Annotated in this window: 52 protein-coding genes and 3 pseudogenes (1 of these 55 running past the window's edge); 37 read left to right on the forward strand and 18 right to left on the reverse strand. The window is 63.3% G+C overall.

Features of this window, described 5'->3' with window-relative positions:
* Window positions 1–282 precede the first annotated feature (282 nt).
* On the reverse strand, window positions 283–594 hold the full coding sequence (locus tag HDG32_RS17805; RefSeq protein ID WP_184069709.1) for a high-potential iron-sulfur protein: 312 nt from the start codon (window positions 592–594) through the stop codon (window positions 283–285).
* Between the two features lie 81 nt (window positions 595–675).
* Between HDG32_RS17805 and HDG32_RS17810 the strand changes: the two genes are divergently transcribed.
* The 4 genes and pseudogenes from HDG32_RS17810 to HDG32_RS17825 all read left to right on the forward strand — a co-directional run bounded on the left by HDG32_RS17810 (window position 676) and on the right by HDG32_RS17825 (window position 2,773).
* A complete protein-coding gene (locus HDG32_RS17810; RefSeq protein WP_260336508.1) occupies window positions 676–1,083 on the forward strand; it encodes an iron-containing alcohol dehydrogenase in 408 nt (135 codons plus the stop codon).
* A 45-nt stretch (window positions 1,084–1,128) separates the two neighbouring features.
* On the forward strand, window positions 1,129–2,001 hold the full coding sequence (locus HDG32_RS17815; protein WP_184069450.1) for an intradiol ring-cleavage dioxygenase: 873 nt from the start codon (window positions 1,129–1,131) through the stop codon (window positions 1,999–2,001).
* Between the two features lie 5 nt (window positions 2,002–2,006).
* Window positions 2,007–2,323, forward strand: a pseudogene (locus HDG32_RS17820) (YciI family protein).
* A 195-nt stretch (window positions 2,324–2,518) separates the two neighbouring features.
* Complete coding sequence (locus HDG32_RS17825) at window positions 2,519–2,773, forward strand: hypothetical protein (RefSeq protein WP_184069452.1); 255 nt, start codon at window positions 2,519–2,521, stop codon at window positions 2,771–2,773.
* A 100-nt stretch (window positions 2,774–2,873) separates the two neighbouring features.
* Here HDG32_RS17825 and HDG32_RS17830 read toward each other — a convergent pair whose 3' ends face one another.
* From HDG32_RS17830 to HDG32_RS17850, 5 genes are all read right to left on the reverse strand, one after another.
* Window positions 2,874–3,641: an ABC transporter ATP-binding protein gene (locus HDG32_RS17830; RefSeq protein ID WP_184069454.1), complete on the reverse strand. Its 768-nt coding sequence runs from the start codon at window positions 3,639–3,641 to the stop codon at window positions 2,874–2,876.
* 37 nt (window positions 3,642–3,678) lie between these two features.
* Window positions 3,679–4,392, reverse strand: coding sequence for an ABC transporter permease (locus tag HDG32_RS17835; protein WP_090810803.1), 714 nt, complete (start codon window positions 4,390–4,392; stop codon window positions 3,679–3,681).
* Window positions 4,389–5,078 (reverse strand): ABC transporter permease, encoded by a 690-nt coding sequence (locus HDG32_RS17840; protein ID WP_184069456.1) that lies wholly within the window; start codon window positions 5,076–5,078, stop codon window positions 4,389–4,391. Before HDG32_RS17840 ends, HDG32_RS17835 begins: the two co-directional genes overlap by 4 nt.
* Before the next feature lie 83 nt (window positions 5,079–5,161).
* Window positions 5,162–5,935 (reverse strand): ABC transporter substrate-binding protein, encoded by a 774-nt coding sequence (locus HDG32_RS17845; protein WP_184069458.1) that lies wholly within the window; start codon window positions 5,933–5,935, stop codon window positions 5,162–5,164.
* A gap of 286 nt (window positions 5,936–6,221) precedes the next feature.
* Window positions 6,222–7,139, reverse strand: a complete 918-nt coding sequence (locus HDG32_RS17850; RefSeq protein ID WP_184069460.1) for a LysR family transcriptional regulator — start codon at window positions 7,137–7,139, stop codon at window positions 6,222–6,224.
* A 458-nt stretch (window positions 7,140–7,597) separates the two neighbouring features.
* Between HDG32_RS17850 and benA the strand changes: the two genes are divergently transcribed.
* From benA to HDG32_RS17875, 5 genes are all read left to right on the forward strand, one after another.
* Window positions 7,598–8,965 (forward strand): benzoate 1,2-dioxygenase large subunit, encoded by a 1,368-nt coding sequence (benA, locus tag HDG32_RS17855; RefSeq protein WP_184069462.1) that lies wholly within the window; start codon window positions 7,598–7,600, stop codon window positions 8,963–8,965.
* Entirely contained in the window at window positions 8,962–9,453 is a 492-nt protein-coding gene (gene benB, locus HDG32_RS17860) for a benzoate 1,2-dioxygenase small subunit (RefSeq protein WP_184023816.1), read from the forward strand. The genes benA and benB overlap by 4 nt, the downstream gene beginning before the upstream one ends.
* A gap of 25 nt (window positions 9,454–9,478) precedes the next feature.
* Window positions 9,479–10,501, forward strand: coding sequence for a benzoate 1,2-dioxygenase electron transfer component BenC (benC, locus tag HDG32_RS17865; RefSeq protein WP_184069464.1), 1,023 nt, complete (start codon window positions 9,479–9,481; stop codon window positions 10,499–10,501).
* On the forward strand, window positions 10,498–11,289 hold the full coding sequence (locus HDG32_RS17870) for a 1,6-dihydroxycyclohexa-2,4-diene-1-carboxylate dehydrogenase (protein ID WP_184069466.1): 792 nt from the start codon (window positions 10,498–10,500) through the stop codon (window positions 11,287–11,289). The genes benC and HDG32_RS17870 overlap by 4 nt, the downstream gene beginning before the upstream one ends.
* Window positions 11,290–11,454: 165 nt before the next feature.
* Window positions 11,455–12,672 carry a benzoate/H(+) symporter BenE family transporter gene (locus HDG32_RS17875; RefSeq protein ID WP_184069468.1) on the forward strand — a complete coding sequence of 406 codons (1,218 nt, stop codon included), beginning with the start codon at window positions 11,455–11,457 and terminating at the stop codon, window positions 12,670–12,672.
* A gap of 199 nt (window positions 12,673–12,871) precedes the next feature.
* On the opposite strand, the gene HDG32_RS36455 is transcribed toward HDG32_RS17875, so the two are convergent.
* On the reverse strand, window positions 12,872–12,997 hold the full coding sequence (locus HDG32_RS36455) for a hypothetical protein (protein ID WP_260336509.1): 126 nt from the start codon (window positions 12,995–12,997) through the stop codon (window positions 12,872–12,874).
* Window positions 12,998–13,094: 97 nt separating this feature from the next.
* Between HDG32_RS36455 and HDG32_RS17880 the strand changes: the two genes are divergently transcribed.
* The 6 genes from HDG32_RS17880 to HDG32_RS17905 all read left to right on the forward strand — a co-directional run bounded on the left by HDG32_RS17880 (window position 13,095) and on the right by HDG32_RS17905 (window position 17,726).
* Window positions 13,095–13,355, forward strand: coding sequence for a hypothetical protein (locus HDG32_RS17880; protein ID WP_184069470.1), 261 nt, complete (start codon window positions 13,095–13,097; stop codon window positions 13,353–13,355).
* A gap of 278 nt (window positions 13,356–13,633) precedes the next feature.
* On the forward strand, window positions 13,634–14,095 hold the full coding sequence (locus HDG32_RS17885; RefSeq protein ID WP_167368898.1) for a helix-turn-helix domain-containing protein: 462 nt from the start codon (window positions 13,634–13,636) through the stop codon (window positions 14,093–14,095).
* On the forward strand, window positions 14,092–14,643 hold the full coding sequence (locus tag HDG32_RS17890) for a transposase (RefSeq protein WP_184069472.1): 552 nt from the start codon (window positions 14,092–14,094) through the stop codon (window positions 14,641–14,643). The genes HDG32_RS17885 and HDG32_RS17890 overlap by 4 nt, the downstream gene beginning before the upstream one ends.
* A gap of 153 nt (window positions 14,644–14,796) precedes the next feature.
* Window positions 14,797–15,081, forward strand: a complete 285-nt coding sequence (locus tag HDG32_RS17895; protein ID WP_311540085.1) for a YciI family protein — start codon at window positions 14,797–14,799, stop codon at window positions 15,079–15,081.
* Between the two features lie 126 nt (window positions 15,082–15,207).
* Window positions 15,208–16,431: an MFS transporter gene (locus HDG32_RS17900; RefSeq protein ID WP_184069474.1), complete on the forward strand. Its 1,224-nt coding sequence runs from the start codon at window positions 15,208–15,210 to the stop codon at window positions 16,429–16,431.
* Between the two features lie 2 nt (window positions 16,432–16,433).
* Window positions 16,434–17,726: an acetyl-CoA carboxylase biotin carboxylase subunit family protein gene (locus HDG32_RS17905; protein WP_184069475.1), complete on the forward strand. Its 1,293-nt coding sequence runs from the start codon at window positions 16,434–16,436 to the stop codon at window positions 17,724–17,726.
* Window positions 17,727–17,735: 9 nt separating this feature from the next.
* Here HDG32_RS17905 and HDG32_RS17910 read toward each other — a convergent pair whose 3' ends face one another.
* Complete coding sequence (locus tag HDG32_RS17910) at window positions 17,736–18,617, reverse strand: LysR family transcriptional regulator (RefSeq protein WP_184069476.1); 882 nt, start codon at window positions 18,615–18,617, stop codon at window positions 17,736–17,738.
* Window positions 18,618–19,029: 412 nt separating this feature from the next.
* Between HDG32_RS17910 and HDG32_RS17915 the strand changes: the two genes are divergently transcribed.
* The 5 genes and pseudogenes from HDG32_RS17915 to HDG32_RS37255 all read left to right on the forward strand — a co-directional run.
* Window positions 19,030–20,112: a sulfotransferase gene (locus HDG32_RS17915; protein ID WP_184069477.1), complete on the forward strand. Its 1,083-nt coding sequence runs from the start codon at window positions 19,030–19,032 to the stop codon at window positions 20,110–20,112.
* A gap of 11 nt (window positions 20,113–20,123) precedes the next feature.
* Window positions 20,124–21,932, forward strand: a complete 1,809-nt coding sequence (locus tag HDG32_RS17920; RefSeq protein ID WP_184069478.1) for a carbamoyltransferase C-terminal domain-containing protein — start codon at window positions 20,124–20,126, stop codon at window positions 21,930–21,932.
* Between the two features lie 46 nt (window positions 21,933–21,978).
* Complete coding sequence (cysC, locus tag HDG32_RS17925; protein ID WP_184069479.1) at window positions 21,979–22,596, forward strand: adenylyl-sulfate kinase; 618 nt, start codon at window positions 21,979–21,981, stop codon at window positions 22,594–22,596.
* A gap of 31 nt (window positions 22,597–22,627) precedes the next feature.
* Entirely contained in the window at window positions 22,628–23,416 is a 789-nt protein-coding gene (cysQ, locus tag HDG32_RS17930; protein ID WP_260336510.1) for a 3'(2'),5'-bisphosphate nucleotidase CysQ, read from the forward strand.
* Window positions 23,417–23,431: 15 nt separating this feature from the next.
* Window positions 23,432–23,631: pseudogene (locus HDG32_RS37255) on the forward strand (hypothetical protein); the annotation flags it as partial.
* Window positions 23,632–24,075: 444 nt separating this feature from the next.
* Here the strand turns inward: HDG32_RS37255 and HDG32_RS17935 are convergent.
* From HDG32_RS17935 to HDG32_RS17955, 5 genes are all read right to left on the reverse strand, one after another.
* Window positions 24,076–25,533 (reverse strand): efflux transporter outer membrane subunit, encoded by a 1,458-nt coding sequence (locus HDG32_RS17935; protein WP_260336511.1) that lies wholly within the window; start codon window positions 25,531–25,533, stop codon window positions 24,076–24,078.
* Between the two features lie 81 nt (window positions 25,534–25,614).
* A complete protein-coding gene (locus tag HDG32_RS17940; protein ID WP_184069711.1) occupies window positions 25,615–26,730 on the reverse strand; it encodes an ABC transporter permease in 1,116 nt (371 codons plus the stop codon).
* A 32-nt stretch (window positions 26,731–26,762) separates the two neighbouring features.
* On the reverse strand, window positions 26,763–27,746 hold the full coding sequence (locus HDG32_RS17945; RefSeq protein ID WP_184069485.1) for an ABC transporter ATP-binding protein: 984 nt from the start codon (window positions 27,744–27,746) through the stop codon (window positions 26,763–26,765).
* Entirely contained in the window at window positions 27,743–28,708 is a 966-nt protein-coding gene (locus HDG32_RS17950) for an HlyD family secretion protein (protein ID WP_184069488.1), read from the reverse strand. Before HDG32_RS17950 ends, HDG32_RS17945 begins: the two co-directional genes overlap by 4 nt.
* Complete coding sequence (locus tag HDG32_RS17955) at window positions 28,705–29,400, reverse strand: TetR/AcrR family transcriptional regulator (protein WP_090810826.1); 696 nt, start codon at window positions 29,398–29,400, stop codon at window positions 28,705–28,707. The genes HDG32_RS17950 and HDG32_RS17955 overlap by 4 nt, the downstream gene beginning before the upstream one ends.
* Before the next feature lie 404 nt (window positions 29,401–29,804).
* Between HDG32_RS17955 and HDG32_RS17960 the strand changes: the two genes are divergently transcribed.
* From HDG32_RS17960 to HDG32_RS18025, 14 genes and pseudogenes are all read left to right on the forward strand, one after another.
* A complete protein-coding gene (locus HDG32_RS17960) occupies window positions 29,805–31,721 on the forward strand; it encodes a potassium transporter Kup (protein ID WP_184069490.1) in 1,917 nt (638 codons plus the stop codon).
* 292 nt (window positions 31,722–32,013) lie between these two features.
* Window positions 32,014–32,994: pseudogene (locus HDG32_RS17965) on the forward strand (alkaline phosphatase family protein); the annotation flags it as partial.
* A gap of 353 nt (window positions 32,995–33,347) precedes the next feature.
* Window positions 33,348–35,156, forward strand: a complete 1,809-nt coding sequence (gene treA / locus HDG32_RS17970; RefSeq protein ID WP_184069492.1) for an alpha,alpha-trehalase TreA — start codon at window positions 33,348–33,350, stop codon at window positions 35,154–35,156.
* A gap of 149 nt (window positions 35,157–35,305) precedes the next feature.
* Window positions 35,306–36,601 carry an MFS transporter gene (locus HDG32_RS17975; RefSeq protein ID WP_184069494.1) on the forward strand — a complete coding sequence of 432 codons (1,296 nt, stop codon included), beginning with the start codon at window positions 35,306–35,308 and terminating at the stop codon, window positions 36,599–36,601.
* Between the two features lie 261 nt (window positions 36,602–36,862).
* Window positions 36,863–37,726: an ABC transporter permease gene (locus HDG32_RS17980; RefSeq protein WP_184069496.1), complete on the forward strand. Its 864-nt coding sequence runs from the start codon at window positions 36,863–36,865 to the stop codon at window positions 37,724–37,726.
* Between the two features lie 2 nt (window positions 37,727–37,728).
* A complete protein-coding gene (locus HDG32_RS17985; protein WP_184023850.1) occupies window positions 37,729–38,781 on the forward strand; it encodes an ABC transporter ATP-binding protein in 1,053 nt (350 codons plus the stop codon).
* A gap of 11 nt (window positions 38,782–38,792) precedes the next feature.
* Window positions 38,793–39,854, forward strand: a complete 1,062-nt coding sequence (locus HDG32_RS17990) for an extracellular solute-binding protein (protein WP_090810835.1) — start codon at window positions 38,793–38,795, stop codon at window positions 39,852–39,854.
* Between the two features lie 3 nt (window positions 39,855–39,857).
* The gene (locus HDG32_RS17995; protein ID WP_184069498.1) at window positions 39,858–40,745 is read left to right on the forward strand and encodes an ABC transporter permease; all 888 of its coding nucleotides are present in this window, start codon (window positions 39,858–39,860) and stop codon (window positions 40,743–40,745) included.
* A gap of 73 nt (window positions 40,746–40,818) precedes the next feature.
* Entirely contained in the window at window positions 40,819–42,009 is a 1,191-nt protein-coding gene (locus HDG32_RS18000; protein ID WP_184069500.1) for a Xaa-Pro peptidase family protein, read from the forward strand.
* Window positions 42,010–42,075: 66 nt separating this feature from the next.
* Window positions 42,076–43,323: an amidohydrolase family protein gene (locus HDG32_RS18005; protein WP_090810841.1), complete on the forward strand. Its 1,248-nt coding sequence runs from the start codon at window positions 42,076–42,078 to the stop codon at window positions 43,321–43,323.
* A 74-nt stretch (window positions 43,324–43,397) separates the two neighbouring features.
* Complete coding sequence (locus tag HDG32_RS18010) at window positions 43,398–44,318, forward strand: LysR substrate-binding domain-containing protein (protein ID WP_090810843.1); 921 nt, start codon at window positions 43,398–43,400, stop codon at window positions 44,316–44,318.
* Between the two features lie 127 nt (window positions 44,319–44,445).
* Entirely contained in the window at window positions 44,446–45,510 is a 1,065-nt protein-coding gene (locus HDG32_RS18015) for a PotD/PotF family extracellular solute-binding protein (RefSeq protein ID WP_184069502.1), read from the forward strand.
* 47 nt (window positions 45,511–45,557) lie between these two features.
* Window positions 45,558–46,535 carry a N(4)-(beta-N-acetylglucosaminyl)-L-asparaginase gene (locus HDG32_RS18020; RefSeq protein WP_184069504.1) on the forward strand — a complete coding sequence of 326 codons (978 nt, stop codon included), beginning with the start codon at window positions 45,558–45,560 and terminating at the stop codon, window positions 46,533–46,535.
* Window positions 46,536–46,787: 252 nt separating this feature from the next.
* Window positions 46,788–47,867, forward strand: coding sequence for a tartrate dehydrogenase (locus tag HDG32_RS18025; protein ID WP_184069506.1), 1,080 nt, complete (start codon window positions 46,788–46,790; stop codon window positions 47,865–47,867).
* A gap of 163 nt (window positions 47,868–48,030) precedes the next feature.
* On the opposite strand, the gene HDG32_RS18030 is transcribed toward HDG32_RS18025, so the two are convergent.
* From HDG32_RS18030 to HDG32_RS18045, 4 genes are all read right to left on the reverse strand, one after another.
* Window positions 48,031–49,143 carry a PAS domain-containing protein gene (locus HDG32_RS18030; protein ID WP_184069508.1) on the reverse strand — a complete coding sequence of 371 codons (1,113 nt, stop codon included), beginning with the start codon at window positions 49,141–49,143 and terminating at the stop codon, window positions 48,031–48,033.
* Window positions 49,144–49,374: 231 nt separating this feature from the next.
* Entirely contained in the window at window positions 49,375–50,337 is a 963-nt protein-coding gene (locus tag HDG32_RS18035; protein ID WP_184069510.1) for a PDR/VanB family oxidoreductase, read from the reverse strand.
* Window positions 50,338–50,418: 81 nt separating this feature from the next.
* Window positions 50,419–51,879, reverse strand: coding sequence for an NAD-dependent succinate-semialdehyde dehydrogenase (locus HDG32_RS18040; protein ID WP_184069512.1), 1,461 nt, complete (start codon window positions 51,877–51,879; stop codon window positions 50,419–50,421).
* Between the two features lie 10 nt (window positions 51,880–51,889).
* A complete protein-coding gene (locus HDG32_RS18045; protein ID WP_184069514.1) occupies window positions 51,890–53,038 on the reverse strand; it encodes an aromatic ring-hydroxylating dioxygenase subunit alpha in 1,149 nt (382 codons plus the stop codon).
* 398 nt (window positions 53,039–53,436) lie between these two features.
* On the opposite strand from HDG32_RS18045, the gene HDG32_RS18050 reads away from it, so the two are divergent.
* The 3 genes from HDG32_RS18050 to HDG32_RS18060 are packed head-to-tail and all read left to right on the forward strand — an operon-like array spanning window position 53,437 to window position 57,053.
* On the forward strand, window positions 53,437–54,882 hold the full coding sequence (locus HDG32_RS18050) for a cytosine permease (protein WP_184069516.1): 1,446 nt from the start codon (window positions 53,437–53,439) through the stop codon (window positions 54,880–54,882).
* A gap of 24 nt (window positions 54,883–54,906) precedes the next feature.
* The gene (locus HDG32_RS18055; protein ID WP_184069518.1) at window positions 54,907–56,058 is read left to right on the forward strand and encodes a porin; all 1,152 of its coding nucleotides are present in this window, start codon (window positions 54,907–54,909) and stop codon (window positions 56,056–56,058) included.
* Window positions 56,058–57,053 carry a LysR substrate-binding domain-containing protein gene (locus HDG32_RS18060; RefSeq protein WP_184069520.1) on the forward strand — a complete coding sequence of 332 codons (996 nt, stop codon included), beginning with the start codon at window positions 56,058–56,060 and terminating at the stop codon, window positions 57,051–57,053. Before HDG32_RS18055 ends, HDG32_RS18060 begins: the two co-directional genes overlap by 1 nt.
* Here HDG32_RS18060 and HDG32_RS18065 read toward each other — a convergent pair.
* On the reverse strand, window positions 57,050–57,671 hold the 3' portion of the coding sequence (locus HDG32_RS18065; protein ID WP_184069522.1) for a FadR/GntR family transcriptional regulator. The gene runs 89 nt beyond the window's last position; the window shows 622 of its 711 coding nt (coding positions 90–711); its start codon lies off the right edge, out of view; it ends in the stop codon at window positions 57,050–57,052. The genes HDG32_RS18060 and HDG32_RS18065 overlap by 4 nt on opposite strands.

A 57,671-nucleotide genomic window follows, 5' to 3' on the forward strand; every position in this document is an offset into this window, starting at 1 on the left:
GCATTCATTTGCGTACTCCTCTCGGAAAACGGGTGTCGGGATCCTCGTTTTACTCCAGGAGGCTTACTTCCGTGGCGCCCTTCCATAGTATCTAGCTTGTTATTCCTTGTCATAACGGCGCACTGGATCGCGGCTATCGGCGCGAGCTACGATGAAGCGAACGGTGACGTGACGACAGCTGGAAGAGCAGTTAAGGGGCGCGACGTCCATCCGACGGCGCTCCACACCCGTAGGTTGACGCTGTACACAGCGGTATGCCCAATGACAACGACGGCCTGTAAATTACGCCTTTTTCACGTAGGCGTTACACCACCCTTTTGCGTCGACCAGCTTGCCCCCGTAAGTCGGACACGGTCCATTCGTGGAACCGGGTTTGCCTTGATACAGTTGGCAATTGGCGCAGGTCTGCCCTGGCTGGTACCGAGGGAATTTCGCCTTGTCGACCTTCGATGCGTCCATCTTGTATCCGAGGGCCAGTGCGGTCGGATCGTTTTCGGACAGCACAGGCGCGTCCGCGTTTGACTTTGTCGAGAGAACCGTCGTTGAGGCAACGGATGCGGCAAGTATCATGAAATGACGGCGAGAGAGCGACACGATCGAAACTCCTTTCGAGACACAATCAGACGGTGGCAAAGTGACGGTGAACCGGTCAATCGCAAACCATCTCGTCATAACATGAGCAATCAGCATACCTGCACGATCCAGCGTGACGGATTGACAGATTCAGCGATTAGCAGCGAAACAGCATTCACTTCCCATCACAAGCTGTGTCATACGTTGGGCGGTACGTTTAACCTGCCGCATACGGCACACTACAACCACGACGCCGCGCCCGATGCGCTTGCGCGCGTCGCACGCGCGCTCGGCGGCAAGCGCGCGGCCGACGCGGGTCCGCTGCTGTTCGAACTGAACCGCGCGCTCGGCATTCCGATGGCGCTCGCGCAGATCGGCATGGCCGAGCAGGGACTCGACGAAGCGGCCGATCTCGCGTGCAAGAATCCGTATGCGAACCCGCGTCCCGTGGAGCGCGACGCGATCCGCGCGCTGCTGCAACGTGCGTGGCAGGGCGCCGAACCCGCCTGAGCATTGGCCAACGCAGCGCCGCCAGAACAATCGATGGAGGAAGACATGTCGACAGACAGCAAAGAGGCCGAGCAGGCCCTGACCGAGCAGGTGGTAGCAAGCTTCGCGGGCACGCCCGACGAACGGCTGCGCACGCTGATGCAAAGCCTCGTGCGGCACATGCATGCGTTCGTGCGTGAAGTCGAGCCGACCGAGGCCGAATGGATGTCGGCCATTCGCTTTCTGACCGACACCGGCAAGATGTGCGATGACCTCGTGCGTCAGGAATTCATCCTGTTGTCGGATACGCTCGGCGTATCGATGCTCGTCGACGCGATCAATCACCGTCTCGCGACGGGCGCGACCGACACCACCGTATTCGGTCCGTTCTATATTCGCGGCATGCCCGAGCGCGCGTACGGCGAGAACATCGCGTTCACGCCGGGCACGCCCGCACTCGTGCATGGGCGCGTGCTGTCGACGGACGGTGAGCCGCTTGCCAACGCGGTGCTCGACGTCTGGCAGACCGCCGAAAACGGCATGTACTCGGGGCAGGACACCGAGCAGCCGCACGGCAATCTGCGTGGACGTTTTCGCACCGACGCCGAAGGCCGCTACGCGATTTCGACGATCGTGCCAGTCAGTTATCCGATTCCGACCGACGGCCCGGTCGGCCGCATGCTCGAAGCGACTGGACGGCATCCGTGGCGACCCGCGCATCTGCACTTCATGATAGATGCGCCGGGGCATCGGACACTGGTCACGCATGTGTTCGATCGCGAGGATCCGTATCTGGATTCGGACGCGGTGTTCGGCGTGAAGCCCTCGCTGATGGTCGACTATCGCGAGTGCTCCGCGGATCACGAACTCGCGCGCCGCTTCGGTTTCGATGGACCGTTCCGCGAAGCGCGCTACGACTTCATCCTCGATCGGAGTTGATGACGATGGCACGTTTTTTCGCGGTATTCGCGACCGACAAGCCCGGCATGCGCGAAGTGCGCGAACGGGTGCGTCCGGTGCATCGGACGTGGTTGCGCGGCAATCCGCATCGTGGCGTGTTCGTGCGCCTCGGCGGTCCGACGCTCGCGCCGCAATGCGATGCGATGCGATGAATGGCACGTTGCTGGTCGTCGAAGCGGAGCGTATCGACGATGTGATGGAGTTCGTCAGCAACGATCCGTACATGCAGGCGGGGCTGTTCGATTGCGTCGAGATCCGTCCGTGGGACTGGAGCCTCGGCAATCCGGAACGGAGAGTCTGAGCGATGAACGAAACACCCTCGATGCGGTGAAGATCGCGGTCGACGGGAACGCGTGGGTCGTGTTGAACCCTTAGTCGACGCTCGCCTGACCCTGTCGAGGACATTCAAGCCGTCTCGTTCGAGTCTCGACAGCAGCCCTCCGGTGACGTACCGTTATGGCCTTGCGCATCGGGCTCGCTCCGCGATGGCAACTGGTTGATCCGTGACGGCCTGAACGTGTCGTATTCGGCGGCACCGCACAGCGTGGAGATCGTCGGCGACGAACTGCTCGTGCACGTGGCGCCGCGTGACGTATCGAACCGCGAACGACAGCTCGATACCGGGCTCTTTACGTGGCGCTTCTTTTCGCAGCAAAGCGGCGATGCGGGCAGCCTCGCGGCGCGGTCACACGAGTCAGGCGTGATCCTCGTGCTGCCGGAGGGCGAGAGCGAACACACGGTGTATCTGTGAACCGCGCGCAGACCAGTGCGATCGGGTGAGTGGCGCAGTCGTTCTGGAAATGATTCGAGGTAAGGCGCGACGCCGGTCGACGCGCCATACCCCGCCGCCGCTACTTCAACCGCCCCGCCAAAAACTGCTGCAACCGCTCACTGCGCGGATTCGTCAGCACCTGATGCGGATGCCCTTGCTCCTCGATCTTGCCCTTGTGCAGGAATACGACATGATTCGACACGTTGCGCGCAAAGCCCATTTCGTGCGTGACGACGATCATCGTGCGGCCTTCTTCTGCGAGCGCCTGCATCACACGCAGCACTTCGCCGACGAGTTCGGGATCGAGCGCCGAAGTCGGTTCGTCGAACAGCATCACTTCCGGCTCCATCGCAAGCGCGCGAGCAATCGCGACGCGCTGCTGCTGACCACCGGACAGATGCGACGGATATTTTTTCTCCGTGCTGGCCGGCAAACCGACCTTGGTCAGATACTTCCGAGCGCGTTCCTCGGCTTGCGCGCGGCTCAATCCCAGCACGCTGATCGGCGCCTCGATGATGTTCTCGAGCACCGTCATATGCGCCCACAGATTGAAATGCTGGAACACCATCGACAGACACGTGCGCATCGTTTGCAACTGCTTCGGATGGGTCACGCGTAGCGAGCCGTTGCGATCCCTGCTCGTGTTGATTTCCTCTCCGTTCAGCGTGATGCGCCCGGAGCACGGCGATTCGAGAAAGTTGATGCACCGCAGGAAGGTGCTTTTCCCGGAGCCGCTCGACCCGATGAGGCTAATCACGTCGCCCGCTTTCGCCTTCAGCGAGACGCCCTTCAATACCTCGTTCTCGCCGAACTTCTTGTGCAGGTCGTCGACCGTCAGCTTGTACATGCTCGTATGCTCCATCATGACGCGAATGCGTCCGGGTTTAATGCGCTTGCGGTTTCAGATAAGCCAGCAATCGGATTTCCATCTTGCGGAAGCCCCAGATCAGCGCGAACACGATCGCCGCATACAGGATCGCCGCGATGCCGTACGCCTGGAACGTCGCGTAGGTCGCGGAGTTGACGTCGCGCGCCACTTTCAGAATGTCGGGGACGGTCGCCGTGAACGCGAGTGTCGTCGCGTGCAGCATCAGGATCACCTCGTTGCTGTACGAGGGCAGTGCCCGGCGCAGCGCCGAAGGCAGGATGATGCGCGTGTACAGCTTGAACTTCGACATGCCGTAAGCCTGGGCCGCCTCGATTTCACCGTGCGAGGTCTCCCGGATCGAGCCCGCGAAGATCTCGGTGGCATACGCGCATTCGTTCAGCGCGAACGCGAGCAGCGTGCAGTTCATCGCATTGCGAAAGAAGCTGTCGAGCATCTGGTGCGAATGGACGAAATGCAGACTGTAGAGGCCCGTGTAGATCAACAGCAACTGAACGTATAACGGCGTGCCCCGGAAGATGTAGGTGTAAAGCCAGACGGGTCCGGAGATGTAGCGGTTGCGCGACGCGCGCGCGATCGCGAGCGGCACGGCCAACACGAAACCCAGCACGATCGACGCAACCAGCAACCACAGCGTGATGACGAGGCCGGTGTAGTTGAAGCCGTCCGTGAACAGGTAGTTCTGCCAGTATTGACGAGTCAGTTCGATCACAGCGCGGCCCTCCGTACGCCGATCGAGTAGCGCTTCTCGAGGCGGTTCAATAGCAGATTCGAAATGGTGGTGATGGCGAGGTAGATGGCCCCGGTCGCCAGCGTGAAGAAGAAGAACGACTGCGTGCTCTTGCCGGCGTCCTGCGATGCCTTGACCACGTCCGCGAGACCGATGATCGACACGAGCGCGGTGGCCTTCACGAGCACCTGCCAGTTGTTGCCGATGCCGGGCAGCGCGAAGCGCATCATCTGCGGGAACAGGATGCGCGTGAACACGCGCCGCGCGCTCATGCCGTACGCGAAGCCCGCTTCGATCTGCCCGCGCGGCACGGAGAGAAACGCGCCGCGGAAGGTTTCGGTGAAGTACGCGCCGTAAATGAAGCCCAGCGTGATCACACCGGCGAGAAACGGATCGATGTCGATCTGCTCCATGCTGAACATGTCGGTCAGATCATTGAGCCAGATCTGGATGCTGTAGAACAGCAGCAGCATCAGCACGAGATCGGGCACGGCGCGGATCAGCGTCGTGTACATCGTGCCGATGCGCGAGATCGCACGGTTGGTCGACAGCTTCGCGGCGGCGCCGAGAAGTCCCAGCGCAAACGACGCCGCGAGCGACAGCACCGCGAGCTTGATGGTTACCCACGTGCCCGCGAGGAGCAGCGGACCGAAGCCTTGAAACAGCATGGGAGTGTCCTTGTTGAAGGAGCGAACCGCGCGCATGCGCGCGGGGCCTGGCGAGCGGGTGGGGCGGGCTCGTGGGGGCGGACTTAACTGCCGTACACGTCGAAGTTGAAGTACTTCTGCTCGATCTTCTTGTAGGTGCCGTCCTTGATCATGTCGGCGATCGCCTTGTCGACCTTCGTCTTCAGATCGGCGTCTTCCTTGCGCATGCCGATGCCCGCGCCGTTGCCGAGGATCTTCGGATCGTCGATGGTCTTGCCGACGAAGTCGAAGCCCGCGCCGCGCGGCGTCTTCAGGAAACCCTGGTCAGCCTGCACGGCGTCCTGCAGCGCTGCGTCCAGACGGCCCGACTGCAGGTCGGTATAGACCGCGTCCTGGTTCTGATACGGCACGACCTTCACGCCCTTCGCCTCCCAATAGGTCTTCGCGTAGGTTTCCTGGATCGTGCCCTGTTCGACGCCCACCGTCTTGCCCTTCAGCGAGTCGGCGGTCGGCAGGATGCCCGAACCCTGCTTCGCGACGAGACGTGTCGGCGTGTTGAACAGCTTCGACGAGAAGGCGATCTGTTCGGCGCGTTGCGGTGTCATCGACATCGACGACAGCACGCCGTCGAACTTCTTTGCCTTCAGTGCCGGAATCATGCTGTCGAAGTCCTGCTCGACCCACACGCACTTCGCGTTCAAACGGCGGCAGATTTCGGTGCCGAGGTCGACGTCGAAGCCGACCAGCTTGCCATCGGTCGCTTTCGATTCGAACGGCGCGTAGCTCGCATCCACGCCGAAGCGAACCGTGGACCAATCTTTGGCGAAGGCGCCGGTGGCAGCGAGCGCGAGGGCGAGGGACAAGGCGAGTTTCTTCATAAAGTCTCCGGGAGGGATGCTGCGAGGTGCGATGTTGTATAGACAAATTATCCCGTACGAGCGATGAGCGGCAATCGGGGTTAGTGCTTACAGGCACCCGGGAAGGAGACAGGGAATAGGCGTGAAAGCCTTTGTGGACAAGCTTTAAAGGCTAATTGAAGGGCTGCGGGCGCAGCCGGAATTTTCGCGTATACCCGCGGTCTATACCGTGGCGGATATCTTGTCCATACAACTTCGTTACGGCGACGCCCGCCTGGGCGTCGGGCCGCGAACCGCGCAATCCGCTCTACGAATGCGAAGGCGGCAGATAGGTCATGTGCTCTTCGTCGTACAGCGCGTAGATCAGTTCGAGCATGCGCTGGATGTCGGCCGATTCATCGAGCATGCGCATGCTCATGATGATCGGCGACACGAGGTTCTGATCGTCGAGGTCCTTGTAGGCGACGTCGCCACGCTGCAAGCCGTACACGCTCGCCGGCACGATCGAGATGCCTTCGCCCGCGCCGACGAGGCCGAGCGCGATCTGCAATTCGCGCGTCTCGTAGAGCCGCTGCGGCTTCAGACCGCGATCGTGAAACGCGGCGAGCACCTGGTCCGCGTAACTGGGCCGTGGCGCCTTCGGGAAAATGATCAGCGTTTCGCCGGTCAGGTCGTGCAGCGACAGCACCGGCTTCGCGGCGATCAGCGGATGGCCGAGCGGCAGCGCGACGATCATCCGTTCTTCGCGCAGCACGACGCGCCGGATGCTCGGGTCTTCGTGACGGATGCGGCCGAAGCCGACGTCGATGCGGCCTTCCTTGAGCGCCTTGATCTGATCCATCGTCGACATCTCGTGCAGGCTCAGCTCGACGGTGCTGTTCTCGGTACGAAAGCGCCGGATGATTTTCGGCAGCATGCCGTACAGCGTCGAGCCGACGAAGCCCACCGACAAACTGCGCTCGATCTTGCCGACGCGCCGCGTCATCGCCTCGATTTCCGTCGTTTGCGCGAGCAGTTGCACGGCGTGCGAATAGAAGAAGCGGCCAGCCTCGGTCAGCTTCAGCGGCCGCGAGTTGCGCTCGAACAGCTGCACGCCAAGGATGTCTTCGAGCTGCTGGATCTGCCGGCTCAGCGGCGGCTGAGCAATATGCAGACGTTTGGCGGCCTTGGTGACATTGCATTCCTCGGCGACGGCCACGAAGTAGCGCAGATGGCGCAGTTCCATAGAAATACCTTTTAAGTATCGTCGCGATACCAAATCAGTGTTGGACGATGCAAATGGCGTAGAACTATCCTTCAGTTACCGTAGACGCCCCACAAAATTATACCTCCCGAGCATCGATAACTCGGCCGGGTCTGAAGCGTCGGTCGGCCCCCGGAGACGGCGCAGGCAAATCCTCGCGCATGGGATCCAAGACCTAGAAAGAGTTCAGGAGCAGCAATGAGACATGCTGATATCGCAACCCCGATGCAAGGGTTGTGCACCGATTCCCCCAGGCACCAGGTCCCGCCTCCCGTGCCGAAGGTCGAGCGCTTGCGCGCCACGGCCTGACGCCATACGGAGGCGCACCGCCTCCGCTCCCCGACGTGAAAGACCAACCGGCCACCGGCCTCCCGGCAGGCAGGCCGCTCCCTATACGCGTGCGTCGCACGCATACCGACAGTCCGAATCAGGAGACAGGCATGATTCCGATCTACCCGGATCACACTCCGCAACTGAAGAACATCGACGACTTTCTCGTCGAAGACAGCGAGCGCGGCGATTACCGCCTGCATCGCAGCGCGTTCACCGACGAGCGTCTGTTCGAGCTCGAAATGCAGCACATTTTCGAGGGCAACTGGATTTACCTGGCCCACGAAAGCCAGATTCCGAACAACAACGATTACTTCACGACCTACATGGGCCGTCAGCCGGTCGTGATCGCACGCAATCGTCAGGGCGAGCTGAACGCGTTCATCAACTCGTGCACGCATCGCGGCGCGATGCTGTGCCGCCACAAGCGCGGCAACAAGGCGACCTATACGTGCCCGTTCCACGGCTGGACCTTCAACAACAGCGGCAAGCTGGTGAAGGTCAAGGACCCCGCGGACGCCGGCTATCCCGACTGCTTCAACAAGGAAGGCTCGCACGACCTGAAGAAGCTCGCGCGCTTCGGCAACTATCGCGGCTTCCTGTTCGGCAGCCTGAGCGATGACGTGCCGCCGCTCGAGACGTTCCTCGGCGAGGCCGCGCGCATCATCGACATGATCGTCGACCAGTCGGAAGACGGTCTCGAAGTGCTGCGCGGCTCGTCGACCTATACGTACGAAGGCAACTGGAAGCTGACCGCCGAAAACGGCGCGGACGGCTATCACGTGTCGGCCGTGCACTGGAACTATGCGGCAACGACCAATCATCGCAAGGAAGAGAACGCGCGCGAAGACAAGATCCGCGCGATGGATGCCGGCAGCTGGGGCCGTCAGGGCGGCGGCTTCTACGCGTTCGAGCACGGTCACATGCTGCTGTGGACGCGCTGGGCGAATCCCGAAGACCGTCCGAACTTCAGCCGCCGCGAGGAATTCGCCACGCGCTGCGGCGCCGAGCGCGCGGACTGGATGATCCAGAACTCGCGCAACCTGTGCCTCTACCCGAACGTGTATCTGATGGACCAGTTCGGCTCGCAGATTCGCGTGCTGCGGCCGCTGTCGGTCAACAAGACCGAGGTGACGATCTACTGCATCGCGCCGAAGGGTGAGTCCGACGAAGCGCGCTCGCGCCGCATCCGTCAATACGAGGACTTTTTCAACGTGAGCGGCATGGCCACGCCCGACGACCTCGAGGAATTCCGCGCCTGCCAGCTGGGCTACGCGGGCCGAGCGGTCGAATGGAACGACATGTGCCGCGGTTCGAAGCACTGGATCGACGGCGCGGACGAAGCCGCGCAAAAGATCGGCCTCAATCCGGTGATGAGCGGTGTGAAGACCGAGGACGAGGGCCTCTACACGGTGCAGCACCGCTACTGGACCGACACGATGAAAAAGGCGCTGAATGCGCCGGGGAGCCGCGCATGAGCAACATCGCCATCACCGATATTCAGGCATTCCTGTTCCGCGAAAGCCGCCTGCTCGACGACGAGCAATGGGACGAGTGGCTCGCCTGCTATCACCCGGACGCGTCGTTCTGGATGCCGTCGTGGGACGACGAGGACAAGCTCGTCACCGATCCGCAGCGCGAGATTTCGCTGATCTACTACCCGAACCGCCAGGGCCTCGAAGACCGCGTGTTCCGCATCAAGACCGAGCGTTCGAGCGCGACGATGCCCGACACACGCACGAGCCACAACGTCGCCAACGTCGAAGTGGAGAGCGCGGACAACGGCGTGTACACGGTGCGCTTCAACTGGCACACGCTGAGCCATCGCTACAAGACGAACTACAGCTACTTCGGCATGTCGCGCTACGTGATCGACTTCAACGGCGCGCAGCCGCAAATCCTGAGCAAGTACGTCGTGCTGAAGAACGACTACATCAATCAGGTCATCGACATCTACCACATCTAGCCGGTGCGGTTGCAGGAGACAGGTCATGGAACACACTATTGCACTTCAGTTCGAAGACGGCGTCACGCGCTTCATCAGCTGCCGTGAAAACGAAACGCTGTCGGATGCCGCTTACCGGCAGAAGATCAACATTCCGCTCGATTGCCGTGAAGGCGCGTGCGGCACCTGTCGGGGGCTGTGCGAATCGGGTGCGTACGACATGCCCGAGTCGAGCTACGTCGAAGATGCGTTGACCTCCGAGGAAGCGAGCCAGGGCTATATCCTCGCGTGCCAGACGCGGCCGCGCTCGGATCTGGTGATTCGCGTGCAGGCGTCGTCGTCGGCGTGCAAGACCGGGGTGTCGCGTTTCGAAGGCACGCTCGCGGCGGTCGAACGGCTGTCGGATTCGACGATCCATTTCTCGATCGATATCGACGGCGCGAGCGCGCCGAGCTTTCTCGCGGGTCAATACGTGAACGTCGAGATTCCGGGCGCGAGCGGCGAGAGCCGGTCATATTCGTTCAGCTCGGCGCCGGGCGCGACGCGCGCGGCGTTCGTCGTGCGCAACGTGCCGGACGGCAAGATGAGCGGCTTCCTGAGCAACGATGCGCAGCCTGGTCAGCAGATCGGCTTCACGGGTCCGTATGGCAGCTTCTATCTGCGCGATCCGCAGCGTCCGGTGCTGTTCCTCGCGGGCGGCACCGGCATCGCACCGTTTCTGTCGATGCTCGACGTGCTGAAGGCGAGCGGCAACCTGCAGCCGGTGCGCCTCGTGTACGGCGTGACCAACGACATCGATCTGGTCGCGCTCGAACAGATCGAAGAGGCGCAGCGCTCGCTGCCGAATTTCAGCTATCGCACCTGTGTCGTCGATTCCGCGAGCAGCCACGAGCGCAAGGGCTACGTGACCGCGCATGTGGATAGCGAATGGCTGAACGACGGCGACGTCGACGTCTACCTGTGCGGCCCGGTCGCGATGGTCGAAGCGGTGCAGGACTGGCTGCGCGACAGCAGCGTCGAGCCCGTGAACTTCTACTACGAAAAATTCTCGGCGAGCAACGTAGCATGACTTCGACCTTTATTGATCGCTTCAAGGGCAAGGTGCTCCTCGTGACCGGCGCGGGCCAGGGTATCGGCCGTGGCGTCGCGTTGCGCGCGGCGCGCGAGGGCGCGGCTTTGGTGCTGGTCGACCGTTCCCCGATCGTGCACGAGGTGGCCGAAGAGATCGCACGCACAGGCGGCGAAGCGCGCGCGTTCATCGCCGACCTCGAAACCTATGCGGGCGCGGCCGCGATGACGGCCTTCGCGATCGAGGCGTTCGGCCGCATCGACGCGCTCGTCAACAACGTCGGCGGCACGATCTGGGCGAAGCCGTACGAGGAATATGAAGCAGAGCAGATCGAGGCCGAGGTGCGGCGTTCGCTGTTCCCGACGCTATGGTGCTGCCACGCGGTGTTGCCCGTGATGCTGAAGCGCGCGAGCGGCGCGATCGTCAATGTGTCGTCAATTGCGACGCGCAGTATCTATCGCGTGCCGTATGCGGCCTCGAAAGGCGGCGTCAACGCGCTGACCGCGAGCCTCGCGTTCGAGCATGCCGAACACGGCATCCGCATCAACGCGGTCGCGACCGGCGGCACCGAAGCGCCGCCGCGCCGCGTGCCGCGCAATACGGCACCGCAAAGCGAGCAGGAAGCGACGTGGTATCAGGGCATCGTCGATCAAACGATCGCGTCGAGCCTGATGCATCGCTACGGCACGATCGACGAACAGGTCGGCGCGATCCTGTTCCTCGCTTCCGATGATGCGTCGTATATCACCGGCACCGTGCTGCCGGTCGGCGGCGGGGATCAGGGCTAGCGAGCGGCTGCGGCTGAACAATGCCGATAGGCCGCGCGGCGATCGTCCTTCATACTATCGGCCCGGAATGACTCCGCGCTCTGACGGTGACTTGCGGCGGCCAGCGGCAACCTGCGCCGCGAGGCGCGTGTCACCGACAGCGGGCCGCCCTGACCCACATCGACGATGAATCCCACCCCTAGCCAGGCGCCGACCACGCGCGCCGTTGCGGCGGACTGGTCCGTGTCCGCCGTCGTGGCCGGCTTTCTGGCCGTGCTGATTTCGTACGCGGGCCCGCTCGTGATCTTCTTCCAGGCGGCGCAAGCGGCCCACATGCCCAACGAGATGGTTGCGTCGTGGGTATGGGGCATCTCGATCGGCGCGGCCGTCTCCGGCATCTTCGCGAGCTGGAAGCTGAAAGTGCCGGTCGTGACCGCGTGGTCGGCGCCCGGCACCGCGCTGCTGGTCGGACTGTTTCCCGCGTTGACGCTGCATCAGGCGGTGGGCGCGTATCTGAGCGCCGCCGTGATCATTCTGCTGATCGGTATCTCGGGCTATTTCGACCGCATGGTGCGCAGCATCCCGAAGGGCATCGCCTGCGGAATGATGGCCGGCATTCTGCTGCAGTTCGGCACGCATGCGTTCAAGGCGGCGGCGTCGATGCCTGCATTGGCGTTCGGCATGATCGGCGCGTACATCGTGTTCAGGCGCCTGCTGCCGCGCTATTGCATCGTGCTGGTGCTGTTGACGGGCACGGTGCTCGCCATCGCGCTCGGCGCCGCGCACCTGGGCGCGCTGCCGCTGCAAGTCACGCGGCCGATCTTCATCAAACCCGAATGGACACTGAGTTCGACGCTGAGTCTTGCGTTGCCGCTCGTGGTCGTCAGTCTGACCGGGCAGTTTCTGCCGGGGATGGCGATTCTGCGCGTGTCCGGCTATCACACGCCGGCCCGGCCGATCATCACCGCGACGAGCATCGCGTCGATCGGCGTGGCGTTTTTCGGTGGCATCACGATCGTGATCGCCGCGATTACGGCGGCGTTGTGCACGGGCAAGGATGCGCACGACGACCCGGACAAGCGCTATATCGCGGGCATGGCGAACGGCGTGTTCTATCTGATCGGCGGCACGTTCGCCGGTGCGATCGTCGCGCTGTTCACGATGCTGCCGAAGGAGTTCGTCGCGATTCTGGCGGGCCTCGCGTTGATCGGTGCGATCACGTCGAACGTGATGGGCGCGATCCAGGACGAAGACCATCGCGAGGCCTCCGTGATCACGTTTCTCGCGACCGCATCCGGTATGACGTTCCTCGGGCTCGGCTCCGCGTTCTGGGGCATCGTGATCGGCTCGTTCGCGTACCTCGTGCTGAACAGGCTGCGGCGCGACGCGGCGGCGAATGGATGACTCAGTTGGCGAGGTTCGCTGATCTATGAACTGCTTGGGTCGCGGGGACGGGGGTTCCCGGGCGCCACGCCTAGCCAACGCTGAACCCGCGGTTCGTTCAAGTTTGAACTGTCCGCATCCATTCGGTCTGGTAGGAGTGGACCTTCGGTGACAGTTTCTTGACCCCGACCTCCATTGGCAGGCGGTCCTGAATAACAGTTCAGATCGTCTTGAGACTCGCGTCGACCTTCTGGTCGTACCCGTAGTACTTCCAAATCTGTTCGTTGACGATTCTGAACGCCTGAGCAAAGAGCGCAGATTCCTTCTGCACGACGCTTTCGAACATCGGGCGATTCGCGCATCTGCGAAAGACGACGTCTGTAAGCACGGTCAAGTTCTCTCAGCCCGTCATATTGTGGGACTTTCGGGGCAGGCGGGTGCCGATGGTCTATCTGAAGCGGTCGTTCGAAGGGGCGGGGGCACCGTCCGCTCTGGGCCGATTTTTGTTGATCGCCCCTTGGTCGATACTAGCGGCGCCGGCAAGGGCAGAACGCGACCCTGAGCGGTCAACCGACTTCGTCGACAATGGACGTTCACGCAAATTTTGTGTCGCGCGTCCTGAACCGGTCAGCAACGTGCTCAACCGCTACGTCAAGTTTCCCCAATATCCGAAAGCTCGATTCGGCGACCTCGGCAGCCGGTGAGTTTAGCTCTGGAACGACGGCCACCGCCATACCGGCACTAGCAGCCGCGTTGGCACCGTTATCGCTATCTTCAAAGGCTAAACAAGGATCTACCGACAGGGCTTGCAGACAAATTCAGCTCCATCCGGAAATCGGCGGGCAGTTGAGCGCGTAACGATCCCGCCGCTAAGCCCGGCGAGTTCTGGTTTCAGTTTCTCAACGGACTACGGTTCTAAGTGTTGCTGGTAAGCGCGTTTGAATTTTGTTAACTTCGGCAAACCCATTGCGCCGGAGTCCAGATGAAGTGTGTTGTAGAGCTGAGCGAAGCCGAGGAAAAGACCTTGCAACAGATGTCGTTGAACCACCAGCATCGCGACATGCGCACCCGGGCCGCGGGCGTGATGATGCTCGGCCGCAAGATCAAACTGACTGAAGTGGCTGCGCAGCTCAGCGTGAGCGGGCAGTCGGTCTACAACTGGGCGCACGCGTGGCGGGAATCCGGCATATGTGGGCTGCTGGTCGGTCATAAAGGCGGACGTCCCCGTTCGTTGTCTGAAGCCATGATCGCCACCGCCATCGAGGCGGCCAGCGCCGAATTGATGACTCTCAGACAGATTGCGCAGCGCGTTGAAGAAGCTCATGGTGTGCCGTTTCCCTGCCGCCTGGATACCTTGTCGACTGCGCTCAAACGAGCGGGGTTTTCCTACAAGCGTGGTCGCTATTCGCTCAAAAAAAGCGTCACCCCGAGGAGTTCGCCGTGAAGGCCTCCACCCTCGCGAAGCTACAGCAGGCCGCACTCGACGGTGCGTGCCAGCTGTTCTACTTCGATCAATCCGGGTTCAGTGCTTCGTCCCCGGTGCAGCGCGGCTCGTCGCCCATCGGCGAACCGCATCGTGTGTTCCCGCAACCGCACTGCAAACGCTCCGTCCCTGGTGCACTGGATTTCGGCGCCAACCTGCTGACGTATCACACCAGCAAGACCACGATCAAACGCCCCGATGTCGTGCAATTCCTTGAGCAGATCGCGCGGGAAAGCACGCCCGGTCTGACGACGCTAGTGGTGCACGACAACGCCTCGATCCATCACAACATCGATCAGGAAACAATTGACCGATGGTTTCTCGAACATCGCATGGTGCTGTTCTATCTGCCGCCCTACAGCCCCGAACTGAATCTCATCGAAATCCTCTGGAAGCACGCCAAGTATCACTGGCGCCGCTTCGTCACCTGGACCAGGGAAACCATCGATGCCGAGGTCAAAAAACTGCTCGACGGATTCGGCTCAGATTTTCAAATCAGATTTTCGTGAACACTTAATCCATCGGATTGAACAGCGCAAACTTCATCCCAACCGCCCGCATTAATGCAATTCTGCCAGGCAAATATGCGCGGGTAAAACCTGCCGTACTGATGCTACTATGTTCAGCATAACGTCATTCGGGAAGATAAAATGATTTACTGTGTGCAGTTCGAGGACAACGAGGCGATTGCCTCTGCTCGTGCGGAAAATATGCAACTCCATCTGGCGTTTCTTCAAAAAAACAAGGCGGCGTTTCTGCAGGCCGGACCGCTGATCGACACGGCTGACGGCACCGGTGCAGGCGGCTTGTGGGTGGTCGAGGCGGAAACGCCGGAGCAGGTCCTCGGTTTAATCAAGGGAGATCCATTCTGGTCGACCGGTTTGAGAAAGTCGTTTCGCATTTTTGAATGGCGCCAGGTGTTTTCGACGGTTAAGCGGAATGTATAGCTTCGCTGGTTGGATGCTTACTTTAGATAAGAAATTGAATTTTAAGCATCGCGGCTAATATTCAGCGTGCGCGGCTTCATCAAATTCATCTTGATCATTTAACTAGCCGAAAAGGCAGAGGATTCCGTGAATCAACGGTCACTCAACCTGCCGGAAACCTGGGTCGTGCGCGACGCGACGTTCGTGCGAATCTGGGCGGCGATATTCGCGTCAACGGTCGCAACCTTCCTGCTGCTGATGACGCTGTCGGCCGCCGTGTTCACACAAACCCACTCCCCGGTCTTTTCAAACGGCATCGTCCTGACACAGTGGGTGCCGGCAGTGCTGGCGTTGCCGCTGATTAGGTCGCTCGCTTCGCGATACGACGGGCGCTCGCTTCTGATCGCGGCGGAAGTGGGCTCGGCGCTTTCGTTGCTGGTCGCGATGCGGCTGCTGAACGATCTCTATCCGTTGCTCGGGATTCTCGTTGTCAAGGGCACGTTCGACAACCTGTCGAAGGTCGCGCGTCCCGTCGCGGTCAAGCGGCTTTTTACGGGCGCCACGCTGGATCGCGCCGCGTCGTACTACAACACAGCGATGCTGTTCGGCGGCGGTGTGGGTGCGCTGGCCGGCGCGCTGTTCCTGCCGCGTCTGAGTTCGCAGCAGGTCATCGCACTGTCGATCGCGCTTCACCTGATTTCGGCCTGCAGCTATGCGACGGTCGCCAAAGCACGGCAACCCGCCGATCAGTCCGGCAAATCGCGCGCGGTGAACGAGCGCGCCGATCCGGATGCGCAATCGGCGCTCGTCTATTTCATTGCCGCGGTGGCGCTCTTTCAGGGGTATCACAACATCGCCCGTTCGGTCTTCGCGGTCGACCAGCTCGGCATGCCGGCATCGGGTATCGCGCTGCTGCAGGCCGTTACTAATATCGCTTATGTGGTCGGCGCGCTCGCGGCGGCGCGCATCGGTGTCGCGGGCGGCCGCTATCGCACGATCGGGCCACTGTCGCACTGCATCGCGCTCGCCACGCTGATCCCGCTGATCTTCATCACGCGCCCTGCGTTTGGCGTGCCGATGTACGCGGTGTTCGCGTTCGGCTTCGAGGCCGCGTACTGCGTGCATATGCGCTTCGTGCTCACCTCTGTGCCGTCGGCAAGCATGCCCAGAATCATGGCCAACGCGAATGCGTGGGCGCTCGGCCTGATGCTGGCCGTCTCGCTGGGCGGCAGTTATCTGGTGAGCGAAATCGGCTTCGCGCCGGTCACGCTCATGGTGATAGTCGTCGCCGCGCTGGTGCCGCTGTTCGCCCGGTTTCGCCGGGCGGCGTTCGGGAACCAAGCCGGCTTCCTTGAAAAAGAAGTGGGGTAATCATGCATATCGCGTTTGTCGACAGTAATCCGGTCGGATTGAATGCGCTGCTTGCCGCGAAGCGCCGCGGACACGAAGTCACGTTCGTTTCGTCGAAGCAGTTTGTCGAATTTCTCGGCGATCTGTCGGCGATCGAAGCACGCGGTCTGGCCGACCGGATCGTCCGCATCGATGCGTCGAGAGACGAGGACGAACTGTTTGCCGCGCTGTCCGAGCTGAACCGTAAGCATCCGCTCGACGCGGTGGTGACGGTGCTTGAGTACTGCGCGAGTTCGGTGGCGCGTTGCGCGCAGCGATTGGGCCTCGCGGGCACCGATCCGGCCGCGTTGTCGCTGGCGCAGAACAAGGCCGCTTGCCGCGACCGGATCAGCGCGAGCGGCCTGAGGTCTGTCGGCCATTTCGTCGTCGACACCCTTGAGCTGGCACTCGTGCGCGCGGCGCACATCGGCTATCCGGTCATCGCGAAACCGTTGAGCGGCGGCGGCAGTATCCTGGCCGAAAAGATCGACGACGAAGACCGGCTGCGCGCGTACTTCGCCTCGCTGGGCAAGCAGCTTGCGTTGCCTGCCGGTTTGCTGGACGCGATTTCACCGCAAACGCTGCTCGAGGATTACATCGACGGGCCGCTGTTATCCGTCGAGGTCGCGGCGGCCGCCGGCGAAGTGGTGCCGCTGATCGTCTCCGCCAGAAAGCGCTGCATTGACGAACCCGCGATCGAACTGGGCACGACGATGCCGGCTCCCGTGTCGTCGGAAGTGGCGGATGCGTTGCGCGCTTACGCAGTCGAGGTCGTGCGCAGCGTGGGGCTGGACTTCGGCATCTTCCACATTGAGATCATTCTGAGCGAACACGGGCCGGTGCTGGTGGAGGCGAATCCGCGCATCATGGGCGGCAACATGCCGACGGTTTTCAAGCTCGCGACCGACATCGACGCGTACGATCTGCTCGTCGACATGTACCTGACGCGCGCGATGCCGGTCGCGTGCCGCGACATCGTGCCGATCCAGGCGGCGACCACCAGAATGATCGGCGCGGCGGAATCGACGCAGGTGGAAAAAGCGATCGCGCCGCACTGGAACGCGCCGTTCAAGGAACGTTTGGCCGGCTGGCGCTTCGACGTCAGCCGCGGCACGCGGGTGGAGAAAATGGACAGCAGTACGTGCCCGTTTCACTTTCAGGTGGTCGGCGCATCGGCGCACGAAAGCAGCCTGCTGGCCGAGTGGATCATCGGTCAAACGGCTCGGGCGACCGGCATCAAACTGCGCAGTTCGAGTGAAGACTATCTGTTCCGCTAAGCGCTCGCCTCAACACCCGGCGGCGTGGCGCGACGCGAGCGCGTTCACCGTCGCCGCGGCCCAGTCAATAACCGTGCGCACCCGGTTCAGCTTGCGCAGGTCGGGATGCACGAGCAGCCAGATTTCGCGTGTCAGGTCGCAAGGAAATTGCGTCGCACGGACAAGGCCGCCGATGCTCTCGCCGACGGCGACCGGCAGCAGCGTTTTGCCCAGACCTTCCTGTACACAGGCGAGCAGCGCCTCCGCATCGTTGACCATCACCTGGCCCGCCGACCCTTGTCCAAGTCCGATGGTTTTCGCCATCCACTCCGCTTGCGGCAGATCGTTCATCCGATCATCGTAGGTGACCCATCGCAGCGTGTCTTCTGCCGCGCCCTCGCGCAGATAGACACCATACGGCAGATCGCCCAGTTTTCTCGCGACCACGCTGACTTCGTCGCGCGGCCGCGCGAGGCGAATCGCGATATCCGCTTCACGCTTGGTCAAACTCAGCGAACGCGCTTCAGCGACCAGTTCGACGTTGAGGTCTGGATGCTGGCCGAGCAGATTCGGCAACGCCGGAATGAGAATACGGTTGGTGAGGATCGGCACCGACGTGACGCGTACGGTGCCGGCGACGCGAACATCGGCGCCGGAAATCGTCCGCGTGGAGCTTTGCACTTCGATCTCGATGCGCTCGGCGAGGCTGGCGATTTCGAGGCCCGCATCCGTCAGCGTCAGTTTGCCTTTGACGCGATCGAACAGGCGCGCGGCCAACCGCTCTTCGACCTGAGCAATCCGCCTGACCACCGTGCTTTCGTTAACTGACAGCAGACGCGCCGCCTCGCCAAAATTGCCGGTCCGCGAAGCGGCCAGCACGACCCGCAGGTCGTCCCAGTTTTCTTTTGACATACACCGTATTTCCTTACGCGATCTATCGTTTGAATCGGATCATAACGGCATCACCGGCATGCGCCAATAGTCAAACAATGTGAAATCGCTGGTCGCGCGCCGCTGTTTTAAATCAATATGAATAATTAAGTGCAGGCACGTCTGTATAGATTGTTGTGCACTGCAATTTTGCAGTTCAAGACGGCAAATCTGCGGATGCATCGAGGCCATTCATAGATATATGATAATCAAAGTCAATTTCGTGATAACGCAGATCGTTCTTCCGAAGGAATTAATTTTTAAACTGAAGTACGGGGGGTGAGTGGTGTTGTTTATGGTATTGATCAGTTATTTTTTTCTGGTTGCCTGTTGTCCGTTCTTTTTGTGGCGCTCATTTCTTGTTGTCGCGAGGGAGGTTATTCGAAGCCGCGAGGTGACGCTGAATCAGAAGCGCGGCATGGCATGGCATCTTTGCAAGGAATTGATTTATGCACCGTTTTTCACCGTGCTCTGGTATCTTGACGAGATTCTGTTTTCACGGTTTACGCAGCAGAAGTTGGCCAGGCCGGTTTTCATCATGAGCCAGCCGCGCAGCGGAACCACGTTCCTGCTGCGGACGCTGTCGCTCGATGCGAATACCTTCTTTTCCCTGACACATCTGGAATGGCGCTTTCCGTTCATCACGCTGTGGAAAATCCTCGATATATTGGGTTTGCGAAAATGCGCCGAGGGAATCAGCTATTGGCCGAAGACCGAATTAGGCCGGCTTGCCGCGAAGATTCACGAACACCAGTTGGGGAGTGTCGAGGAGCACGGAATATTTTTTGAGGAACGCATGTATCACCATTATTTCACGTTCCGGCGCTTCCCATTTATTGGCGTGCTGAAGCGTGTAATGGAAGTGCAAACCCTGAGCGTTAGAGAGAAACGCAAGCTTTTGCGCACATTCAAAAAAACAGTTCAAAAGACCGCTTATTACCGCGGTGTCGGCCGGACCTGGTTGACGAAAGAAAATGAAAGTGTCGACCTGTACAAATTATTGCACGATGAATTCAATGACGCTAATTTCGTGGCTATTGTTCGACCGCCGGAAGGATTTGTCAGTTCGTACGTGACGATGTCGAATATCTGTACAAAAGCGAAGCACGGCGTCGACCCGCGGCGCATTGCAGATTGGGATAAAGAAAATATGGAGTTCCGTAAAGAGGAGTGTTTGAAACTGATCGGGTTTTGCGGGGAGCTGGAGCGAGGCAACGCGATCACCTACCTAACGTTCGAACAGTTCACGACGGAAATCCAGAACACCGTCGAACGCATTTATGCGGCGATCGGCGTGCCGCTGAGCAGCGACTATGCGCGGCTTCTCGCGGACATGCAGGCGGAGCAAGACCGGCGCGATTCCGGCTATGTGAACGCGTCGCGCAGTATCGAAGGCTTCGAAGCCTTCGGCGCGTTCGTCGCCCGCATCGGAGCCGGCGCTCCCGAACACGGTCTCGCAACCCAACACAACCTGTAAGAGTCAATCTGATGAACATCCTTGGTCTGAACTACATTTTTCATGACTCGTCGGCATGTGTCGTTGCCGATGGTGAACTGCTGGTTGCCGTGGAAGACGAGCGCATGACGGGCGACAAACATTCGCAGAAGTTTCCGGAGCGCGCGATCGAAAGCTGTCTTGCGCGCAGCGGGTTGAAAGCATCGGACATCGACCACATCGCGATCTCGTTCAATCCGAAAAAGCATGTCGTCACGAAGGCACTGTATGCGGCGTCGCTGCACCGGGCCGCGGGCTCTTTCATCTCCTATGAGTTCTTGCGACTGAGAGCGCGGCAGAAAGCGTTCTGGAGTTGGTACAACAGAACGTGGGACCGGCGCGGAGCGCGTCCCGAAGTGCATTTCATCGATCATCATCTGTCGCATATCGGCGGCAGCTATTTCGTTTCGCCGTTCGACGAAGCCGCGCTGCTGTCGATCGACGGCTGGGGCGAGTGGTCGACCACATGGCTGGGTTATGCGAAGGGCCGTAAGCTGCAGGCATTCGGCGAAAGCCTGTTTCCGCATTCTCTGGGTTGCTTCTATTCCGCAGCGACGGAGTTCTGCGGCTTCAAGCCGAACTACGACGAAGGCAAGACGATGGGCCTCGCGCCTTGTGGCGATCCCGAGCGCTTCTACGACAAGGCGAAGTCGCTCGTGCGGATCAGCGCGGCCGGCGAGATCGAACTGGATCTGTCGCTGTTCGACTTCCCGCAAGTCACCGGCCGCTTCTGCAACGATGCGTTCTACCAGGCATTCGGCGCGCCACGCAAGCGCGGCGCGCCGTTCGAGGATCATCACCGGGATGTCGCGGCGGCGTTTCAGCGGGTGATCGAGAAAAGCATCCTGCAGCTATGCCGGGTGCTCGAAAAGAAGACCGGCACGCGCAACCTCGTGCTCGCCGGCGGCGTGTCGCTGAACAGCGTCGCAAACGGACGCGTGATTCGCGAAACCCAGTTCAAGAACATCTATGTGATGCCCGGCGCGGGCGATAACGGCACCTGCATCGGCGCGGCGTACTATCTGTACAACGGCCTGCTCAAGGGTGAGAAGCGCTATCACCATGAGCACCCGTATATCGGCACCGAACACACGAACGAGGCGATCGAAGACGCGCTTCGCCGATCGAAGGTGGCTTATCGGAGATCGGCCGACGTCTGCGCCGAAACCGCGTCCATTCTGCGGAAGGGCAAGATCGTCGCGTGGTTTCAGGGCAAGATGGAATTCGGTCCGCGCTCGCTCGGCGGCCGCAGCATTCTCGCGGATCCGACGCTGCCGGGCATGAAAGACAAGATCAACGCCGAGGTCAAGCATCGCGAGTCGTTCCGGCCGTTTGCGCCGTCCATCACGGCGGAAGACGTGTCGAAGTTCTTCGACTTCTCGGGCGAATCGCCTTTCATGCTGATGGTGTGCGACGTGCTGCCCGACAAGCAGGCGCTGTTGCCGGCCATCACGCACGTCGACGGCACCGCGCGCCTACAGACTGTGTCGGCGACGTCCAGCAGGCGCTACTACGGTCTGATCAAAGAGTTCGAGAAGTTGTCCGGCATTCCGATCATTCTCAATACGAGCTTCAACATCATGGATCAGCCGATCATCGAATCGCCGCTGAATGCGATTCGCTGCTTCTTTTCGACAGGATTGGACGTGCTGGTGATAGGCGACTTCATCGTCGAGAAAACGCCCATGGCCGTGGGCGACACACCGGTCGTGCTGCCCGCTTCGCCGAAACGCGCGCCTGCTTCGTTTGAGACCGCGTCGGCGGCGAATCGCAGCGACGCACAACTAGATACCATTTCTTGATGCGGCGTCCCGCATTTCGGCAAGTTAAAAAGAATAGGGAAAAGACATGGACCTGACCGATATCGCCAGCAGCGATATCTGCTGGCACACGATGCATGTCGACAAACGATCGCGTGCAAAACAGAAAAACCAGAAGGCGGCCGCGTTGTGGCTGACCGGACTGTCGGCGTCTGGAAAATCGACGATTGCCTCGATGCTCGAGCGGCGCTTGCATAGCAGCGGATCGCATGCGTACGTTCTCGATGGCGACAACGTGCGTTTCGGGTTGAATCGCGACCTGGGTTTCTCGGACCGCGACCGGGTCGAGAATATCCGGCGGGTGGCCGAAGTCGCGCGGCTGATGGTGGATGCGGGACTACTCGTCATCGTGTCGTTCATCTCGCCGTTTCGCGCGGATCGCGACGCGGCAAGAGAATTGTTCGACGAGACCGAGTTTATCGAAGTGTTCGTGGAGACGCCGATTGCGGAGTGCATCCGCCGCGATCCGAAGGGCCTGTATGCGCGCGCGCTGCGCGGCGAGATCAAGAACTTCACCGGGCTCGATTCTCCCTATGAGGTGCCCGAGTCGCCGGAGATCCGGCTCGATACCGTCGGGCACTCGGTGGAGAAAACGGTCGAGCGAGTGGAGGTATGGTTGAAGGAGCGGGGGTATCTGAATGATTGAACTGGAAGACGCGTTGTCGGCGGATGCCGGCATGCTGGACCGTTTCGAGCAGCTCGCCATCGCGGCGGGCGAGAAGATTATCGAGTATTTTGACAACCGGTGCCCTGTGTGGAACAAAGCGGACCGGTCGCCAGTCACCGAAGCCGACTACGCCGCGGAAGTGGTCATCGTGGACGGATTGCGGGCGCTGTATCGCGGCGTGCCGTGCGTGGCCGAAGAGGCGGTGTCGGCGGGCATGTTGCCCAACGTGCTGGGACGAGCCTTTTTCCTAATCGATCCGCTCGACGGCACCAAGGAGTTCATCGCAGGGCGCAACGATTTCACGGTGAACATCGCGTTGATACGGGACGGTGCGCCGGTGATCGGCGTGGTGCTTGCACCGGCGACGCGCCTGCTGTACTCGGGCCGTCCCGGTTACGCGTGCATGTCGGAGGTCGGTGCGGATCGCGGATTACGCAACCGGCAGCGAATCGCGGTGCGCGCCCGTTGTGAGCCGCCGACCATCGTCGCAAGCAGATCGCACGCGTCGGCCGATACCGACGAATTTATCCAGCGCTACCCCGACGCAAAATGTGTGTCGGTCGGCTCGTCGCTGAAATTTTGCGCCATCGCGAGCGGCGCGGCGGATATCTACCCGCGGCTCGGCCGGACAATGGAGTGGGACACCGCCGCGGGGCACGCGGTGCTGTCGGCCGCGGGCGGTCGCGTCATGTCGATGGACGGCACGGTGTTGACTTACGGCAAGCGCGGGCAGAGCAGCGACGTAGATTTCGCGAATCCGTGGTTTGTCGCGGAGGGTGGCCCGAGCGGCTCTATCTAGCGCCGTCGGCGCACCCGGGATCGGCGGTTCTTCGAGCTATGCGTATTCCATCAGATCACACGCGAACTCAATTCTTGCGACCTGTATCTGGAAGGCAGCGATCGCGTCGACGATCTCCGCATGTACAAGTATCAGTTGAAGAGTTCCAGCGCGAGCTACCCCGCTATAGCGAGATCGTGGGTCTCCCTGCGGACAGCAAGATATTCACGCAAGACTACTTTTCGCATCGAAGCCTTGTGGTCGTCGTATAGATCCTTCGACTTTTTCCGGTCGTCGACGGCGGAGCGCCGTAGATTGCCGAAGATTTCGCTATACGCGTCGATGGTCCCTTCATGGCCGAATCCGGAAGATCGTCATCACCGGCGATTCGCTCTTCCTCCTGCCGTGCCGAACTTCCGAAGCCGTTTAGGTTTATTCGATGCCTGCCATCGGCCGCAGGAATGTGCATGCCTCCGCGCCTCTCGGCAGGCGTCGAATAAACCTAAACGAACTGAGCGGGAACGCCTTTGCCCCACGACTCTTCCCTCGCGCTGTCCGACACGGTCCGGCATTTCACGCTCATGCGCCAGCTCTTCCTGCCCTGGACTTGATCGGCGCCGCATCAATGCCGGTGAGTCCAAAGTTCGTAAGCAACATTCAAAGTTAGGTGAATCTCGACATTAGGGCCGCGCCCCGAGCGCCTGGTACAGCGCGGCGGTATCGGCATAACGCTGCGCGGCGGCTTTGGTGCGATCGAGTCCGGTCTGCAATTCCTGGCGCTGCGTATCGAGCAGTGTCAATTGACTGATGCCGCCCGCCGCATACCGCTGGCTGGCGATCCCTGCGCTGTGCTGTGCGCTGCGCTGCGCGGCGTCGAGTGCCTGCAATGCAATCGCGTCCTGATCGAGCGCGCGCAGAGCGTCGGCGACCTGTTGCAGTCCTTGCAGCACGGTTTGCTTGTAGACGGCGAGCGCCGCTTGCCAGGCCGCCTCCGACGAGCGCTTGCGCGCCAGCAGTTCACCGCCGTGGAACAGCGGCTGCGTGAGACCCGCTCCGAAATTCCACACGTTGAAGCCCGTCAGCAGATCGGACACGTTGACGCGTTCGGTCGCCGCGCTGCCCGACAGCGTAATGCGCGGATACAGGTTCGCGGTCGCGACGCCGATGTTCGCGCTCGCCTGATGCAACAGCGCCTCGGACGCGCGAATGTCGGGCCGCTGCTGCGCGAGCGTCGACGGCAAGGTCAGCGGCAGATCGGCCGGCAGCACGAGCGTGTCGAGGTCGAGCGCGGCGAGGTCGTGGGTGGTGGCCAATTCCGCCGGCGCGCGTCCCAGATAGATCGCGAGTTGATGATCGGTCTGCGCAAGCTGCGTGCGCAATGGCGGTAACGTCGCGCGGGTTTGCTGCACGAGCGTGCGCTGGCTCAGCAGATCGACCTCGGAGATGCCGCCCGCGCCATAGCGGCGTTCGGCGATATCGAGTTGCTGCATCTGGTTGGCGAGCAGCGCTTCGGTGAGGGCGATCTGCCGCGCGAGCGACGCGCGCCGGATCGCCGCCGTCACGACGTTGCCCGCGACCGTCAAACGCGCGGCTTCGAGTTCGTATTGCTGATAGTCGACCTGCGCGGCCACCGCTTCGAGCGCGCGGCGATTCGCGCCGAACAGATCGAGCGTGTACGACACCGTGACCTGTGCGCTATACAGCGTGAACGGCGCAAACGCGCGGCCCTGCGTCAGTTGACCGAAGCCGAGCGCCTCGGGATCGATTTTCTCGCGCGTGGTCGACAGGTTCGCATCGACTTGCGGCCATAGCGTGCCGCCCGCCTGCGCGCGATAGTCCTGCTGCGCTTCGTCGAGTTTCGCGCGGGCTTGCGCGAGAGTCGGGCTATCGTCGAGCGCCTGTTGCACGAGCGCGTCCAGCGCCGGCGAGCCGAAAGCGCGCCACCAGCCGTCGCCGGGCACCTCGGTCGGCACGAAGTGTTGCGCGGCGCCGCCGGGACCATCGGCTGCGACGGTGCTCGCCGCAAGCGGCGCGGCGGTATAGCTCGACACGCGGGTCACGTCGGGTCGATGGAAATCCGGGCCGACGGTGCACGCGCACAATGCCGCGCTTGCGCAGAAGCCGGCGAGCCGGCGCATGGCGGAACGCTGGGACCAACAAGCCGCGCGATGAAAAACCGCGTCACGAAAGCCAGGAGCGGAACACATTGCAGGCCTTCCTCAATCGAGCGTGCGCCGATAGAACTTCACGGCGATACCCATTACGACGAACAGAAAGATCAGCAGCGGCCATACATGCGGCCACATGTCGGCCCAACCGACGCCCTTGAGCAGAATGCCGCGCACCAGCCGGTTGAAGTAGGTGAGCGGCAACAGGTTGCCGATGTACTGCGCCCACTTCGGCATGCCCGCGAACGGAAACATGAAACCCGACAGCAGGATGTTGGGCAGAAAATAGAACATCGTCAGTTGCATGGCCTGCAACTGGTTCTGCGCGAGCGACGACAGCGTAATGCCGATCGTCAGATTGGCCGCAACGAACAATAGAGCGGACAGATACAGCGCGATCAGACTGCCTTCGAACGGCACGTTGAACACGAAGCGCGCCGCCGCGAGAATGATGCTGACCTGCACCAGGCCGATCGCCACGTAAGGCACGATCTTGCCGGTCATCACTTCGAGCGGCAGCACCGGCGTGGCGAGCAGATTTTCCATCGTGCCGCGCTCGCGTTCACGCGTGATCGCGAGGCCCGTCATCATCACCATCGTCATCGTCAGGATCACGCCCATCAGGCCGGGCACCACGTTGTACTGGGTCAGGCTTTCGGGGTTGTAGAGCCGGTGCAATTGAACGTCGAAAGCGGCGGGGCCGACCGCGAGCGTCGACAGCGGACCCGTGAGGTCCTTCTGCAACACCGACTGCGCGATCGACGGCAGCGCGCCGAGCGCGGTGCCCACCGCGGTGGGGTCCGTCGCGTCGGCTTCGACGAGCAGCGATGGCCGCGCGCCCTTGGCCAGATCGCGCGTGAAACCGACGGGGATATTCAGCACGAACAGCACCTTGCCCTGCGCGAGCGCGCGGCGACCGGATTCTTCGTCGGGCAGCGTCGATACGATGTCGAAGTAATCGGAGTTGCGCATCGCCATCAGGAAACTGCGCGTGAACTCGCTGTGATCGGCGGCGATGACGGCGGTCGGCAGATGCTTGGGGTCGGTATTGATCGCGAAGCCGAACAGCGCCATCTGCATGATCGGCAGCACGATCATCATCGCAAACGTGATGCGGTCGCGCTTCAGTTGCAAAAACTCCTTGCGCACGACGCTCCACCAACGCATCAGCGAAAAGCGTGGAAGTCGGCGCGCGGAATTCACGATGCTTTGCCCGCGGAAGGGATTGCGTAATTGTCGGTCGAGCGGTTCATCATGAAGATGAACACGTCCTCGAGGCCGGTTTCCTGTCTTTCGATCCGCAACGCCGGGTCCGAATGAGCCAGCTGGTCGATCGTGGCGTGGAGTTCGGGCGTGTCCGGACCGCTCACGTGCAGCGACGAACCGAACGCCACCGTCTGCTCGACGCCGGGCGAGCGGCGCAGCCGGTCGCCGAGCTCGACGAGATTCTGGCCGTACACGGCCCACGTCACGAGCCCTTGCGAATCGATGACCTGTTTCGACGTGCCCTGCGCGAGCAGCTTGCCGTAGGCGATATAAGCGAGCTTGTGGCAGCGTTCCGCTTCGTCCATATAGTGCGTGCTGACGAGCACCGAGATGCCGCGCGCCGCGAGGCGGTGCAACTCTTCCCAGAAGTCGCGGCGCGCGCTCGGGTCGACACCTGCGGTCGGTTCGTCGAGCAGCAGCAGTGCCGGCTCATGGAGCATGCACGCGGCCAGCGCGAGACGCTGCTTCCATCCGCCCGACAGTGCGCCGGCCAACTGCTTCGCACGGCTTTGAAGGCCAAGCTGTTCGAGCGCGCGATCGACCGCCTCGCGGCGGTTCTTCATCTCGTAGAGGCGCGCGACGAAGTCGAGGTTTTCGCGGATCGTCAGATCTTCCCAATAGGAGAAGCGCTGCGTCATATAACCGGTGCGCCGCTTGATCTGCGCGCTGTCCCGCACGATGTCGTAGCCGAGACACGTGCCGCTGCCGGAGTCGGGCGTCAGCAGTCCGCACATCATGCGGATGCAGGTGGTCTTGCCGCTGCCGTTGGGGCCGAGAAAGCCGAAAATCTCACCGCGCTGCACGCGCATCGTGACATCGTTGACCACGTGCCTGGTGCCGAAATGCTTGTTCAGCCCCTGCACGTCGATCGCGTACACGGGGTCGCTGGCATTGCCGGGGGGCGCGGGCGCACTCATTGCAGCGTGACCGTGACGGGTTGGCCGGGCCGCAGCTTCGGCGCATCGGCGGTCTGGGGTCGGGCTTCGACCATGAACACGAGTTTCGCGCGGCTTTCGTTGCTGAAGATTACCGGCGGCGTGTACTCCGCCTGGTCCGAAATGAAGCTGAGCACGGCCGGCACGTCGGCCGCGCAACCGTCGCAATGAATCGATACGCGACGGCCCGGCGCGAGCGAACCGACCACTCCCTGGGGCACGAAAAAGCGCACCTTGACGTTCTCCGGCGGCAGCATGCGCACGACGGGGCTGCCGGCCGGCACCCATTCACCGCTGCGATACATCGTGTCGAACACGAGGCCGGCGTGCGGCGCGTGCACGCTTTTCTGATCGAGCTTCCATTGGGCCTGGCCGAGCTGGGCCTGCGCCGCGTCGACCTGCGCCTGCTGCGCGCGGATCTGTTCGATCCGCCCAGGCAGACGCGCGACGGCCAGCTGGCTTTGCAACTCACGCACGTGCGCGGCGCTCGACAACGCGGTCGCGCGCGAGTCGTCGAGCTGGCTTTGCGCGATGCCGCCCGCGCCGAATTGCTGTTGGTCGCGGCGGAACTGCGTCGCGGCGCGCGTCGCATCGGCTTCGGCCTGCACGAGTTGCGCGCGCGTCACATCGACTTCCGGCGGACGCTTGCCGGTTCCAAGGTCGGCAAGCTGGGCGCGGGCCGAGCGCAGTTGCTCGCCCGCCTGCGCGACGGCGTCGGTTTCGTTCTGCGCTTCGAGCGCGAAGAGCGGCGTGTTCTGCACGACGGTCTGCCCGCGCGAGACCGCGAGCTCGGTCAACTGTCCCGCCTGCGAAGACGCGAGGTACAGGAACTCGCCTTCCACATAGCCTTGCCACGTGTTCGCCGGTGGTCGCGAACAGCTGGCGCACGCGATGCACAGCGCGAGCAACGCGGCACGTCGGGATGAGCTGGCGAACACGCTCATGACGGCTTGCCCTTCGCGCGGCGTGCGGTGGACGTCGCCCCGGTTGCGGCCTTGGCGTTGGTTTCGACCGCCGTGGTTGCGCTCATGCCCTGCGCGAGCAGCGCGACGACATGGCGTTCGAGCGTCGCGCGATCGAACGAGGTACGCGGATTCAGGCGCTGCCAGATCCTCGCGGTTGCCTGCGGCAGCATCACCAGAGCGAGCACCGAGTTGAACAGCAGCAACGGTTCGAGCTGGGCGTTCAACTGACCCGACGCGCAGCCACGCGCGATGTTCTGACCGAACGCGGCGAGCTTTTGCACGGGGATGCGCGCAAACGCGCGCTCGCGCAGCAAACCGCCTTCGTTGACGATCTCGCGCAGCCAGAGCGAAGGCAGCCACGGCATGGTTTCGGTGACATCGAACATGCGCTTGACGATGCCTTGCGTCAGCGCGAGCGGTTCGTCGTGTTCGGGATCGACCGGGTCCCAGATCGCGCCGAACGCGGCGACGAGCCTTTCCTCGAACAACGCGTCGAGCAGCTTTTCGCGCGTCTGGAACCAGTAGTGCACCATCGCGGACGTCACGCCGCTCGCCGCCGCGATCTGCGCAACCGTCGTGTTGGCGATACCGCGCTCGGCGAACAGCGCCACCGCGACATCGAGCAGATGTTCGCGTGCGTCGAAGTCCTGCGGATGAGGACGGCGACCCATTCGGGAACGGGCGGCTTGCGGCATGGACACCAGACTAATTGATGAGTTAGTTAGTTTTAACTCGTTGATACTAGGATATTTTCCGGTATGGCGAAGGAGGGGAAATCCCTGGCGGCGAACGGCCTTTATTCTCTCGTTGATCCGCGTCAGGAAACGCGCGACGTCACTGCCTAGGTAGCTTCGCTTTCGCCGTTCCGCCTGACGTTAAGCTGACAATGGACGGCAGCCGGCATCCCCGCGCGAAGCGCATTTTCGCCGGAAATTTCTATACTTTCTCTAGCGCACACGCGGCACGATCCAGCCCGTACGACCCAAACGAATTCACATCAACGAAACGAAAGAATCGAAGCGAACCCGCGGCGCGGCCCTCACGGCTCACGCGCGATTCGTATGAGGAGGCAGACATGGCACATTCCTCAACCGCCGCGCCGGCGAAGGAAGGCCACGGCGAAGCCTCGCCGGCTCTGCCAGCGCTCGCGCTGGCCGCGCTCGGCGTGGTCTATGGCGACATCGGCACGAGCCCGCTCTATACGCTCGCCACCGTGTTCGATCCCAGCAACGGTCTCACGCTCAATGCTTTCAATATCGTCGGCATCGTCTCGCTGATCTTCTGGTCGCTGATGATCGTCGTTTCGCTCAAGTACGTCGTACTGATCCTGCGGGCGAATAATCATGGCGAAGGCGGCATCATGGCGCTGCTCGCGCTCGCGGCGTCGTCGATCGCGTCGCGGCCGCGTTTGCGTCGCGGCCTCCTCGTGGTGGGCGTGATGGGCGCGGCGCTGTTCTTCGGCGATAGCGTGATCACGCCGGCCATTTCCGTGCTGAGCGCCGTGGAAGGGCTCGAAGTCGTCGAGCCCGGGCTCAAGACCTATGTGATTCCAGTGACGCTCGCCGCGCTCATCATCCTGTTCGTCACGCAAAAGCACGGCACGGGCGGCATCGGCGCCGTGTTCGGGCCCGTGATGGTGCTCTGGTTCGTCGTGATCGGCGTGGCGGGCGTCGCGAACATCATGGCCGCGCCGGTCGTGCTGTATGCGCTCAATCCGCTGGAAGGGCTCGGCTTCGTCATGCATCACCGCTGGCTCGCGTTCGTCGCGCTCGGCGCGGTGGTGCTCTCGCTGACGGGCGCCGAGGCGCTCTACGCCGACATGGGCCATTTCGGCAAGCGACCCATCCGCCTCACCTGGTTCGGCGTCGTTTTTCCCGCGCTCGCGCTCAACTATCTGGGCCAGGGCGCGCTGCTGCTGGCGAATCCCGGCGCGGTGCAAAACCCGTTCTACCGCCTGTTCCCGCAGTGGGCCATCGTGCCGATGATCGTGCTGGCGACGATCGCCACCGTGATCGCCTCGCAGGCCGTTATTTCGGGTACCTATTCGATGACGATGCAGGCCATGCAGCTTTCCTTCCTGCCGCGCATGAACGTCGTGCATACGTCGGAGCGCGAGATCGGGCAAATCTACGTGCCCGGCATCAACTGGATCCTGTTGATCGCCGTGGTTGGGGCGGTGTTGGGCTTCCGCTCGTCCACGGCGCTCGGGTCCGCGTATGGCATCGCCGTGACCGGCACGATGCTCATCACCACGTTCCTGACGTTCTTCGTCGTGCGTTACGCGTGGCGCTACAACTGGCTGCTGTGCCTGCTGTCCACCGCGTTCTTCTTCGTGATCGACGCGTTGTTCTTCTCGGCTAATCTGCTCAAGATCGTCGATGGAGGCTGGTTCCCGCTCGTGATCGGCGCGATCGTGTTCACGGTCATGGCGACGTGGGGACGCGGCTGGGAAATGATGCTGGCCGAAGCGCGCGTGCGGGCGGGAAAGACGCCGCTCAAGCCGTACCTCGCTGCGCTGCTCGAAAGTTCGCCGACGCGCGTGGGCGGCACGGCGATCTTCCTGACGCCGGACGCCGACGCGGTGCCGCACGCGCTCGTCAACAACCTGCGGCACAACCGTGTGCTGCACGAGCGCACGGTTTTCCTGAGCGTCATAACGAAGAACGTGCCGTGGGTGGCCGACAGCGAGCGCGTGCAGATCAGGCCGCTGTGCACGGGTTGCTGGCACGCAACGGTGAAGTACGGATTCAAGGACGAAGTGGACTTGCCGCGCACGCTGGCCGCCTACAAATCGCCGGAACTGGCCTTCAACCTGGACGACACATCGTGGTTCCTGAGCCGCGCGGCCGTGGTACCCAAACGCGGCCATGGCATGGCGCTATGGCGCGAGCGGCTTTTCGCGGTGATGCTGCACAACGTGGGCAATATCGCGGCGTTCTTCAAACTACCGGCCAATCGCGTGATCGAAGTCGGCGCGCGCGTGGAGATCTAGAGCGCGCCGTTCAGCAAGCGTAGAGCAACGGCGGGCCTGCTTCGATACTCCTCGGCCAATTCGGGCATCGAGTAGGAGTGGTCTCCTGTAAGTTCGTCAGTCTGGTTGGCGTGACCAGGCTGCGTGAGCACCGTAACCGCCGCCATGCGGCCGATAGCGGGCATTCCCCTGGAATGAAATTCAGAACTGGGGTTGCCGCGAGAAGGGCCGCTCGCTGCGTCATGCTCCTTGCGAATACGTCGAGTATTCGCGGCGTCGCAATCCTTGCGAGCGGCCCTTCTCGCGGCAACGCACGTGCGACCTGCTGCCTATCGGCTACTACACGTCGGCCGATCTTCAATTTTTCAACGCCGTGGCGAGCAGTTATACGATCGGCGACTTCTACTTCAGCGGCATCCTGACCAGCACCTTTCCCAATCGCCTCTATCTGCATAGCGGCGCAACGGATCGGCTCGACGACAGCACCGACACTTCGTCGCTCGCCACGATCTGGGACAAGCTGAGCGACGGCAATATCGACTGTCGCTACTACTACCACGACGTGCCGTTCACGGCGCTTTATGGCACGCGTTATCTGGGCATTTCGCGCCCGTTTGCGGATTTCCTCGTGAATGCCGCGGCCGGGACGCTGCCGCCGTTCTGCATGGTCGATCCGTCCTTCGCGGGCGAGCCGGAAGGTGTTTCCGCCGACGATCATCCGCATGCCGACATCCGCGACGGCGAGGCGTTTCTCGCGCAGGTCTACGAGGCGCTGCGCACGAGCCCGACGTGGAGCCGCACGCTGATGATCGTCGTCTACGACGAATGGGGCGGCTTTCTCGAGCACGTGGTGCCGCCCACCAGGCCGATCAGCAACGGCGAGCTCACACTCGGCAACGACGGCAAGCTCGGCTTTCGCGTGCCGCTCGCGCTGCTTGGCCCGCGCGTGCGCGCGAACTCGATCACGCGCTATCCGTTCGACCCCAGCTCGATTCACGCGCTGCTGCAATGGCGCTTCGACTTACAGCCGCTTGGCGTGCGCGGCAGCGATCCGGCGACGTTCAATCTTGCCTACGCGCTCGATCTCGACGACGCGCCGCGCACCGACGCTCCCGCGTTCACGGTCGCCCAAGGGCCGTTCGGCGGGATCTGTCTGGGGGCGGCGGCACCTTCGCCCTCAAGCTCCGTAGCGGCGATCGATCAGTCGCAAAAGCTGGCGATCAACCCGACGGCGGACCGCTTCGCGGATCTGCGCGCGAAGGCGGCGTCACTAGGATTCCGGACCGGAGGCTAAGCTGGGTTTCCGCTTAAAATGAGCGGGCCGCAAGCCGGCGCCGGACCGGGCCGCGCTGGATTCTGAATGGCAGCGCGCACGGCGGGATGCACGGCCTGATGAAGGCTCATGCCTTGAGCGCAGTTTGGTGAGAAACGCTGGCGCGCGACATCGTTTTGCGAAGCGGGCTCCGCGCTTGCTGGCGAGACCGTCTCGAAGCCCCGCGGCAGCGTGCAGCATGTCATCGGCGCGCGCGGCGGGCCGCCTACGTCGACGTCACCGCGTCGTCCTCAACGGGTCCGCCGATGCCATTTCGTTACGATCTTCCCGTTTGGTGTTCCCGCGAGCGGCCATACCACCGCGTTGTAGCCAACGTGGCCGCCGCGCTGGCGCTCGCCGCAAGCACCAGCGTCATTGCGCAATCCGCGCCGACGGTCGCGCAGACCCAGCCGGCCGTGCCGGCCGTTACGCTGCCCGCATCGGCCGCCGCCGCGAATGCCGCCAGCAGCGCAGCGGACCGGCACGTCGAAAACACAAATCACGCGCAGCCGTCGCCGGTCGTGCCGACGCCGCCGTCCGAGCTGTACGGCGAGCTGTATCGCGACGTCGAACTCGCGCATCTTTACCCGGACAGCAAGACGTTCGCCGATATGTCGCCAGGCGAGCCGCCGACCCAGGTCATCGCCGACTACGACAGCCAGCGTGCTCAGCCGCGCTTCGACCTGAAACAATTTGTCGAACAGCGCTTCACGCTGCCCCCGCGCGCGCCGAAGCGCTACGCGTCCGATCCTGACGAGAGCGTCACCGCGCACATCGATACGCTGTGGAGCGTGCTGCGCCGCGAACCGGATGCGAGCGCGAGCCCGTACTCGTCGCTGTTGCCGCTGCCGTCGCCGTACATCGTGCCGGGCGACCGCTTCGACGAGATCTACTACTGGGACTCGTACTTCATCCTGCTGGGGCTCGACGCGAGCGGCCAGCACGCGCTCGTCGACGACGAGCTGAACAATTTCTCGACCTTGATCGACCGCTATGGCCACATCCCCAACGGCAATCGCACGTATTACCTGAGCCGTTCGCAGCCGCCGTTCTTCGCGCAGATGGTGCAGCTCGTCGCGCGCAAGGAGGGCGATCAGGTCTACGCCCGCTATCTGCCCGAGCTGCGCCGTGAATACGCGTACTGGATGGCCGGCAGCGACCATCTCGCGCCGGGCAACGCGGCCCACCATCTCGTGCGCCTCGCCGACGGTACGCTGCTCAATCGCTACTGGGACGAGCGCGCGGCGCCGCGCGACGAGTCGTACCGCGAGGATGTGATGACGGCGCAGCGGATGCCGCAACGCGATGCGCAGGATTTGTGGCGCAACCTGCGCGCGGGCGGCGAAACCGGCTGGGACTTCAGCTCGCGCTGGTTCGCCGACGGCAGGACGCTCGCGAGCATCGACGTGACCTCGCTAGTGCCAGTGGACCTGAACTGCCTGATGGTGGACCTCGAACGCACGCTCGCGAAAGCCTACCGTGTGACCGGCGATGCAGGCCACGCCGAGAACCTCGAACTACGCGCCCGGGTGCGCGCCGATGCGATCCGCCGGGTGCTGTGGGATCCGCAACTGCACGCTTTCGGCGACTACGACTTCGTGCACCGCACGCTCACGCACCGGCTTACTGCCGCGACGGTGTACCCACTTTACGCCGGCGTCGCGACACGCAACGACGCGCGCGAAGTGGCGCAGACGATCCGGCGCGATCTGCTGCGTCCGGGCGGTCTCGCGACGACGCGGACCAACACCGGCCAGCAGTGGGACGAGCCGAACGGCTGGGCGCCGCTGCAGTACCTCGCGGTGATCGGGCTGCGCCGCTATAGCGAGCCGGAACTCGCGCGCGATATCGCGACGCGCTGGATCCGCACCGACGTCGCGTACTACCAGCGCACCGGCAAGCTGGTCGAGAAGTACGACGTCGACGCGAGCGGCAAGTCGGCGGGGGGCGGCGAGTACCCGCTGCAGGACGGCTTTGGCTGGACCAATGGCGTGCTGCGCGTGCTGATGCAGCTCTATCCGGATGCGGTGAGTTCGACGCGGCCGGCCGATCTGCCTGGCGGTGCGGTGGGGGTGTCGGATGCGGCGGCATCGGCGGCGGCCGCGCCGCAGACGTCGCATAGCACGTCGCCCGCGGGCCACTAGTTGCAAACGAGGCGCGCAGCCAGGCCCGCGCGTTCCGAAGAGGTAGTCGCGATACCAGGATGATGGGTTGACTGCCTGGCGGCGGCGCAGCCCGTTACGATGCTTTGGATAGCTCGAACAGACCCTCGTCACCCTGGAAAGCCTCGAAGATGAATCGCAAGCTCGACGTACCATCGGCCGAACCGGTGCCGCCGCAGGCGCAGGCCACGGCGATAGCCAAGGCCGCCCCGCCGGCCGGCGATGAAGCCGCCGCGCATTGGCAGCGCAATCTGTGCGTGTGCGTGTTCGGCTCGTTTACGACCATCGTCGCGATGACGCTGCTGCTGCCGTTCCTGCCGCTCTATGTCGAGCAGCTCGGCGTAAAGGATCATGCGGCGATCGTGCAGTGGTCCGGCGCCGCGTTCGGCGCGACCTTCTTCAGCGCCGCGCTCGTCGCGCCCCTGTGGGGCAAGCTCGCGGACCTCTACGGCCGCAAGCTGATGCTGATCCGCTCGAGCCTCGGCATGGCGGTCGCGATGTCGCTGATCGGCATGGCGCACTCGGCGTGGCAGCTGGTCGCGTTGCGGCTGCTCGCCGGATTGCTCGGCGGCTATGCGTCGGGCTCGATGATCCTCGTCGCGACGCAGACGCCGAAGGCGCGTTCGGGCTGGGCGCTCGGCGTGCTGTCGTCGGGGATCATGGCGGGCAATCTGGTCGGCCCGCTGATCGGCGGCTTCCTGCCGCCGTTGATCGGCATCCGCGCGACCTTTTGGGCCTCGGGCGCGGCGATCTTCGTCGCCTTTCTCGCGACGGCGTTTCTGATTCGCGAAATGCCGGTTCGCAAGCGCGCGGACAGCGCGCCGAAGCAGGGCGCGTGGGCCTCGGTGGACGACAAGCGGCCGGCCATCGCGATGCTTGCCACGGGTCTGCTGCTGATGGTCGCGAATATGTCGATCGAGCCGATCATCACCGTCTACGTCGCCCAGCTCACGAAGCCTCAAAGCGTGACGATGGTCGCGGGCTTCGTGATGTCGGGCGCGGCGCTCGGCAGCGTGATCTCGTCGTCGCGTCTCGGCAAGTTCGCCGATCGCGCCGGGCACTGGAATGTGATCGTCGGCTGCCTCGCCGTATCGGCGGTGTTGCTCGTTCCGCAGGCGTTCGTCAGCGCGAGCTGGCAGCTGATCGTGCTGCGTTTCCTGATGGGGATGGCACTGGGCGGCCTGTTGCCGTGCATCGCGAGCGTGATCCGCCATAACGTGCCGGCGAGCGTGACGGGCGCGATCCTTGGGTACTCGGTGTCGTCGCAATACGCGGGGCAGGTGGCCGGCCCGTTGCTGGGCGGTTTCGTCGGCGGACACGTCGGCATGCGCGCGGTGTTTCTCGGCACCAGCGTGCTGATGGCGCTCGGCGCGCTCGCGAACTGGCGCGTAAAGTCGGGCAGGGCACGGGCAGCGGTGGCGCGCTGATACAAGCCACCTCGACGGTCAACACGTTTGCCATTCCTGCGCAAACACCTTTCCCCTGGGCGACCGGCGCCCGCGTAAACCCCAGCGCGCGTCTAGCCAGAACCCGCTTTGCTCCTTTTTTTATTCATGCTACTGTGAATCGCAGTTCGTCAGGCTATGCAAATTTACATTGTGACCAGCCGAGGCGAAGCGGGGGTGGCCTGACGTCGCCACTCCGCCGGACACACCCCAACGTGTAATCCCGACCAAGGAGAAAGCGCGGTGACGCAGGTTCCGATCGACGGTAGCAGCATCGTTTCCGCGCGCGCTTTGTCCCACCCACGTCTGTCCCCGGCGAAATGGTTCGTCAGGGCGGGCGTCGCGCTCATCTATCTGTTCATGCTGAGCCCGCTGATCTTCGTGATCTGGCTGAGCTTCTTCAAGGACGCGATCATCACGTTCCCGCCGTCCGGCTACACGCTGTCGTGGTACGTCAACGCATGGCGTAACGACGCGTTCGCGCATGGTTTCGTGCTGTCGCTGAAGCTCGCGGTCGGCGCCGCGATCGGCGGCGTGGTGCTCGGTGTCGCCGCCTCGCTCGCGCTTGCGCGCTACCGGTTTGCTGGGCGTCGCCTCGTCAGCAACACGCTGCTGCTGCCACTAGTCGTGCCTGGTATCGTCGCCGGCATTGCGACCTATCTGTTCTACCTGCGCGCCGAGAATGTGCTCGACACCGACATCGTCGGCACATTCGGCGGCCTGCTGCTCGCGCATATCTGCCTGACGATCCCATGGACGATCCGGCTCGTCACCGCGAGCCTGGGCCAGCTCGACACCACCGTCGAGGAGGCGGCGCGCAATCTCGGCGCCGGTGCGTGGCGCACGCTGTGGCGCGTCACGCTGCCGATGCTGCGGCCGGCGATCGTCGCGTCCACGCTGTTCGGCTTCATCGTCTCGTTCGAGAACCTCGAGATGACCTTGCCGCTCGTCGGCCCCGGCAAGACGACGTTGCCGATCGCAATCATGCAGTACCTCGAATTCAATCTCGACCCAACCATTGCGGCGGTATCGGCCGCGCAGATCGTGCTGCTTGGCATCGTGATGCTGATCACCGATCGTTTCGTGAAGCTCGGCAAGGTGATCTGATCATGGCTCAGGTATCCCTGCGCAATCTGCGCAAGCAGTACGGTGCGACGACCGCGGTCGCCGACGTGTCGTTCGATATCGCCGAGGGCGAGCTGGTCGCGTTCCTCGGCCCGAGCGGCTGCGGCAAGACGACGACGCTGCGCATGGTCGCGGGCTTCGTCGAGCCGAGCGACGGCGAAATCTGGATCGGCAACACCGAGGTCACGCGGCTCGCACCCGACAAGCGCAATACCGGCATGGTGTTTCAGCGCTATGCGTTGTTTCCGCACATGACCGTCGCGCAGAACGTCGCGTTCGGTCTGGAAATGCGGCGTGTACCGAAGGCGGAGCGCGACACGCGCATTCGCGAGGCGCTCGACATGGTGCGGCTGAGCTCGCTCGCCGAACGCTATCCCCGGCAGTTGTCCGGCGGCCAGCAGCAGCGCGTCGCGATTGCGCGCGCCCTCGCGATCCGGCCCGACGTATTTCTGCTCGACGAGCCGTTGTCGAATCTCGACGCGAAGCTGCGCGTCGAGGTTCGAGAAGAAATTCGCGCGCTCCAGCAGCGTCTCGGTCTCACGACGATCTTCGTCACGCACGATCAGGAGGAAGCACTTGCGATGGCGGACCGCGTGGCCGTCATGCACGACGGACGCGTGCAGCAGATCGGCAGCGCGGACGCGTTGTACGAGCGGCCCGCCAATCCGTTCGTCGCGAGCTTCCTGGGCCGCATGAATTTCCTCGCGGGCCACGTCGACAACGGCCAGTTCATCACCGCGAACGGCGAAAAGATCACGGTCAACGCGGCCGCGCGCAATGCCAACACGCTCGGCATCCGACCCGAGCGCCTGCGTCTCGCCGCGGCGCCCGAGCACAGCGAAGTGTCGATCCCGGTCCGGCTGGCCGACCGGATCTATCTCGGCGCGACCGTCGAATTGCGCCTCACGAGCGAGCGCGGCCAGAGCCTCGTCGCGCTCGTGCCGAACACCGCGCACGCCGGTGCCGGCGCATGGTCGCCGGGCGACACGCTGCACGCGTGCTTCAGAACCGAAGACTGCCTGCTTTTTTCCGCCTGAAGGACCATAAAATGAGCTATCCCATCACGCGCCGCACGTTTCTGAAAGCTGCTTCCGGTCTGCTCGTCGCTCCGTCGCTCGGTTTCGATCCGCGTACGGCGCTGGCGGCCGACGCTTGCCCCAACGTCGTCGTCGGCACGTGGGGCGGCGATTATCTGAACCTGCTCGAACAGAACATCGGCAAGCCGATCATCGAGGCCGCTGGCGGTCGCGTCACGTACGACTCGGCGGATCAGATCGGCCGCATGACGAAGCTGCGCGCGGAGAAGATGTCGCGTCACGGTTCGCTCGACGTCGCCTGTCTCGCCGACATCGACATGTTCGACGTCAACCGTTCTGGGGTGCTCGAACCGCTCGACACGAAACTGGTGCCGAACTCGGCGCGCACGATCGAAGCGCTGCGCCGCCCGTATTCGATTCCGCACATCTTCAGTGCGATGGTGATCGTCTACAACCCGGAGAAGTTTCAGGCGAAGCCCGATTCGCTCGCGGTCGCGCTCGATCCGAAATTGAAGGGACGGGTGGGTTTTTCCGACATTCTGTACAACTTCAACGTGCTGCAGTCTTCGCTCGCGGCGGGCCAGCACAATGGCGACACGGCGGCCGGCATCCAGTTTCTGCGCGAGGTGCGCAAGCAGCAGCCGAAGGTCTATCCGTCGAACGAAACGGTCGCGGCGGCGCTGAAAAGCGGCGAAATCTGGATGACCTGCATGTGGAAAGCGCGCGCGCTGCAGTGGAAGAAAGGCGGCGTGCCGGTCGACTACGCGTTCCCGAAAGAGGGCGGCGTGCCGGTCACGTTCGAGGCCGCCGTGCCGAAGAACGCGCCGACGCGTGCGTGCGGCTTCAACTATCTGAACGCGATGCTCGATCCGCGCGCGCAGGTCGGCTTCGCCGAGACGATGGGCTATGCGCCGACCGTCACCGATGCGGCCTTGCCGCCGACGCTGCAACAGAGCGTCGGCTTCACGAATGCCGAGCTCGATCGCCTCGTGAAAGTCGACTACGCGCGTTTCACTGCGGAAAAACCGGCGCTGCTCGACTTCTGGAACAAGGAATTCAAGCCGGGACTTTGAACCATGACGACGAGCGCACTGAACGCCGCGCCGCGGCGCCGCGACTTCGCCGGGGGCCTGCTCGCTGCGCCCGCCGTGCTGGTCGTGCTATTCGTGATCGTGCTGCCGGGCGTGCAACTGGTGCGCTACAGCTTCAATCATTTCGACTCGGTCCAGATGATGCAGGCGGCGTTCACGCTCGAGAACTACGTCCAGTTTCTGACCGATCCGTACTACCACGCGGTGCTGTGGACCACGATCAAGGTGGCCGCGCTGTGCACGGCGCTGTCGCTCGTACTCGGTTTTCCGGTCGCCTATGTGCTTGCTAAAACGCAGAGCCGCTTCAAGAGTCAGCTGGTGATGCTGCTGGTGTTTCCGCTGCTGGTCGGCAACGTCGTGCGCGCGGCGGGTTGGATGGTCATGCTCGGCAACGCGGGTTTCATCAATGCGATGCTGATGGCGCTCGGCCTCGTCGATCAACCGGTGCGGCTGCTGTATACGCCGTTCGCGGTGGTGGCCGGCACCACCGCCGTGGTTCTGCCGTACATGATCCTGACCTTGCAGAGCGTGCTCGAAGGCCTCGATTTCTCGATCGAGGAAGCCGCGCGCAATCTCGGCGCGAGCTTCGCTCAGACGCTCGCGCGCGTCGTGCTGCCGATCGCGGCGCCCGGCGTCGCGGCCGGCACGATGCTCGTGTTCATTCTGTGCATGAACGCGTACGCGACACCGGTTCTGCTCGGCGGCACCGGCATCACGATGATGACGCCGGCAATCTACGACCAGATCGCCAAGGCGAACAACTGGCCGTTCGGGGCCGTGCTGTCGATCGTATCGATGGTCGTCACGTTTGCGCTGGCGCTGTTGTCGCACTGGATCATCCAGCGGCGCTACGCGAAGACGATGATGACCTGAACTGGCAGGGCGCGCCGCGGGCTGGTGGGTGGGATGCGCCTCTCCTTAATTCTTCTTCCTGAAGGAACGACAGATGCCAATCCTCACCGACAAGACTCGCGCTTACCGTCACGACCTGATGCAAAAACTGATGGAACGCCAGCGAGTCGATGCGCTGATCTTCACGTCCGCCGACTTCTTCCAGTGGGCGACCAATTTCCACGTCGACGTGCAGACCTGGGAGCGGCCGATCGCCGTGTGCGTGCCGCTGTCGGGCGAGCCGTTCGCGATCATGAACGAGCTGTCGACGCATCACGTGATGATGGCGCGCGAGCGCGGACATCTGTGGCTCGACGATATCTCGTTCTACTCCGAGCATCCGCGCGTGGTCGAGCGGCAGCCGCTACTCGCGGAAGTCCCGGAACTGATCGCCGCGCGTTTGCGTGCCGCCGGGCTTGGCGCATCGCGAATCGGCGTCGAAGCCGCCGGCGGTCCGCTCGGCCGCGCGGCGGCGCTGCTGCCGGACGCGAAGTTCCTGCCGATGCTCGCCGAGCTGCGCTCGTTGCGCTGGGTCAAGCACCGGGAGGAGATTGCCATCATGCGGGCCGCCGCAAGCCTCGCCGATTGGGTGCAGGACCGCTATCGCGAGAACATTCGCCCCGGACGGCTCGTTCAGGAACTCGACTATCAGATGGCCGCCCTGATGGTGACCGAAGGCGCGCGCCGCTTTCCTGGCGAGAACCTCGAAGTGATGCGTTGCTGGACCTTGTCGGGACCGGCATCGGCGTCGCCGCACGGCGACGGTGCGTCGTGCGGCGCCCAGATCAAGGCGGGCGACGGTCTCGTCAATATCGTGATTCCGCGTTTGAACGGTCTCGTGATCGAGAACGAGCGCACCTGGTTCTGCGGCAAACCGGGCGCCGAGCAGGCGCGTTTTCATGAGGTCGCGCGCGCGGCCAACGAGGCGGCCGTCGCGGCGACCGTCACGGGTCAGCCGGTTTCGGGTATCGACGCGGCCGCGCAGGCGGTGATCGAGCAGGCCGGCTGCGCGAAGTACATCCGTCATCGCACGGGGCATGGCATGGGCATCATCGGTCACGAGTATCCGGACGACATGGCGTTCAATCACCGCGCGCTGCTGGACAACGAGGTGTACTCGGCGGAGCCCGGCATCTATGTGTACGGCCTCGGCGGTTTCCGGCTCGACGATTCGGTCGTGACCGGCCCGACGCCGGAGCTGCTCACGAAGACCCCGCGCACGCTTGCGCACGCGACCATCGATTGAGTCGCGCAGCGCGCGACACCCTTCAACGTTGGAGATGACCCGGATCTTGTACCGGGAGGAGACCTGATGGAGTCGATTCTGTTCTCGCACTGCGCGCTGCTCGATCCGGCTGCCGGCGAATTGCGTGAGGACCACGCGGTGCTGGTGGAAAACGGACGCATCAAGGAGGTCTCGGACCGGCCGATCCGCAGCGCGTCCGCACGCGAAATCGACCTGCGCGGCAAGACGCTGATGCCTGGCCTGATCGATTTGCACGTGCACGTGCATGCGACGCAGCTCAATCTCGCGGCACAGGTGAACTTGCCGAACGTGCTGGTCACGCTGAAGTCGTTGCCGTTGTTGCAAGGCATGCTTCGGCGTGGCTTCACGACAGTGCGCGATGCGGGCGGCGCGGGCTTCGCGCTCAAACAGGCGTTGGAACAGGGGCTCGCCGAAGGTCCGCGCCTGTTCGTATCGGGCCGCGCGATCAGCCAGACCGGCGGACACGGCGACATGCGCGGCCGCAGCGACTACATCGGCACCGATAGCCCATGCGCGTGTTGCGCGCGGGTCGGCGCGATATCGCGTGTCGCCGACGGCGTCGATGCCGTGCGTCGCGCGGTGCGTGAAGAGCTGCAGATGGGTGCCGACCAGATCAAGATCATGGCCTCGGGCGGCGTCGCCTCGCCCACCGATCCGGTCGGCGCATGGGGCTATTCGGAAGACGAGATCAGGGCGATCGTCCACGAGGCGCGGGCGCGCGGCACCTACGTGCTCGCGCATGCGTACACGGCCGAGGCGATCGCGCGCGCGGTACGCTGCGGCGTTCGCACGATCGAGCACGGCAATCTGGTCGACGAAGCGGCTGCGCGGGTGATGGCCGAGCACGGTGCGTTCGCGGTGCCGACGCTCGTCACCTACGACGCGCTCGCGAACGAAGGCGAAGCGCTCGGCCTGCCCGCCGACAGCGTCGCGAAGATCGGGAGCGTGCGCCAGGCGGGCCTGCGTTCGCTCGAAATCTTCCGCGCGGCGGGCGTGCCGATGGGCTTCGGTAGCGATCTGCTCGGCGAATCGCAGCGTCTGCAAAGCGATGAATTCCGCTTGCGCAGCGAAGTGCTGACGCCGCTCGAGATCCTGCGTAGCGCAACGGTGGTCGGCGCGCAGGTGCTCGGCCAGGTCGGGCAGCTCGGGCAGATCACGGCAGGCGCGCACGCCGACATGCTCGTCGTCGACGGCAATCCGCTTGCGTCGCTCGACTGTCTGCTGGGGCAGGGCGAGCGCATTCCGGTCGTGATGAAGGGCGGTAGAATCCATGCCTTTGATTTGCCGGCGTGACATGCGCAGCGCTCCCTTGCGAGCGAGGTTGACAGCGGGAAGCGCCGGCGGCCCATGCAATCCGGAGAGAACGGATGGACTTTCGGCACATCGACGCATTCAGGGCGCTGATGCTCACGCGCACGACGACCCGCGCCGCGCAGGTCATCGGCACTTCGCAGTCGGGCATCAGCCGCCTGATTACCGATCTGGAGCGCTCGACCAGTCTCACGCTGTTCGATCGCAGCCGCGGCCGGCTCGAACCGACCGTCGAAGCCCTGGCGCTGTTCGAGGAAGTCGAGCGGCGCTATGCCGGCCTGGACAACATCCGCGAGTTCGCGCTGAGCTTGCGCAATCCGTCGACCGCGGTGATTCGCGTGGGCTCGGTCGTATCGTTCGGGCTCGGCTACTTTGCGCGCGTCGTGGCGAACTTTCATCGCCGGCATCCGGCCGTGCAGATTGCGTTGACGACCGGGGCATCGTCGCTGATTCGCGATCAGGTGGTGTCGCGTCAACTCGCGCTCGGTCTCGTCACGAATACGGTCGACGTGACCGGCACCGATTCGACCGCCTTCGCGCAGCTCGACGCGATCTGCGCGTTGCCGGCCGGTCATCCGCTGGGCAAGCGCAAGGTCATCAAGGTGGCGGATCTGCGGAATCAGCCGATCGTGTCGTACGATCTGCCGGACCTCGTGCGCTGGGGCATGGATCAGGTGTTCGCGACCGGTCAGCTGCAATCGCAGGTGGTGGCGACCGCGCCGTATTCGGTCAACATCGCGACGATGGTCAAGGAAGGCCTCGGCATTGGTTTGCTGCATCCGGTGTCGGCGTACGACTTTCTCGACTCGAATCTGATCTTGCGCCGCTTCGAGCACGCAATGCCTTTCTATACGCTGAAGATCACGCCGCATGGCGCCGCGCCGGCTCCGCATCTCGACGAATTGTCGAAGGTGATGGAGGAGACGCTCGAAGAAGTGCTGGCGGCCGTGAATACGCGTTTGACGGCAGCGAGCTGACCGATTGCCGCTTCGCGGCGGCAGCGGCGTTCCGAACCTATCCGATGAAACACCGATCGGGCCACTGAGGCCCGGCGTCGTCCTTTGCGGCTTCTTTTCGAAAACGCATTTCTCCTGGAGCGAGTGTATGAATCACATCAACCAGCCACGCCGCCGTTTTCTTCGATCGACGGGGACGCTCGTCGCCGCCTCCGCGCTGGGTCCGTTCGCGTTGAAAGCCAATGCGGCCGGTGCGTGTTCCGGTCAGGTGGTGGTCGGCACGTGGGGAGGCGACTATCAACGCCTGCTGCAACAGAACATCGATTCGCTGGTGACGCCTACCGGTGATGCGATCACCTATGCGGTCGGCAGTGCGCTCGCGCGGCAGACCACGATGCGCGCCGAAGCACACGGCCGGCGCAGCACGTTGGATGTCGCGCTGCTGCGCGATAACGACATGTTCCAGATGTACTCCGAAGGCACGACCGCGAAACTCGATGACGCGCTGCTGCCGAACCTTGCCAACGTGATTCCGCAATTTCGTCGCAGCTACGCGGTCCCGCACATCTTCAGCGCGCTCGTGCTCGTCTACGATACCGACAGGGTGCGCACGCGCCCGGACGGTCTCGCCGCGCTGCTGGACCCTCAATTCAAGGGCAAAATCGGCCTGGTCGATGATCAGTATGACTATCTGACGCTCGCGGGCGCGCTTGCATCGGGTGGGCAAGCGGGCGATCTCGCGCTCGGGCAGAAGTATTTGCGCGCGCTGCGCGAGGCATCGCCGCGAGTGTATCCGTCGGTCGATGCACTGGCGTCGGCGCTCAAGAGCGGCGAGATCGTCGTGACCGTCACGTGGAAGGCGCGCACGCTGCAGTGGAAAAAGGCGGGCCTCGCGGTCGACTACGTGTTCCCGAAGGAGGGCGCATTACCGGCCACGTTCGAGGCCGCGGTCACCGCGGGCAGTAAATCGTCCGCCTGCGCGTTTCCCTATCTGAATGCGATGCTCGATCCGCGTTCCCAGCGCGCGTTCGCCGAATCGATGGGCTACGCGCCGACGATCGCGAACGCGAACCTGCCGCCGTCGTTGCAACAGGCGGTGGGCTTCTCGGGCAAGGAGCTGGAGCGGATCGTGCCGGTCGACTTCGCGATGCTGATGAAACACAAGACGGAAATGCTCGACTTCTGGAACAAGGATTTCCGCGCTGGACTTTGATTCTGGCGCTGAGGCTCCGCATTATTCTGGCTGCAAGACCTGAACACATGATCATTCTGACCAACAACGAAGGTAAATCCGGCATCGGCTTGGCCGCGGAGCTGCTGCGCAATGGCCGTGTCGGTCTCGACGCGGTCGAGGCTGGCATCCGGCTCGTCGAAGATGACGAAGAGGTGCGCACGGTCGGGCGTGGCGGCTGGCCGAATCTGCTCGGCGAAGTCGAGCTCGATGCGTCGGTGATGGATGGCTCGACGCTGCGGACCGGCGCGGTCGGCGGCCTGAAGGGGTTCAGGCATCCGGTCAGCGTCGCGCGTGCCGTGATGGAGCGGCTGCCGCACGAGCTGCTGATCGGCGAGGGCGCCGCGCGCTATGCGGCCGAAACGGGTGCGGAGCGCTGCGAGCTGCTCGCCGAACATTCGCGCAAAGCATACGCGCGCTGGTTCGACGGCGAAGTCAGCGCGACCGACAGGGCCGCGTGGCCGAACGTGCCGCTCGAACGCTATTGCCACGACGCGGTCGATCCGGAGATCGGCAAGGACACGACCGTTTTTCTTGCGCTCGACAGCGCCCGCAATGTCGTGAGCGGCACGAGTACATCGGGATGGGGCTGGAAATATCCGGGCCGTCTCGGCGACAGCCCCGTGATCGGCGCGGGCTCCTATGCCGATAGCCGTTACGGCGCCTGCGCCTGCACGGGCGCGGGCGAGATGACGATCCGCGCCGGCACGGCGCGCGCGGTGGTGCTCTACATGAAAATGGGCATGAGCGTCGAGCGCGCGGTCAGCGAAGCGGTCGACGATATGCGCGCGCTCAAGGGCGGCTTGATCAGCCGCGTGACGATCCATGCGATCGATGCCGCGGGCAATCACCGCGTGGTGGCGGTCAATGGCTTGCCGGGCAATCACTACTGGGTGTGGACGCCAGTCATGGCGCAGCCGGAGAGCCGTGCTTGCGAGCTGATCCGGATCTCGGAGGGTGAGCCGCAGAGCAAGCGGATTGCGATGCAGGTTTATACCGACGTTTGAGGGCGACGCGTAGTGCCGATGTGGCCGTCCACGCATTGCGCGGACGGATAAGTTCGATCCGACGGTTCGTTCAGGTCGAATCAGGCGGGCAAAGACCTCGTAGCGATGGAGGCCCGGCCTCGCGGACGATTATTCACGCATCGTGTTCAATGTCTCAACGCTACAGCGGCTAATTTCCGGCGCCCTTTGAGGCATGCTTGCACTCATCGAGCGCGCACCCATTGAGGCGCGCCGTGCAACGGAGAACGAGACATGAGCAAGACATTCAGAATCGCCGCGATTCCCGGCGACGGCATCGGCCAGGAAGTGATGCCGGAGGGCGTGCGTGTGATGGAGGCGGCAGCCGCGAAGTTCGATCTGAAGCTGGAATTTACGCATTTCGACTGGGCGAGCTGTGACTACTACCTGGAGCACGGCAAGATGATGCCGGACGACTGGTTCGCCACGCTCAAGGAGTTCGACGCGATCTATTTCGGAGCGGTGGGCTGGCCCGACAAGGTGCCCGATCACATTTCGCTGTGGGGTTCGCTGCTGAAGTTCCGCCGCGAGTTCGATCAGTACGTGAACCTGCGGCCGGTACGTCTGTTGCCCGGCGTGCCGTGCCCGCTCGCGAATCGCAAGCCCGGGGATATCGACTTTTTCGTCGTGCGCGAGAACACCGAAGGCGAGTACAGCGCCGTGGGCGGCAAGATGTTCGAAGGCACGGAGCGCGAGTTCGTGCTCCAGGAGTCGGTGTTCACGCGCCAGGGCGTGGACCGCATCCTTCAGTACGCGTTCGAGCTCGCGAACACGCGCGGACGCAAGAAACTTACGGCGGCCACGAAGTCCAACGGCATCTCGATCAGCATGCCGTACTGGGATGAGCGCGTGGCTGCGATGGCCGAAGCGTACCCCGACGTGAAGTGGGACAAGCAGCACATCGACATCCTGTGTGCGCGCTTCGTGCTGCAGCCGGATCGCTTCGACGTGGTCGTGGCGTCGAACCTCTTTGGCGACATTCTTTCGGATCTCGGCCCCGCGTGCACGGGCACGATCGGTCTCGCGGCTTCGGCCAACCTGAACCCCGAGCGCAAGTTCCCGTCGTTGTTCGAGCCGGTGCACGGTTCGGCTCCGGACATCTTTGGGAAGAAGATTGCCAATCCGATCGCGATGATCTGGTCGGGTGCGATGATGCTCGACTTCCTCGGCAACGGCGACGCGCAATACAAGGCGGCGCACGACGCGATCATGCGGGCCATCGAGAACGTACTGGTGGAAGGGCCGCGTACCCCGGACATGGGCGGCGCGGCGAACACGGCGGACGTCGGCAAGGCTGTCGCCGCCGCGCTTTGAGCGCAAAGCGCGCGGGGTGTTCCTGCGGGACACCCCGTTATCTTTGACGAATGCTCGTCACCCGGATTCAGCGAACGTTCATCGCCCGGATTTAGCGAACGTTCATCGCCCGGATTTAGCGAACGTTCATCGCCCGGATTTAGCGAACGTTCATCGCCCGGATTTAGCGCGCGCCGATGCCGAACGGCGCGCTTCCGGTGGCCGCGGCTTCTTCGGCGGCCGGCTGCGCACCCGTGGTCGCGGCCGCCGTCATGTCGGCGGGCTGCGCCGCGCGGCACAGTGCCGTGAGCCACACATCCTCGCCGTGCGGCGCGACACGCGCGTAGCCTTGCTCCACCACCAGCCGCCACGTATCGTCGGGCAACAACGCACGATACAGCACGCGATAGTCCGCGCGATGCGCGAGCGCGTCATTCACACTCGCTTCGCGCGCCGCGCGGTCGTCGGAATGAATGTGCTGCGAAAGTTCGACGAAATGTCGTGGCGCCCTGGCCGGATCGACGCCGAACAGGCGGCACCACTCGTCCGACACGATCAATTCGTCCTGCGCGCGCAGCCAGCGCCATGCACCGAAACCCGCGATGCGCGCAGCGTCGTTGAGCAACTGCAGGCGGCTTTCCAACGCGCGCTCCGCTTGCTTGCGCGCGCTGACGTCGATGGTGGTGCCCACCACACGCACGGGACGCCCGGCATCGTCCAGCAGCATGGCGACGCGTGACTCGATCCAGCGGATCTGCCCGTCGGGAAGAATGATGCGGAAGTCCCACACGCGCGGCGCCGTGCTCGCAACGAGTTCCTTCAGGGACCCTTCGTTCAGCCAGATCGCGTCCTCGGGGTGCAGGATCTCCCAGAACTCGGCGTTGGTGTGAATCTCGCGGCCATAAAGCTTCGCGCAATTGCTCGAATAGATGAGCTCGTCGGTAACCAGATTCCATTCCCACGTCACGATGCCGGCCGACTCCTGCGCCTGTTTCATGCGCGCTTCGTTCGACATGATCTCGGCGGTGTAGCGGCGGCGCAGGTCGGTCATGGGCAGTTCCGTATTGCCTGCGATGCCGAGGTCCTTTACGGCTTCGTCGCCGTAGCGGAGCCAGACCCAGTTCACGTCGAGGAACGCCGCGAGGCGGCGCAGGTTCGAATAATCGATCTCGCCGCCGCGGGTCCACTTGTGCACGGCGGGTCGTGAAATGCCGACGGCGTCGGCCACTTGCTGCAAGCTCAGCTTCTTGTGCTCGAGCAGTACTTTCAGACGGAACGCGAACGTATCCTCGGACATCCATTTCCCTCTATGACGTATCGCGCGGTCGAACGGATCAGGCGAAAAGGGCGGCATAGGCCCCGGGCCCGAAAGAAGGGCCCGGGGCCTATGCCGCCGATGATGAATGGGGCGCGCGGCCGGGACAATGCGTGCGAGCGCCTATCTTTCGCTAGTTTAACGGATCGGCGGGAGGGCCGTTCCGTCAGGCGCTGCAGCGCTCTCGCGGGAGTCCGCGTCGTGGAGGCCAGCCTACAGGTCGATCACGAGGCGTCGGGTGCGCGAGCGTGACACGCATAGCAGAATGGTCTTCTGCGCGGCTTTTTCGTCGTCATCGAGATACTGGTCGCGATGATCGGCCTCGCCTTCGAGGATCGCCACTTCGCAGGTGCCGCACACGCCTTCGCGGCACAGCGACTCCACCGTCACGCCCGCGCGCTCGATGGCCTTGAGGATGGTCTCGTCCTCGCCCACTTCGAGCTCGATGCCCGACTTCGCGAGTAGCACGGTGAACGCCTTGCCGCCGGTGTCGGTAGCGGCGAACTGCTCCGAGTGCAGCTGTGACTTCGGCCATCCCAGCAGCGCGGCGTTCGCGTAGACGGCGTCGTTCAAGCCCTGCGGGCCGCACACGTAAACATGCGCGTCGGTAGGCAGGCTCTTGAAGAGCTTGAGCAGGTCGAGACGCTGGCCCTCGCTTTCCACATAGCAGTGCACGTTGGCCGCGTGCGGGCCAGCCTTCAGTTCGTCGACGAATGCGCCGTGCTCGGGACTGCGGAATGCATAGTGCAGTTCGAGCTCGAGATCTTCAGGCCGATGCTCGGCGAGCTGCGCGAGAAAAGGCGTGATGCCGATGCCGCCCGCGATGAACACATGCCGCTTCGCGCCGCTCGCAAGCTCGAACAGGTTGGCGGGCGAGCCGATAGCGAGGCGTGTGCCCGCTTCGACCTGTTCGTGCATGAAGGCGGACCCGCCGCGCGAGGTCTCTTCGCGGCGCACGGCGATCTGATACCGGCGCGTGTCGTGCGGCGAACTCAGCAGCGAGTACGCGTTGTGGCGCCACGCTTCGCCGTCCTGCATGGAGACCAGCACATGGGCGCCGCCGTTGAAGGCGGGCAGTGGCGCGCCGTCGGGCAGTGCGAGCGTGAAGCGCTTGATGAGTGGAGTGAGTTGCTCGACGGCGACGACGTCGACAGCGATCGATTCGCGGGCGTTCATGTTGACTTCCTTGACTTCTGAATCCGGAGAAAAGGAGCGGATGCGGCGCGGCCCGCATCCGCTCGAAGGTGAGCGCGTCGATTAACGCGAAACCCCCGCCATACAGAGGTACTTGATCGACAGGTAATCCTCGATGCCGTACTTCGAGCCTTCGCGGCCGATGCCCGACTGCTTGACGCCGCCGAACGGTGCAACTTCGTTGGAGATCAGGCCCGTGTTGATGCCGACGATGCCGTATTCGAGCTGATCGGCCACGCGCCAGACGCGGCCGATGTCGCGGCTGTAGAAGTACGCGGCAAGCCCGTAGATCGAATCGTTCGCGAGCTGCACGACTTCGGCGTCGCTCGAAAAACGCACGATGGGCGCGACCGGTCCGAAGATTTCCTCGGAGAGCACCGCCATGCCGGGCTTCGCGTCGGCGAGCACGGTGGGTGCGTAGAAGTTGCCGCCGCGCTCGTGCGGCGCACCGCCCGTGACCGCGCGCGCGCCTTGCGCCACGGCGTCGCGCACGAGGCTGTCGACCTTGTTGCGCGCCGCTTCGGTGATGAGCGGTCCGATGTTCACGCCCTCGGCGAAACCGTCGTCCACCTTGAAGGCGGCCACCCGCGCGGCAAAGCGCCGGCAGAACTCGTCGTACACCGAATCGTGTACATAGAAGCGGTTCGCGCAGACGCAGGTTTGCCCCGCGTTGCGATACTTCGAAAGCAGTGCGCCTTCGATCGCGGCGTCGAGGTCCGCGTCGTCGAACACGATGAACGGTGCGTTGCCGCCGAGTTCGAGCGACACTTTCTTGACGGTATCCGAGCACTGACGCATCAGCAGACGGCCTACTTCGGTCGAGCCTGTGAACGTGAGCTTCTTGACGAGCGGGCTCGAAGTCATCTCGAGGCCGATCTCGCGCGACTTGCCCGTGACGATGTTGATCACGCCGGCGGGAATGCCGGCCTCCTCGGCCAGCGCCGCAAGCGCGAACGCGGAGAGCGGTGTCTCGTTGGCGGGCTTGATGACGATCGTGCAGCCGGCGGCCAGCGCGGGACCGGCCTTGCGCGTAATCATCGCGGCCGGAAAATTCCACGGGGTGATCGCGGCGCACACACCCACCGGCTCCTTCGTCACGACCAGACGCTGGTCCGGGTTCGGGCTCGGGATCACATCGCCGTCGATGCGCTTGGCCTGCTCGCCGAACCACTCGATGAACGAGGCCGCGTAGCCGATCTCGCCACGTGCCTCCCCGAGCGGCTTGCCTTGCTCGCGGGTCATGATCTCGGCCAGCGCCTGCTGGTTCGCCATGATGAGCTCGAACCAGTTGCGCAGAAGGCGCGCGCGCTCCTTGGCCGTAGTGGCGCGCCACGCAGGGAAGGCGCGGTGCGCGGCCGCGATGGCCGCGCGCGCTTCGGCGGCGCCCATGTTCGGCACGTTCGCGATCAGCTCGCCCGTGGAGGGGTTGTAGACGTCGAGCGTGGCGCCGTCGTCGGCGTGGCGCCACTGGCCGTCGATATAGGCCCGCTCACGCAGCAGGCCGGGATGTCGCAGTGAATTCATGCGTGGCCCCTTAGTCCTGGTACTGCTGGGCAAGCAGGTTGTGGAAGTGCGCAATGCCGTGCTCGCTGACGCCGCTGCGCCGACTGTCGACCATGATGCGTCCCTGGCCGCGATAGCCGCGCGACTTCAGGCCTTTCTGCACGCTCTCCACGAGGCGCAGGTCTTCCGGGCGGAACACGGTGCGATACCACTCGATCAGCTTCTTCTGCTCTTCGGTCGGCTCGTCGTTCAGGAAGTAGATGTCATAGTGCTGCAGCGTGACTTCGGCGCTCATCGGAAATTCGTAGATGACCGTCATGAAGTCGCCGCCCGGCGGCACGTTGAACATCGTGCAGGGCCACGCCCAGTAACCGCTGAAGCTCGGGTCCTTCACGGACGGGTCGAGCTTGAACGAACGCTCCGACGACTGCGCGTGACCGAACTGCAGCGTCCAGTTGCCGTGCAGCGTGTGCGTGTACCGGTCGATCTTCACGGAATCCGAGAAGCCGGGGTGCGCCGGGCCGCAGTGGTAGCACTCGAGGTAGTTATCGACGATCGACTTCCAGTTGGCCGGCGTCTCGGTCACGAAGCGAGCGGCGAGCTTGAGGTCGTCGATCACGGGGCAGGCCTTGCGAAGGCTGGCTTCGAGGCCCGGCAGTTGCGCTTCCACGCCCTCGGCGTCCGGGTTCAGGTTGATGAAAACGAAGCCCGCGTACTCCTCTACGCGTACCGGCACGAGCGTCGAGTTTTCCTTGTCGAACGACTCCACGTGATCGCAGTTGTTGGCGTGCGCGAGCGCGCCGTCGAGCTTGAACGCCCAGGCGTGGTACGGGCAGGTGATAACGTTCTTCGCCTTGCCGCTGCCTTCGAGCAGCTGGTGGCCACGGTGCGGACAGACGTTATAGAAGGCGCGCAGCACCTTGTCTTTGCCGCGCACGAGCAGGATGCTCTCGCCCACCACTTCGCGGGTCACGTAGGCGTTCGCGTCGGCCAGTTCGCTGCGGTGCGCGACGCAGATCCAGGTGTTCTCGAAGATCCTTCTTTCTTCGGCCTCGTACACCGATTCAGAGGTGTAGTAGCTCGCCGGGATGGTCCAGGCGAGTTCGGGGTTGGCGCAGAAGTCGGCCGGCAATCTGGGGAGGTCGGTTTTTTTGTGGAATTCGATCGGGAGGTAGGTCATGGGGTCCGCCGTACTGGTGTGAATTAACTGATAGTTACTATAAAACTATGGGTTAACGAAAATATAGGAGAAAACCGTCCGGCGGAGGATCGGGGTTATCCCGCACTGAACGGGAGGCCGCGTGCGGGTTCGATGCAAGACGCCTATTCTTTCTGTTACGAATCAATGGAAATGGACGTTCGACGAGCCAAATCGATTTCCGCGTAGACGTCAATAGGAGGATGCGATAGTGCGACGAAACACTCCCGGGTGGGTACCATCGTTAACTGATGGTTTGTAGTTAACTGAAAGATAACCGCGTCGTGTCAGGAAACTGGAACTCCAGGTATTGGGACCGGCGCGGAAGGCGGGACCGTGCCATTCGCGGCCGCTTTCGCCACCCCACAACAGGAGGAGACATGTCCCACGAGGCAATTGCCGAAACCTTGGCCAACGAACCTTCGCGCGCAAAATCGCGAATCGAATCACGCTCGATCGACTACGTGCCGCTTGCCGAACGCAAAGGCAAGGCCTGGCATCTATGGCCCGTGTGGTTCACGGGCGACGCCAATCTCGCGACCGTCGCGGCCGGTGCGATTGGCATCAGCATGGGCGGCAACCTGCTGTGGAGTGCGATCGCCATCGTGCTCGGCAACGTGCTGGGCACCTTCTTCATGGCGTTCCATTCAAGCCAGGGGCCGCAGCTCGGGCTGCCGCAGATGATCCAGTCGCGCCCGCAGTTCGGCTACATGGGCGCGCTGCTCGTGTGGGTGGTCGCGCTCGTCACCTATATCGGCTACAACTCGTTCAACCAGCTGATGGCGGGACAGACCGCGCATCACCTGCTGGGCACCGAGCCGCATCTGAGCTACATCGTGTTCACGGTGATCGCGGTCGCGCTCGCGGTGTTCGGCTATGACCTGATCCATAAGGCACAACGTTGGCTCGCGCTTGCGCTGCTCGCCGCGCTCACGATCTTCAGCATCGGCATGTGCCTGAAGGTGCCGTTCCCCGCAGGCCAGCTGAGCCTCGCGGGCTTCAAGACCACGCCGTTCCTCGTGCAGCTTTTTTCGGCAGCGGCATATCAGCTCTCGTGGTCGATCTACGTTTCCGACTACTCGCGGTATCTGCCGCCCAATACCGGCGTGCGCGCCACCTTCTGGTGGACCTTCCTTGGCGCGCTCATTGGCGGCGTCTGGATGATGCTGGTGGGCACGGCGGCCGCGGCGCTCAACTCGCAGATCGAGATCTCCGACGCGGTCCAGCGCGCGGGCGACATGATCTTCCCGGGATTCGGTACGGTTACGCTGCTGCTCTCGCTGCTCGGATTGCTCGCCATCACGGGCCTGAACTTCTACGGTGCCTCGCTCACGCTGCTGAGCATCACGGACTCGTTCAAGCCGCTCAAGTCGAACGCGACCAAGCGCATCGTGAGCCTCGTCGTGGTGGCACTCGTTGCGACCTCGCTCGCGTTCTCGGCGTCGGACAACTTCATGGGCAAGTTCGGCGACTTCCTCGGCATTCTCGGCTATCTGTTCACGCCATGGACCGCGATCAACCTCGTCGATTTCTTCATCGTGCGCCACTCGCATTACTCGGTGCGTGAGATCTTCAACCCGCGCGGCATTTACGGACGCTGGAACTGGCGCGGCCTGACCGCATACGGGGTGGGTTTTGCCGCGATGATCCCGTTCTTCAAGACAGAGCTCTATTCCGGACCGGTCGCGAATGCGCTGGGCGGCATCGACATCGCGATGCTCGTGGGCCTGCCCGTCGCGGCACTGGTCTATCTGTGGGCCTGTCGCTCGCTCGACATCGATAAAGAACGCCAGCTCGTGCGCGAAGCCGACCGTGGCCTGAACTGATCCTGACTCAACAACGACTACAACATGAATCAGACGAAGAAATTGCGGCCCACCGTATTCGTTACGGCGGTGCTCGCACTCGCCTTGCTCCCGGTGGCCGCGCGCGCGCAAAGCAGTGTCACGCTTTACGGCGTGCTTGATGCGGGCATCACCTACGTCTCCAACGCGGGTGGCTCGCATCTGGTCAAGTTCGACGACGGCGTGACTTACGCGAACCGCTGGGGCCTGATGGGTACCGAAGACCTGGGCGGCGGGATGAAGGCCGTGTTCAAGCTGGAGAGCGGCTTTCACCTGGGTAACGGGCAAATCTCGAACGGCGGCTCGCTTTTTGGTCGCGCCGCTTACGTGGGTTTGCAGAACGACTGGGGCACACTCACGTTCGGCAATCAGTTCGACATGACGCGGGAAATGGTCTACCAGTACAACGCGTCCGCGTGGGCAAGCGGCTACGCCATCAACCAGGGTGACTTCGACCGCATGAACGGCGACCATCTGCCGAACGCCGTGAAGTTCATGTCGAGCACGTACGGCGGGTTCCAGTTCGGCGGCATGTACTCGTTCAGCAATACGCCTGGCGATTTTCACAAGGGCAGCGCGTGGAGCGTCGGCGCGCAGTATCAGCACGGCCAGTTCTCGATGGGCACCGCCTATACGCAGCTGAACAACCCGTCGGGCATTTATGCGTTCGACCCGTACAACATGATCGGCGTGCGCACGTTCTTCGGCAGGCCGACCGTGAGCGTCGATCCTGCCACGGGCGCCGTCACGTCGCTGTATGCGAATACGCCTTTTCCGGTCGACAGGCAGGGTGCCTTCGGCGTGGGCGCGAGCTATGTCATCGACAAGGTCACGCTGATGGGTGCTTTCACATACACGCAGATCAAGGCGTTTGGCGAGAGCGAGCACATGCTGGTGGCCGAGGGCGGTGCGAACTGGCAGATCACGCCGGCGGCAAGTTTCGCGGGCGGCTATCAATACACGCACTTCGACGGCCACCACTGGAATCAGCTGTCTGCGGGTCTGCATTACCTGCTTTCGAAGCGCACGGACGTGTACATCTCGGGCGACTGGCTGCAGGCGTCGAACGGTGTGGATGCGGTGATCGGCTACAGCTTCACGCCTTCTTCGACGACCACCCAAGCCGACGTGCGCATCGGCATGCGCCACTCGTTCTGATGAAACTTCCTGCTTCCCCTGAGCTCGACGACCTGCGGGTGTTCTGCATGGTCGCCCGCAAGTCCAGCTTTAGCGCGGCCGCCGATGCGCTCGACGCCTCGGCGGCGTATGTGAGCAAGCGCGTGGGGATACTCGAAGCGAGCCTCGGCACGCGTTTGCTGCACCGCTCGACGCGCCGCGTGGCGATGACGGCCGCGGGCGAGCGCGTGTTCGCGTGGGCCGAGAAAATCCTCGACGACATGGAGCAGCTCGTCGAAGACGTCTCCAGCACGCGGCGCGTTGCGCGCGGCACGCTGCGCGTGTCGAGCAGCTTCGGCTTCGGCCGCAAGTTCGTCGCACCGGCGCTGGCAGCCTTGTCGGATCGCTACCCGCAACTGGGTGTGCGGCTCGACCTGTTCGATCGCGTCGTGGACGTGGCGGGCGAAGGCTTCGATCTGGACGTGCGCATCGGCGACGAGATCGCTGGCCACCTGATTGCAAGGCGCCTTGCAACCAACTATCGCGTGCTTTGCGCCTCGCCGGCATACCTCGCGCAGCGCGGCGAGCCGCGAACCGTCGCGGATCTGGAGGCGCACGAGTGCCTCGCGATCAAGGAGCGCGATCACCCATTCGGCGTCTGGCGTCTCGATGCGGGCGGCAAGACGGTCGCGGTGAAAGTGACGGGCCCGCTCTCGACGAATCACGGCGAGGCCGCGGTGCAATGGGCGCTGGCAGCGCGCGGCATCGTGCTGCGCTCGATCTGGGACGTGCAGCCCTTGCTCGACGAAGGGAGGCTGCGGCGCGTGCTGCCCGAGCTCACGCAGCCCGCCAACGTGTGGGCCGTATTTTCCGAACGTCTTGCGCAGTCGGCGAAGGTGAAGGTGTGCGTGGACTTTCTCGCCGAAGCGTTCGCGCAGGCTGGGGTGGGCTGCGCGGCGCAGGCGGCATCACAGGGCACTTCGAAGCCGCAGAGCAGAACAACGCCGACGCTGGTTCACAGTCACACCACCGCCTAAGGCGTCTTCTGTCCCCCCGCAATCACCCGCTCCAACGACAGCTTCAAGTGACGCTGCATCGCCGCCTGCGCCTGAATCGCATCATGCGCCTCCAGCGCTTCGAGAATCACGAGATGTTCTTCGGGCACGGCGCCCCACGTCGTCTCGTTCTCGAAGTGGCCGCGCAGCTTTTCCGACAGCGGACTATGCCGCGCATCGAATAGCGAGCTGACGGTGCGCACGAGCACCTCATTGCCGGACATTTGCGCGATCGCGAGATGGAACGCGCGATCGGCCGCGACCGGAATTCTGCCGGCCTTTACTTCGCGCGCCATCTCGTTGTAGATGGCGCGCAGCATCTTCAGATCTTTCGGTTTGCAGAACGGTGCGACGCTCGCGACGATCGAGCCTTCGATCAGGCAGCGCGCGCCGAGGATGTCGAGCAGGCTATCGCCGAGTTCGGCCTGCGACAGCGACGCATCATTCTGCGCGGACGGCGTCGCGCACAGATAGACGCCCGAGCCCATGCGAATCTCGACGAGCCCTTCCAGTTCCAGCGCGACCAGCGCCTCACGCACCGACGGCCGCGACACGCCGAGCGTCTCCGCCAGCGCGCGCTCGGGCGGCAGGCGGCCGTTC

Origin of the sequence: Paraburkholderia sp. CI2, from assembly GCF_014201055.1 — a bacterium.
GTDB lineage: Bacteria > Pseudomonadota > Gammaproteobacteria > Burkholderiales > Burkholderiaceae > Paraburkholderia > Paraburkholderia tuberum.

Coding starts and splice junctions, on each gene's coding strand:
- cysQ (WP_260336510.1), top strand. CDS start 22,628: ATGCTGGACCGTTTCGAGCAGCTCGCCATCGCGGCGGGCGAGAAGATT.
- HDG32_RS17850 (WP_184069460.1), bottom strand. CDS start 7,139: ATGGAACTGCGCCATCTGCGCTACTTCGTGGCCGTCGCCGAGGAATGC.
- HDG32_RS17870 (WP_184069466.1), top strand. CDS start 10,498: ATGACTTCGACCTTTATTGATCGCTTCAAGGGCAAGGTGCTCCTCGTG.
- cysC (WP_184069479.1), top strand. CDS start 21,979: ATGGACCTGACCGATATCGCCAGCAGCGATATCTGCTGGCACACGATG.
- benC (WP_184069464.1), top strand. CDS start 9,479: ATGGAACACACTATTGCACTTCAGTTCGAAGACGGCGTCACGCGCTTC.
- HDG32_RS17935 (WP_260336511.1), bottom strand. CDS start 25,533: ATGCGCCGGCTCGCCGGCTTCTGCGCAAGCGCGGCATTGTGCGCGTGC.
- HDG32_RS17985 (WP_184023850.1), top strand. CDS start 37,729: ATGGCTCAGGTATCCCTGCGCAATCTGCGCAAGCAGTACGGTGCGACG.
- HDG32_RS18030 (WP_184069508.1), bottom strand. CDS start 49,143: ATGTCCGAGGATACGTTCGCGTTCCGTCTGAAAGTACTGCTCGAGCAC.
- benA (WP_184069462.1), top strand. CDS start 7,598: ATGATTCCGATCTACCCGGATCACACTCCGCAACTGAAGAACATCGAC.
- HDG32_RS17875 (WP_184069468.1), top strand. CDS start 11,455: ATGAATCCCACCCCTAGCCAGGCGCCGACCACGCGCGCCGTTGCGGCG.
- HDG32_RS17975 (WP_184069494.1), top strand. CDS start 35,306: ATGAATCGCAAGCTCGACGTACCATCGGCCGAACCGGTGCCGCCGCAG.
- HDG32_RS17945 (WP_184069485.1), bottom strand. CDS start 27,746: ATGAGTGCGCCCGCGCCCCCCGGCAATGCCAGCGACCCCGTGTACGCG.
- HDG32_RS17885 (WP_167368898.1), top strand. CDS start 13,634: ATGAAGTGTGTTGTAGAGCTGAGCGAAGCCGAGGAAAAGACCTTGCAA.
- HDG32_RS17960 (WP_184069490.1), top strand. CDS start 29,805: ATGGCACATTCCTCAACCGCCGCGCCGGCGAAGGAAGGCCACGGCGAA.
- HDG32_RS18040 (WP_184069512.1), bottom strand. CDS start 51,879: ATGAATTCACTGCGACATCCCGGCCTGCTGCGTGAGCGGGCCTATATC.
- HDG32_RS17910 (WP_184069476.1), bottom strand. CDS start 18,617: ATGTCAAAAGAAAACTGGGACGACCTGCGGGTCGTGCTGGCCGCTTCG.
- HDG32_RS18045 (WP_184069514.1), bottom strand. CDS start 53,038: ATGACCTACCTCCCGATCGAATTCCACAAAAAAACCGACCTCCCCAGA.
- HDG32_RS17880 (WP_184069470.1), top strand. CDS start 13,095: ATGGTCTATCTGAAGCGGTCGTTCGAAGGGGCGGGGGCACCGTCCGCT.
- HDG32_RS18050 (WP_184069516.1), top strand. CDS start 53,437: ATGTCCCACGAGGCAATTGCCGAAACCTTGGCCAACGAACCTTCGCGC.
- HDG32_RS18035 (WP_184069510.1), bottom strand. CDS start 50,337: ATGAACGCCCGCGAATCGATCGCTGTCGACGTCGTCGCCGTCGAGCAA.
- HDG32_RS18000 (WP_184069500.1), top strand. CDS start 40,819: ATGCCAATCCTCACCGACAAGACTCGCGCTTACCGTCACGACCTGATG.
- HDG32_RS17990 (WP_090810835.1), top strand. CDS start 38,793: ATGAGCTATCCCATCACGCGCCGCACGTTTCTGAAAGCTGCTTCCGGT.
- HDG32_RS17840 (WP_184069456.1), bottom strand. CDS start 5,078: ATGCTGTTTCAAGGCTTCGGTCCGCTGCTCCTCGCGGGCACGTGGGTA.
- HDG32_RS17940 (WP_184069711.1), bottom strand. CDS start 26,730: ATGCGTTGGTGGAGCGTCGTGCGCAAGGAGTTTTTGCAACTGAAGCGC.
- HDG32_RS18010 (WP_090810843.1), top strand. CDS start 43,398: ATGGACTTTCGGCACATCGACGCATTCAGGGCGCTGATGCTCACGCGC.
- HDG32_RS18005 (WP_090810841.1), top strand. CDS start 42,076: ATGGAGTCGATTCTGTTCTCGCACTGCGCGCTGCTCGATCCGGCTGCC.
- HDG32_RS17955 (WP_090810826.1), bottom strand. CDS start 29,400: ATGGGTCGCCGTCCTCATCCGCAGGACTTCGACGCACGCGAACATCTG.
- HDG32_RS18020 (WP_184069504.1), top strand. CDS start 45,558: ATGATCATTCTGACCAACAACGAAGGTAAATCCGGCATCGGCTTGGCC.
- HDG32_RS17845 (WP_184069458.1), bottom strand. CDS start 5,935: ATGAAGAAACTCGCCTTGTCCCTCGCCCTCGCGCTCGCTGCCACCGGC.
- HDG32_RS36455 (WP_260336509.1), bottom strand. CDS start 12,997: ATGTTCGAAAGCGTCGTGCAGAAGGAATCTGCGCTCTTTGCTCAGGCG.
- HDG32_RS18015 (WP_184069502.1), top strand. CDS start 44,446: ATGAATCACATCAACCAGCCACGCCGCCGTTTTCTTCGATCGACGGGG.
- HDG32_RS17830 (WP_184069454.1), bottom strand. CDS start 3,641: ATGTACAAGCTGACGGTCGACGACCTGCACAAGAAGTTCGGCGAGAAC.
- HDG32_RS17950 (WP_184069488.1), bottom strand. CDS start 28,708: ATGAGCGTGTTCGCCAGCTCATCCCGACGTGCCGCGTTGCTCGCGCTG.
- HDG32_RS18060 (WP_184069520.1), top strand. CDS start 56,058: ATGAAACTTCCTGCTTCCCCTGAGCTCGACGACCTGCGGGTGTTCTGC.
- HDG32_RS17815 (WP_184069450.1), top strand. CDS start 1,129: ATGTCGACAGACAGCAAAGAGGCCGAGCAGGCCCTGACCGAGCAGGTG.
- HDG32_RS17995 (WP_184069498.1), top strand. CDS start 39,858: ATGACGACGAGCGCACTGAACGCCGCGCCGCGGCGCCGCGACTTCGCC.
- HDG32_RS18055 (WP_184069518.1), top strand. CDS start 54,907: ATGAATCAGACGAAGAAATTGCGGCCCACCGTATTCGTTACGGCGGTG.
- HDG32_RS17905 (WP_184069475.1), top strand. CDS start 16,434: ATGCATATCGCGTTTGTCGACAGTAATCCGGTCGGATTGAATGCGCTG.
- benB (WP_184023816.1), top strand. CDS start 8,962: ATGAGCAACATCGCCATCACCGATATTCAGGCATTCCTGTTCCGCGAA.
- HDG32_RS17810 (WP_260336508.1), top strand. CDS start 676: ATGAGCAATCAGCATACCTGCACGATCCAGCGTGACGGATTGACAGAT.
- HDG32_RS18025 (WP_184069506.1), top strand. CDS start 46,788: ATGAGCAAGACATTCAGAATCGCCGCGATTCCCGGCGACGGCATCGGC.
- HDG32_RS17920 (WP_184069478.1), top strand. CDS start 20,124: ATGAACATCCTTGGTCTGAACTACATTTTTCATGACTCGTCGGCATGT.